The organism is Parcubacteria group bacterium CG10_big_fil_rev_8_21_14_0_10_36_14 (genome assembly GCA_002772895.1).
Taxonomy (GTDB): domain Bacteria; phylum Patescibacteriota; class Patescibacteriia.
This window is the reverse complement of sequence record PFCS01000006.1, coordinates 1-54630: the sequence shown is the minus strand read 5'-3', so window position 1 is coordinate 54630 and position 54630 is coordinate 1. Positions and strand designations below refer to the sequence as shown.

Annotated in this window: 59 protein-coding genes, 1 tRNA gene and 1 pseudogene (1 of these 61 only partly in view); 16 read left to right on the top strand and 45 right to left on the bottom strand. The window is 36.2% G+C overall.

The window, feature by feature from the left end; all coding sequences use genetic code 11:
- Window positions 1–167 (bottom strand): annotated as a pseudogene (locus COU51_00700) (hypothetical protein); it reaches 67 nt to the left of the window's first position.
- A gap of 41 nt (window positions 168–208) precedes the next feature.
- On the opposite strand from COU51_00700, the gene COU51_00695 reads away from it, so the two are divergent.
- From COU51_00695 to COU51_00675, 5 genes are all read left to right on the top strand, one after another.
- A complete protein-coding gene (locus COU51_00695) occupies window positions 209–607 on the top strand; it encodes a cupin domain-containing protein (GenBank protein ID PIR67094.1) in 399 nt (132 codons plus the stop codon).
- A 112-nt stretch (window positions 608–719) separates the two neighbouring features.
- A complete protein-coding gene (locus tag COU51_00690; GenBank protein ID PIR67093.1) occupies window positions 720–1337 on the top strand; it encodes a hypothetical protein in 618 nt (205 codons plus the stop codon).
- Between the two features lie 12 nt (window positions 1338–1349).
- Window positions 1350–1538, top strand: a complete 189-nt coding sequence (locus COU51_00685; protein ID PIR67092.1) for a hypothetical protein — start codon at window positions 1350–1352, stop codon at window positions 1536–1538.
- Window positions 1539–1939: 401 nt separating this feature from the next.
- Entirely contained in the window at window positions 1940–3109 is a 1170-nt protein-coding gene (gene alr, locus COU51_00680) for an alanine racemase (GenBank protein ID PIR67091.1), read from the top strand.
- A gap of 122 nt (window positions 3110–3231) precedes the next feature.
- A complete protein-coding gene (locus COU51_00675; GenBank protein PIR67090.1) occupies window positions 3232–4059 on the top strand; it encodes a hypothetical protein in 828 nt (275 codons plus the stop codon).
- A 441-nt stretch (window positions 4060–4500) separates the two neighbouring features.
- Here COU51_00675 and COU51_00670 read toward each other — a convergent pair whose 3' ends face one another.
- The 4 genes from COU51_00670 to COU51_00655 are packed head-to-tail and all read right to left on the bottom strand — an operon-like array spanning window position 4501 to window position 8492.
- Window positions 4501–5718 (bottom strand): hypothetical protein, encoded by a 1218-nt coding sequence (locus COU51_00670; protein PIR67089.1) that lies wholly within the window; start codon window positions 5716–5718, stop codon window positions 4501–4503.
- 12 nt (window positions 5719–5730) lie between these two features.
- On the bottom strand, window positions 5731–7200 hold the full coding sequence (locus tag COU51_00665) for a glutamate--tRNA ligase (GenBank protein ID PIR67088.1): 1470 nt from the start codon (window positions 7198–7200) through the stop codon (window positions 5731–5733).
- A gap of 1 nt (window position 7201) precedes the next feature.
- Complete coding sequence (locus tag COU51_00660; protein PIR67087.1) at window positions 7202–7921, bottom strand: glycosyltransferase; 720 nt, start codon at window positions 7919–7921, stop codon at window positions 7202–7204.
- Window positions 7922–7931: 10 nt separating this feature from the next.
- Complete coding sequence (locus COU51_00655; protein PIR67086.1) at window positions 7932–8492, bottom strand: RNA 2',3'-cyclic phosphodiesterase; 561 nt, start codon at window positions 8490–8492, stop codon at window positions 7932–7934.
- A 417-nt stretch (window positions 8493–8909) separates the two neighbouring features.
- Between COU51_00655 and COU51_00650 the strand changes: the two genes are divergently transcribed.
- On the top strand, window positions 8910–9452 hold the full coding sequence (locus COU51_00650; GenBank protein PIR67085.1) for a hypothetical protein: 543 nt from the start codon (window positions 8910–8912) through the stop codon (window positions 9450–9452).
- Here the strand turns inward: COU51_00650 and COU51_00645 are convergent.
- The 3 genes from COU51_00645 to COU51_00635 form a co-directional block, all read right to left on the bottom strand.
- Complete coding sequence (locus COU51_00645; GenBank protein PIR67084.1) at window positions 9444–9752, bottom strand: hypothetical protein; 309 nt, start codon at window positions 9750–9752, stop codon at window positions 9444–9446. The genes COU51_00650 and COU51_00645 overlap by 9 nt on opposite strands.
- A gap of 87 nt (window positions 9753–9839) precedes the next feature.
- Window positions 9840–10895 (bottom strand): dihydroorotase, encoded by a 1056-nt coding sequence (locus COU51_00640; protein ID PIR67083.1) that lies wholly within the window; start codon window positions 10893–10895, stop codon window positions 9840–9842.
- Window positions 10892–11869, bottom strand: coding sequence for a hypothetical protein (locus COU51_00635; GenBank protein ID PIR67082.1), 978 nt, complete (start codon window positions 11867–11869; stop codon window positions 10892–10894). Before COU51_00635 ends, COU51_00640 begins: the two co-directional genes overlap by 4 nt.
- Window positions 11870–12034: 165 nt before the next feature.
- On the opposite strand from COU51_00635, the gene clpB reads away from it, so the two are divergent.
- The 8 genes from clpB to COU51_00595 all read left to right on the top strand — a co-directional run bounded on the left by clpB (window position 12035) and on the right by COU51_00595 (window position 21399).
- On the top strand, window positions 12035–14647 hold the full coding sequence (gene clpB / locus COU51_00630; protein ID PIR67081.1) for an ATP-dependent chaperone ClpB: 2613 nt from the start codon (window positions 12035–12037) through the stop codon (window positions 14645–14647).
- A 171-nt stretch (window positions 14648–14818) separates the two neighbouring features.
- The gene (locus COU51_00625; protein PIR67080.1) at window positions 14819–15244 is read left to right on the top strand and encodes a hypothetical protein; all 426 of its coding nucleotides are present in this window, start codon (window positions 14819–14821) and stop codon (window positions 15242–15244) included.
- Window positions 15241–15642: a hypothetical protein gene (locus COU51_00620; protein ID PIR67079.1), complete on the top strand. Its 402-nt coding sequence runs from the start codon at window positions 15241–15243 to the stop codon at window positions 15640–15642. The genes COU51_00625 and COU51_00620 overlap by 4 nt, the downstream gene beginning before the upstream one ends.
- 97 nt (window positions 15643–15739) lie before the next feature.
- On the top strand, window positions 15740–17149 hold the full coding sequence (locus COU51_00615) for a hypothetical protein (GenBank protein ID PIR67078.1): 1410 nt from the start codon (window positions 15740–15742) through the stop codon (window positions 17147–17149).
- A 17-nt stretch (window positions 17150–17166) separates the two neighbouring features.
- Window positions 17167–17955, top strand: coding sequence for a hypothetical protein (locus COU51_00610; GenBank protein PIR67077.1), 789 nt, complete (start codon window positions 17167–17169; stop codon window positions 17953–17955).
- A gap of 60 nt (window positions 17956–18015) precedes the next feature.
- On the top strand, window positions 18016–19878 hold the full coding sequence (priA, locus tag COU51_00605) for a primosomal protein N' (GenBank protein ID PIR67076.1): 1863 nt from the start codon (window positions 18016–18018) through the stop codon (window positions 19876–19878).
- Window positions 19879–19972: 94 nt separating this feature from the next.
- The gene (gene def, locus COU51_00600; GenBank protein ID PIR67075.1) at window positions 19973–20416 is read left to right on the top strand and encodes a peptide deformylase; all 444 of its coding nucleotides are present in this window, start codon (window positions 19973–19975) and stop codon (window positions 20414–20416) included.
- Window positions 20417–20490: 74 nt separating this feature from the next.
- On the top strand, window positions 20491–21399 hold the full coding sequence (locus COU51_00595; protein PIR67074.1) for a methionyl-tRNA formyltransferase: 909 nt from the start codon (window positions 20491–20493) through the stop codon (window positions 21397–21399).
- Between the two features lie 64 nt (window positions 21400–21463).
- Here COU51_00595 and COU51_00590 read toward each other — a convergent pair whose 3' ends face one another.
- From COU51_00590 to COU51_00515, 16 genes are all read right to left on the bottom strand, one after another.
- On the bottom strand, window positions 21464–21703 hold the full coding sequence (locus tag COU51_00590) for a hypothetical protein (GenBank protein PIR67073.1): 240 nt from the start codon (window positions 21701–21703) through the stop codon (window positions 21464–21466).
- Window positions 21704–21712: 9 nt separating this feature from the next.
- Window positions 21713–21961 (bottom strand): hypothetical protein, encoded by a 249-nt coding sequence (locus COU51_00585; protein PIR67072.1) that lies wholly within the window; start codon window positions 21959–21961, stop codon window positions 21713–21715.
- A gap of 8 nt (window positions 21962–21969) precedes the next feature.
- The gene (locus COU51_00580; protein ID PIR67071.1) at window positions 21970–23382 is read right to left on the bottom strand and encodes a hypothetical protein; all 1413 of its coding nucleotides are present in this window, start codon (window positions 23380–23382) and stop codon (window positions 21970–21972) included.
- Between the two features lie 31 nt (window positions 23383–23413).
- The gene (locus COU51_00575; GenBank protein ID PIR67070.1) at window positions 23414–24088 is read right to left on the bottom strand and encodes a hypothetical protein; all 675 of its coding nucleotides are present in this window, start codon (window positions 24086–24088) and stop codon (window positions 23414–23416) included.
- Between the two features lie 15 nt (window positions 24089–24103).
- Window positions 24104–25141, bottom strand: coding sequence for a hypothetical protein (locus COU51_00570; GenBank protein PIR67069.1), 1038 nt, complete (start codon window positions 25139–25141; stop codon window positions 24104–24106).
- Entirely contained in the window at window positions 25131–26582 is a 1452-nt protein-coding gene (locus tag COU51_00565) for a hypothetical protein (protein PIR67068.1), read from the bottom strand. Before COU51_00565 ends, COU51_00570 begins: the two co-directional genes overlap by 11 nt.
- A gap of 124 nt (window positions 26583–26706) precedes the next feature.
- Window positions 26707–27282, bottom strand: coding sequence for a 30S ribosomal protein S9 (locus COU51_00560; GenBank protein ID PIR67067.1), 576 nt, complete (start codon window positions 27280–27282; stop codon window positions 26707–26709).
- Between the two features lie 10 nt (window positions 27283–27292).
- Window positions 27293–27631 carry a 50S ribosomal protein L13 gene (locus tag COU51_00555; protein PIR67066.1) on the bottom strand — a complete coding sequence of 113 codons (339 nt, stop codon included), beginning with the start codon at window positions 27629–27631 and terminating at the stop codon, window positions 27293–27295.
- A gap of 2 nt (window positions 27632–27633) precedes the next feature.
- On the bottom strand, window positions 27634–28071 hold the full coding sequence (locus COU51_00550) for a 50S ribosomal protein L17 (GenBank protein ID PIR67065.1): 438 nt from the start codon (window positions 28069–28071) through the stop codon (window positions 27634–27636).
- Between the two features lie 35 nt (window positions 28072–28106).
- Window positions 28107–28883 (bottom strand): DNA-directed RNA polymerase subunit alpha, encoded by a 777-nt coding sequence (locus tag COU51_00545; GenBank protein ID PIR67064.1) that lies wholly within the window; start codon window positions 28881–28883, stop codon window positions 28107–28109.
- Window positions 28884–28957: 74 nt separating this feature from the next.
- Entirely contained in the window at window positions 28958–29587 is a 630-nt protein-coding gene (locus COU51_00540; GenBank protein ID PIR67063.1) for a 30S ribosomal protein S4, read from the bottom strand.
- Between the two features lie 23 nt (window positions 29588–29610).
- A complete protein-coding gene (locus tag COU51_00535) occupies window positions 29611–30000 on the bottom strand; it encodes a 30S ribosomal protein S11 (protein PIR67062.1) in 390 nt (129 codons plus the stop codon).
- 45 nt (window positions 30001–30045) lie between these two features.
- The gene (locus COU51_00530; protein ID PIR67061.1) at window positions 30046–30435 is read right to left on the bottom strand and encodes a 30S ribosomal protein S13; all 390 of its coding nucleotides are present in this window, start codon (window positions 30433–30435) and stop codon (window positions 30046–30048) included.
- A gap of 26 nt (window positions 30436–30461) precedes the next feature.
- Entirely contained in the window at window positions 30462–30575 is a 114-nt protein-coding gene (locus tag COU51_00525; protein PIR67060.1) for a 50S ribosomal protein L36, read from the bottom strand.
- 116 nt (window positions 30576–30691) lie between these two features.
- Window positions 30692–30940, bottom strand: coding sequence for a translation initiation factor IF-1 (locus tag COU51_00520; GenBank protein PIR67059.1), 249 nt, complete (start codon window positions 30938–30940; stop codon window positions 30692–30694).
- A gap of 93 nt (window positions 30941–31033) precedes the next feature.
- Window positions 31034–32806: an alanine--tRNA ligase gene (locus COU51_00515; GenBank protein PIR67058.1), complete on the bottom strand. Its 1773-nt coding sequence runs from the start codon at window positions 32804–32806 to the stop codon at window positions 31034–31036.
- Window positions 32807–32936: 130 nt separating this feature from the next.
- Between COU51_00515 and COU51_00510 the strand changes: the two genes are divergently transcribed.
- Window positions 32937–33599 carry a hypothetical protein gene (locus COU51_00510; GenBank protein PIR67057.1) on the top strand — a complete coding sequence of 221 codons (663 nt, stop codon included), beginning with the start codon at window positions 32937–32939 and terminating at the stop codon, window positions 33597–33599.
- Between the two features lie 64 nt (window positions 33600–33663).
- On the opposite strand, the gene COU51_00505 is transcribed toward COU51_00510, so the two are convergent.
- From COU51_00505 to COU51_00485, 5 genes are all read right to left on the bottom strand, one after another.
- Window positions 33664–34785: a tRNA 2-thiouridine(34) synthase MnmA gene (locus tag COU51_00505; protein ID PIR67056.1), complete on the bottom strand. Its 1122-nt coding sequence runs from the start codon at window positions 34783–34785 to the stop codon at window positions 33664–33666.
- A gap of 65 nt (window positions 34786–34850) precedes the next feature.
- Window positions 34851–35360, bottom strand: a complete 510-nt coding sequence (locus tag COU51_00500; GenBank protein ID PIR67055.1) for a hypothetical protein — start codon at window positions 35358–35360, stop codon at window positions 34851–34853.
- 31 nt (window positions 35361–35391) lie between these two features.
- Window positions 35392–36927, bottom strand: a complete 1536-nt coding sequence (locus tag COU51_00495; GenBank protein PIR67054.1) for a methionine--tRNA ligase — start codon at window positions 36925–36927, stop codon at window positions 35392–35394.
- Window positions 36836–37459 carry a hypothetical protein gene (locus tag COU51_00490; GenBank protein ID PIR67053.1) on the bottom strand — a complete coding sequence of 208 codons (624 nt, stop codon included), beginning with the start codon at window positions 37457–37459 and terminating at the stop codon, window positions 36836–36838. The genes COU51_00495 and COU51_00490 overlap by 92 nt, the downstream gene beginning before the upstream one ends.
- A gap of 5 nt (window positions 37460–37464) precedes the next feature.
- Entirely contained in the window at window positions 37465–38205 is a 741-nt protein-coding gene (locus COU51_00485; protein ID PIR67052.1) for a hypothetical protein, read from the bottom strand.
- A 103-nt stretch (window positions 38206–38308) separates the two neighbouring features.
- On the opposite strand from COU51_00485, the gene COU51_00480 reads away from it, so the two are divergent.
- Window positions 38309–39331, top strand: coding sequence for a hypothetical protein (locus tag COU51_00480; GenBank protein ID PIR67051.1), 1023 nt, complete (start codon window positions 38309–38311; stop codon window positions 39329–39331).
- A 55-nt stretch (window positions 39332–39386) separates the two neighbouring features.
- Here COU51_00480 and COU51_00475 read toward each other — a convergent pair whose 3' ends face one another.
- The 16 genes from COU51_00475 to COU51_00400 all read right to left on the bottom strand — a co-directional run.
- Window positions 39387–39974, bottom strand: coding sequence for a hypothetical protein (locus tag COU51_00475; protein PIR67050.1), 588 nt, complete (start codon window positions 39972–39974; stop codon window positions 39387–39389).
- 206 nt (window positions 39975–40180) lie between these two features.
- Window positions 40181–40255, bottom strand: a tRNA-Glu gene (locus COU51_00470).
- Window positions 40256–40385: 130 nt separating this feature from the next.
- Complete coding sequence (locus COU51_00465; GenBank protein PIR67049.1) at window positions 40386–41627, bottom strand: hypothetical protein; 1242 nt, start codon at window positions 41625–41627, stop codon at window positions 40386–40388.
- Window positions 41628–41659: 32 nt separating this feature from the next.
- A complete protein-coding gene (locus tag COU51_00460; GenBank protein ID PIR67048.1) occupies window positions 41660–43384 on the bottom strand; it encodes a hypothetical protein in 1725 nt (574 codons plus the stop codon).
- Window positions 43377–44612 carry an AAA family ATPase gene (locus tag COU51_00455; GenBank protein PIR67047.1) on the bottom strand — a complete coding sequence of 412 codons (1236 nt, stop codon included), beginning with the start codon at window positions 44610–44612 and terminating at the stop codon, window positions 43377–43379. The genes COU51_00460 and COU51_00455 overlap by 8 nt, the downstream gene beginning before the upstream one ends.
- A gap of 114 nt (window positions 44613–44726) precedes the next feature.
- On the bottom strand, window positions 44727–45128 hold the full coding sequence (locus COU51_00450) for a 50S ribosomal protein L7/L12 (protein PIR67046.1): 402 nt from the start codon (window positions 45126–45128) through the stop codon (window positions 44727–44729).
- A 12-nt stretch (window positions 45129–45140) separates the two neighbouring features.
- Complete coding sequence (rplJ, locus tag COU51_00445) at window positions 45141–45647, bottom strand: 50S ribosomal protein L10 (GenBank protein ID PIR67045.1); 507 nt, start codon at window positions 45645–45647, stop codon at window positions 45141–45143.
- A gap of 232 nt (window positions 45648–45879) precedes the next feature.
- Window positions 45880–46572 carry a UMP kinase gene (locus COU51_00440; GenBank protein ID PIR67044.1) on the bottom strand — a complete coding sequence of 231 codons (693 nt, stop codon included), beginning with the start codon at window positions 46570–46572 and terminating at the stop codon, window positions 45880–45882.
- Between the two features lie 406 nt (window positions 46573–46978).
- On the bottom strand, window positions 46979–49009 hold the full coding sequence (locus COU51_00435; protein ID PIR67043.1) for an ATP-dependent DNA helicase: 2031 nt from the start codon (window positions 49007–49009) through the stop codon (window positions 46979–46981).
- 92 nt (window positions 49010–49101) lie between these two features.
- Complete coding sequence (locus tag COU51_00430; protein PIR67042.1) at window positions 49102–50211, bottom strand: hypothetical protein; 1110 nt, start codon at window positions 50209–50211, stop codon at window positions 49102–49104.
- 49 nt (window positions 50212–50260) lie between these two features.
- A complete protein-coding gene (locus tag COU51_00425) occupies window positions 50261–50482 on the bottom strand; it encodes a hypothetical protein (GenBank protein ID PIR67041.1) in 222 nt (73 codons plus the stop codon).
- Window positions 50483–50517: 35 nt separating this feature from the next.
- On the bottom strand, window positions 50518–51573 hold the full coding sequence (locus tag COU51_00420) for an endolytic transglycosylase MltG (GenBank protein ID PIR67040.1): 1056 nt from the start codon (window positions 51571–51573) through the stop codon (window positions 50518–50520).
- A 2-nt stretch (window positions 51574–51575) separates the two neighbouring features.
- A complete protein-coding gene (locus COU51_00415; GenBank protein PIR67039.1) occupies window positions 51576–52631 on the bottom strand; it encodes a hypothetical protein in 1056 nt (351 codons plus the stop codon).
- Between the two features lie 6 nt (window positions 52632–52637).
- A complete protein-coding gene (locus tag COU51_00410; protein PIR67038.1) occupies window positions 52638–53129 on the bottom strand; it encodes a phosphatase PAP2 family protein in 492 nt (163 codons plus the stop codon).
- Window positions 53130–53202: 73 nt separating this feature from the next.
- Window positions 53203–54432, bottom strand: a complete 1230-nt coding sequence (locus COU51_00405) for a hypothetical protein (protein PIR67037.1) — start codon at window positions 54430–54432, stop codon at window positions 53203–53205.
- Between the two features lie 103 nt (window positions 54433–54535).
- Window positions 54536–54630 (bottom strand): ATP-dependent Clp protease proteolytic subunit (locus COU51_00400; protein ID PIR67036.1); only part of this gene is annotated, 95 nt, incomplete at its 5' end.

Here is a 54630-nt window from a genome sequence, read left to right as displayed (position 1 = left end):
TATAACACGGCATGTCTGGTTACGGCTTTTATACAAAAGCCTCCACCCATATTTGCCTCCGCTACGCTACGGCAAACATCAGATATGCCGAAACGTTGTAGCGAAATCGCTTCGCTTCTTTCGCTACAATGGGCGGCGGTTCCCGCAATCTTTGCTATAATACCCATATAAAAAGGGGATAATTAACTAATAAATAACTCACAAAAATATGAAAGGATTTAAAGACAATATTGAAAAGTTGACTTTAGAAAATACAAACTTCCGAAAAGTTTTATATTCCGGCCAGCATAGCCAGCTAGTTTTAATGGCGCTTGCTCCAAACGAAGAAATCGGAATGGAAGTCCATACGGATAACGACCAATTTTTCCGCTTTGAGGCGGGGAACGGCAAGGTTATAATCGATGGAAACGAATATGATGTGGCCGACGGCGACGCTGTAGTTGTTCCGGCAGGCGCGGAGCATAACGTAATAAATGTTTCGGGAGATAAAGAATTAAAACTCTATACTATTTATTCACCTGCGCACCACAAAGATGGCATCTTACGCGCGACTAAAGCGGAAGCCGAAGCCGACTCACCGGACTTTGACGGCAAAACAACCGAATAACAGCCACACAAACCGCCACTCTCCCTATATCCCCATATTCTTCAAAGTAATTCTTACTAGTTTAGTCGGAATTACTTTTTTTAACAAAAAACTCTATTGCTAAATCCGTCTCTTGACAAAATGGCTAAAATATGCTAAAATCGCCTTAATAACGTTCATTAAAGGAGAAGGGGAGATGGTACAGGTATTTTGTAGGAGAGAAAAGCCAAACGAACAGCCATATTTAAGCAGATACGAGGTTTCGCTTCCGCGCTTTCTGTGGATGTTTTTTGGAGGTATTGGAAATCTTTCATATAATATCAGGCTCCTCGGCTCAGATAGAATCGTTCTTGAGTCGCCGGACTATTCCATCGTAAAAGATACCTTTGAGATTGACGCAACAGAAGAAGAAATGACCCGGATTGTAGCAACATACTGGTTTTTTATGCAGGCGTATTGCTCTGCGGAAAACAAAAAAAATAATGCAAACAAACTACGTATTCGGTTATTTTATACGCGATTTAAAGATTTTTGCCCGCAAACCATTTATCCGGAATATTCAAACGGCGCTTTTCTTCCGCTAGACGATCTCCGCAGAGTGATTGCTCTAATGGAAGATATCAACGACGAAAACGATATCATGGCTCTTTGCGACATCGTAATGATCCCCGCCATGGAAGACGTCGTTCTAGCAATTGAAGAATGGAATAAAGCCAGTCGCTCTGTTCCGCTTCACGAGCTACTCAGCTAAAAGGAGGAGAGGATGTTCGAAATAAAACCAACGTTTCTCAGACGGTGGCACTACGAAACCTGCTTTTCCGGCAATTTCCACATTGATGCTCCTTTGGATACGCCAGAGGAAGAAATCAGAGAAAAACTAGAGCGAATGTGGTCTAGCGGAAACTGGATTCCAAGCTCTCTCAGACAAGGAGAAAAAATAGAAAAAAAGTAAACACCCCTTACGCCTCATAACATATGAGGCGTTTATTTATCCTTGACAAAACCCTTAAAGTGTGCTATACTCTCCTCAAGTTCAAAAAAGGGAGACACTCAATGGAAAAGCCGAATGAGGGATTTTATTCCGTACTGCGAAAGGCAACCGGAAAACTCGAAATGGTGGAGGTGCAAGGCTACCGATACCAGTTTGAGGGAAACTGGTATCACCTGAGTAGCGCAGAGATGGTTTGCGAGCTCCGGCCACCCAACAAGAAGTGCGAGAAGTAGAGCTTCACCCGCGCTCCGATAAACATATCGGAGCGTTTTTTTATTAAGGAGCGAACTTAACACAAGAAAAAACACCATTCCTTGATGTGTCTTTAACAATGCGCCAATTTATGTTAAGATATATAATATATGAAAACATGGATTGAAATATCAAAAAAGAATATTTTGCATAATATCAAAGCATTGAAATCTTTGCTAAAGTCCCCCCCAGACCCCCTTTCACAAAGGGGGAGGAAGCCGTTATTTATGGCGGTGTTAAAGTCCAACGCATACGGCCATGGGCTAAGAGAGATGAACACTATTTGTATTCAAAGCAAATTAGTTGATTGGTGTGGTGTTGATTCTTTTGACGAAGCAATGTTTTTACGCAAACAAAAAAATAGGATGCCTATTTTGGTTTTGGGGTATGTGCCATTTGACCGAATAGGGGAGTGCATAAAAAACAACGTCAGCATTGTCGCGTATAATAATGAATTGTTAAAATATTTAGAAAAAGACTCCGGCAAATACAATGCGAACTTCAAAAATAAAAAATTAAAAATTCATATCAAAGTAGAAACCGGAACATCTCGACAGGGGATAGCAAATGAAGAGCTTATTAACTTTGTAAAAAAAGCTAATAAAAACAAGAATATTTTCATAGAGGGGATATATACTCATTATGCAAATATAGAAGACACAACAGATCCGAGCTATGCAATGGAACAGCTCAAAAAATTTCATAAAAACATAAAGAGTATCGAGTCTCTTGGTATTCATATTCCAATAAAACATTCTGCCTGCAGTGCGGCAATAATCAATTATCCAGAAACGCATTTTGATATGGTGCGTGCCGGCATATCACTTTACGGACACTGGTCTTCTCATGAAGCAGAGGCCATAGCAAAACAAAAAAATGTAAATCTAACCTTAAAGCCTGCGCTAACATGGAAAACCCGCATTGCGCAAATAAAGAACTTATCCGCAAAAACCCCCGTAAGCTATGGGCTCACAGAACGCGTAAAACGCAATTCTCGTATCGGTATTATACCTATTGGCTATTGGGACGGTTATGATCGCGGACTTTCCAGTATTGGCGAAACGCTCGTATCCGGGAAACGCGCCAAGGTATTAGGCAGAGTTTGTATGAATATGACGATTATAGACATTACCGACACCCCCCCAAAGGTAAAATTATTTGATGAAGTAATCCTATTAGGAAACGAAATAACAGCCGAAGAGTTGGCAAAAAAAATAGACACCATCAATTACGAAGTTATGACCCGCATTAACCCCCTTATAAAACGCGTCATTGTATAATATACAGGCTAAATATTTGTTTTTGACTTATGTCAAAGGTACTCCATCCTCGCAAAATACAAAATCCATACTTTCGCAAGAAAAAACAGCCGAAAACCAGCCGTTTTTATTATAGTCTAATAATGTTAGGACTTACTATCTGCGCCTGGATTTATTTTTTACTGATATCACAAACATTCTATATAAATGACTGGGAAACACGGGGTATAGAAAATTATGACAAAGCAGAAGTAGAGTCTTCAATAGAATCATTTTTCAAGCAAAAGAAAATGGGATTATTCAGCTATTCAAATATTATTACTTTCAACAGTAAAGATTTGCAAAAAGAGCTTTCTTCAAACTATATATTCGATAGCATTTCCGTAGAAAAATATTATCCGCATAAAATAATAATAAACCTAAAAGAAAAACAACAAAAGCTGGCAGTATATAACAAAAATAAAATATATATCCTATCAGCTGACAGAACTGTGCTAAGCATAAAAGAGGGAATAGACAACTGGTTTATTGCAAACGAAGATACTGAAGAAGACTTTGCAACCAGCACAGCAGGCAACGCAACAATTGATAAAGAAAAAATACTAGCCAACACAAAAGAAGAAGCACTTCCAAGCTATCCTATATTTTGCGACGCTTATTATAGCAAAGACGTCTCAGTGGGCGATAAGTACCCGGCTGATAAAGTATTCGGAATCATCATTCAGTTCATAGATGAAGTAGAAACCCGTATGCCGATTAAAACCGAAGCTGTTTTAATTTTTAAAAATAAAACAACTGCAAAAATTATTGTTTACGTTAATAACGGTTGGCAAATATATCTAAATGACGAAGAAGATGGCGAAAGGCAGTTCTACAAGCTATACCTGGCCTTTAATAATAAAATAAAGGATGTAAATAAACCATTAGAATATATTGACCTTAGATTTGGAGATAATGTATATATAAAATAAGTATGATGTATTATGCAAACACCGGCTGACGAAATGGGGTGATAGGAAAACGAACACAGACTTTGTCCAATCATCCACGACCCCTAAGACACGGGGTTTTATATTGACCTTTTTGTTGCGTCGCAAAAGGTATATTCTGCGACGCTATATCAAAGATTAAAAAACAGGTAATACTTCTTACCTATTATCGATGTCTATACCTACATCATCCGTCTTATATACTCTTGTTTACAAATTTACAAAATACTATATATCTTTTGTACTAGTATATTCCGGAAAAGCCGAGATAATATATCTTTGCATTACCAAGCATTACCAAAGAAGATAATACGTTCCTCTGCTCTGCTAAAGATTCATAATCACATAGCGTCGCAAAATAATTAAAAATCCGATTCACCTTTCTTAGCGAATAAATTTTGTTTTTTAAAAAAGTATCATTCTTTATAGGTTTACCAAATAGTCTAACGGATTTACCGGTATACCGTTTAAGCGAACCTCAAAATGCAAGTGTGGCCCTGTTGTAAACAAACCCGCTCCCCTCGTTCCAGGCGTTCCGCCTGTACGGCCGATTAATTGTCCACGCGAAACATAAGTATCCGCTTCAACATAGACTTGGGATAAATGAATATAAACGGTTGATGCCCCACCGGCATGAACCAATACTATATAATTATATATGCGTGAGCTATTTTGATTGCGCACCTTTAATACATAGCCTGGCGCCGGCGCTACAATCGCCGTACCTTGAATAGCGCGTATATCTATACCCGGGTGCTCATATAAGTAGCGGTACGGATAATCCGGATCATGAAAGAAAGCGGTTATTTTATTTTTTTCGATTGGCCAAGTAAAAACAATATTGCCGCCATATGGGAACAAGTCGTTTTGATTTAATTTTTCTCGGATATCTTTTTCTAAGCGTCCTATTTCTGCATCAAGGTCTTGTTGTTCTTTTTGAGCTTCGATTAACAAAGCCTGAAATTTTGATTCCGAAGCAAACGTTTGTCCAATGTAAAAAGTTTTTGCTGTTTTTTGAGCTTCAAGTTTTCCACGTCTGTCTTCCAGATCGTTTTTAATCGAAAGTGTATCGTCTTTTTTCTGCTTCAGTTCTTTTTGCTTATCTTCCAGACGTGAGTGTAGGTCTTTCAAATTTTTTAGCGACGTACCCAAGTTATTCTGTAAATCTTCAAAATACTTTACTTCACTGAAAAAAAGAGAAAAAGAAGGGTGCACAAGAATTATTTCTAAAGGCGATTTGCTGGAAAGCCTGTTTATCTCGCGTAGATAATATCCGACCAAATCTTTTTGCAATTCAATCTTCTTTTGGGTGCCATCTATTTCATTATTAATACCCAACATCTCGAGTTCCAATTTATCAATCTTTATCTCCGCTTCCTGAATTTCCAACTCAGTCTTTTTTATGTGGTTCTCAGTAAGATCTATTTGATTTTTTAGTGTTACCGCGCTTTTTCTTGCCATATCAATCTGATTTTTATAATAATCAAGGTTCTTCTGTAACGCGTCAAGCTTATCTTTTTTATTATTTATTTCGTCGCTCAAATTTATGAGGTCATCTTTTTCCGCAGCAATTACAAAACTTGGCATTATCAATGTAATCGCCAACAGTAAAATAATTAGACAACGAAATACTTTTTTCATAACAATGCAAGACTATTTTAATTTAGTGATGGCACAATCTATTCTCTTTATGGTTTCTTCTTTACCTAATGCCCAAGCCAGCTCAAAAGGCGAAGGAGAGGCTTTTTGTCCTGATAAAGCTGTTCTCATTGGCCAGAGCGCATCCCCTGTGCTGATATTTTCTTTTTTTAACCATTTTTTTGTTTCTTTTTCCAATTTTTCCTGTTCAAACTTTCCATTGGGCACGGTTTTTAAAAATTTTAACAATTTTTCCAAAATTATTTTTGTTTGTTTTTTGTCAGACTTTTTCCAAACCAATAAGTCAGCACTATAATCCGATTTTTTAAAGAAAAGTCCTGCGCCCTCGGTTATCTCTTGCAAAGTTTTAATTCTTTCCTGTTCTATTTTTACAATTTTTTCTATTAGTTTTTTATCTGTTTTTTCTGTTATGAGTCCGGCATCCACCAAATATGGCTTGCAAAGTTCTACCAGCTCTTTTAGCGATTTTCTTTTTATATATTCGCCATTCATCCAATCCAATTTTTCTTTATTTAATACAGATCCACTTTTGTTTATTGACTTTAAGTCGAAATAACGAATAAATTCTTTTAACGTATAAACTTCTTGGTCTCCTTTTGGGTTCCACCCTAAAAGAGCGACAAAATTTATCAGAGCTTCGGGTAAATATCCTTTTTTTAGATAATCCTCTACCGCTACATCTCCTTGTCTTTTTGAAAGTTTACTTTTATCCGGATTTAATAATAGCGGAAGATGGGCGAATTTTGGCGCGTTCCAGCCCAAAGCTTTGTATAAAAGTATATGCTTTGGCGTAGAAGGAAGCCACTCCTCTCCCCTGATTACATGAGTTATCCCCATTAGATGATCATCAATCACATTTGCTAAATGATAAGTTGGAAATCCATCTGATTTTAGTAAAACTTGATGATCTATTAGTTGATTTTTTACCGATATTTTTCCATAAACCTCATCTTCAAACTCTGTATTTCCACTTTCCGGAACATTGAGTCTAATTACATATTTTTCGCCTTCTTTTACCCGCTTTTTCGCATCTTCTCTTATATTTTTTGTACAATGTCCACTGTATTTTGTCGGCAATTTTTCGTCTTGTTGTTTTTTCTTTTCTTTTTCCAGTTTTTCCGGAGTACAAAAACAATAATATGCAGTTCCTTTTTCAATCAGCTGTTCTACGTAATGTTTATAAATTGGCAAGCGCTCCGACTGAACATACGGACCATTTTTCCCGCCAATTTCAGGTCCTTCATCATAGTTTAATTCACAGGAACGCAAAGTATTGATAATGTTTTCCACTCCACCCTCTACTTTTCGTTTTGCGTCAGTGTCTTCAATACGTAAGATAAAACTTCCTTTATTTTTTTTAGCAAAAAGATAATTATAAAGCGCGGTGCGAAGTCCTCCAATATGCAAAAACCCCGTTGGTGACGGCGCAAATCTGACTTTTATTTTTGGACCAAATATTGACATATTATTTTTTTATTAAACAAACAATCGGAAAAACTATAACTGCATTAAAAATTCTTTTCCATCGGCTTGGTTCGCGAGATAGCCTATATAACCACTCCAGCCCCAGTTGTCTCATCCATTTTGGCGCGCGTGGAATACGTCCAGAATAAAAATCAAATGCTCCACCAACGCCAATTACAATTTTTATACTCTTAAGATTTGGTAAATTTGCAAAAATCCATCTTTCTTGTTTACCTTGCCCTAACGCTATAAACAAAATATCCGGCTTTACTGCGTTTATATGTTCTATTATTACGCGGTTATCCCAACTTTCAAACTTGCCACCGGACTCCGCGCCAATGATATTTAAACTTGGTAAAATTTTTTTCAAATTTTGTCCGGCTTTTCTTGCTATTCCCTGCTCTGCCCCTAATAAATATATTCCAAGCCCCATTTCTTCTGCCATCTTTGCCAAATGTCCCATCAAATCCGTTCCCGTCAAATGATAATTCAATTTTTTTCTTTTTATTTTTGCGCCAAGCTTAAGCCCTACCCCATCCGGAATATTTATGTCAGCGCTATTTAATATTTTTTTAAAATCCTCATCCTTATTTGCCAAAAGGAGTATCTCCGGGTTTGGCGTTGTGATAAAAAGTCTTCTGCCTTCTGTTATTGCGCTTTTACATTTTTCCAAAACCTCCTTTTCTCCCATTTCATCTATCCTTACACCTAAAATTTTCATATCGTATAAATTAAAAGCTCAATAGAAACTTTTTTATTATTTTATAAATTGGCCCTTCAGTTGTGAGTTCGCTTTCAACCAAGTCAAAACTGTCTACCACCCAACTTACATTTTCTCCCACTTCTTTTTGTATTCTGGCAAAGTCTACTTTTCCAAACTTTATTCTTGCTAAACTGATATGCGCTTCCCAAGAACGCGCGTCAGTCTCAATGCCGATTTTATTTAGTTCGTCTCCTAAATTAGCTCGAATTTTTTTTATTTCTTCTCCTCTGCTTTTTGCGCTCAGAACAATAATCCGTGGAAATTTTTCATTTGGAAAAGCGGTTATCTTTTTTGTTGCTATTTCAAATCCTGTATACTGTTTTGCTACGCCCTCCATAAGTATAGCTACTTTTTTTATTTTCTCTTCCGTTTGACTGCCTGAAAAATGAAGAGTTATATGTCTACTCCCCTCTTCTACAAATCTTATTCCCTTCTTTGGCAATCTTTTAGCTAATTTTAGGCAATAAGTACTGATTTTTTTATCAATTTCTTTTGGTAGGTTTATAGCTAAAAATACCCGCCTTTTCATATATAAATAATACCATACAAAGACAGGCTTGACAAAAAAACACAGATGTAAGATTTAATAAAGCAAGACAAAAACAAAGAGGCGAAGATAGTACTGCTACAAATTGTGGGTACGATCTTATTGGTAGCTATATATGTTTTGGCGTGCTTATAAGCAGTCATTGGAGAGTCTATCTTGCTACTGCACTCGTATCCGTAGGCCTCATGGTGCTATGTGGCTGGGGTCTTCAGCCAACAATATTTAATTATTTCTTTGCAGGCTTTTGTTCCGCAACTGCTTATGTGCATCTCGCTAAGTGCATCTTGCAACTAAAAAAACGAAAAACCGCAAAAAAATAACCCATATCTTCCCCGCACTAATAGGTGCGGATTATTTTATCAATTTCTTATTGACAAAATAATTTTTTTGTTCTAAATTATGAACATTGTGGAAAAAGGAGAGAAAAAAATGAGCGGGGATAAAATATGGTTCTTGAAAGAGCTCCCGGGCATCATCAAACTTGGCATGCAAGTGACCGCAGGCATTCCACATAAATTAAGATTGCACTTAAGGGAAGTAAGGGTGAAGCATTCTGAAAATTTGTTGAAGATTACAATGGGCTTTTACGCTGGGGAACATAAAAATGATCCCAAAAAATGGCCATCATGTTTCATTGATATTGATTTAGAAAAAATGGAAATTTCTTTAGCGGGTACATCTAGCTGGCTCTTTAACAAAGATTGCAAAAGTTCGGGGATGACTAAGGTTGCGCTTTATTCCTTTCCTGTTATTTTTCTACTCTCTCCGATTCTGCGTGGTATAAACAAATCTTACGAATCAGCTGAAAAACGACGTGGCATTTCCCGCTACTCATATCAAATTCTAAAGGCCCTAGAAGGTCAACTCGAACCGAAAACAGAAAAAATCCTCATGCAAGCAATGAAAAATATGTGGCGTCTTGATAAATATCTTTCACAATAAATTTCTCTTGACGAAGCAAAAGAGTTTCTCAATCAGTGCCATCTCAGGGATAGTCGAATAACCGACACCATCAACAAACGGTATCATTACCGTCGACTCCTCTGGTTTGATAAAAATCAAGTTCCTGTCGGATTTGTAGAGCTCGAAAATAGCGAGCTCCGGCAGGGTGCAAAAGTTCTCGGCTCCTTTTTTGAAGGCGAGGAAACAAAAACTCTTTTTGAGTGCTATAAGACAAGGGAAATTGTTGATTATGACAAACAGCAAAAAGAACGAGAACAACAATCTGGGCTCCCTGTTCATAAACTGAATAATTAATTTTCTTTCACCTCCGATAAAATCGGAGGTTTTTTAATTAAAAAAGACGCTGATTGTGCGTCTTTGTATTTTTTATTTCCTCTCAAACGGCATAGTAGAACCGATAACTCTCCAATCCAACTCTTGCCCTGCCGCTAAAGAAACTATCAAGTTTCCCATTTCTTCTCCGAGCATAAGGGGCACTCTCCATTTTTCTTTCAAAAGACAGATTCGCTCCTGGTTTAGTGGAAGCCCATAAAACTCTGCGCCAAATCGCGAAACAAAGTTTTCCAGCTTGTCCAAAGCGCCTACTGCTTCAAAAACTTGCGCTAAAACCGGTATTGCCACTGGCGCAGAAAAAACTCCGGCTGGAACTTTAATCGTTCGTTCTTTTGTGTATTTCCAATGCGGAGCGCTATCAGAGCCAAAAAAGAATTTTGGATTTCCGCTTATTGCCACATTTATAAGTGCAACTTGGTCTTCTTCTGATTTTGCCGGAGGCTTGCAATAATTATGCGGATTTCCCAAAACATCATCACGCGTCAAAAACAAATGATGCGCCGTAATTGTTGCGGCAACTCGCTCAGGATACATTTTCAGAATATTTACGATATATGCGGTCGTCACATGCTCCCAGACTATTTTCAATTTTGGAAAATTTTGATAAATCCACCAAAATGGTCCTACCAAAAATTCTTCTTCGGCATAATCGCTATGCATCTCAGGCATTTCGGGATGAATAGAAAGCACCACTCCCCTTTTTTCCATTTCTGCAAATACAGGAGCAAGCAATCGGACATCGGAAACGCCGTGTACGGAGCCGGTCGTTGTTCCTTTTGGATAAAGTTTTACGGCAACAATGTTTTGCCAGCAATATGCCCAAGAAATATCGTTTGCAGTGGTATTGTCCGTAAGATATAACGTACGGAGCGCATGAAAATTATTAAATCCCTGTTTCTTGCATTCCCGGTCTATCTGCTTGGAATATTCCATTACCTTAAAAGTGCTGACAAGCGGATTTTGCAAATTTGGCATTACCAACGCTCTTGCAAAAACATTTGCAGTAAAAGACAGAACGCGCCTCAACATCTCTCCCTCGCGGAGATGAGCATGAAAATCATCCGGCTTTCTGATTACTAGAGTTTTCATTGGGTGTTACTCCTTTCCGTTTTTTCGCATTTCTGCGCATGAGCTATAATACTTTTCACTTTCCATGGCGCAAGCATCGCAACAGAACCCAAAAAAATCGAATCCGCGCCGGCATAAAACAAAAGTTCCGCGTCTCGTTGACTTAGAACTCCGCCACCGGCATTTATTGGTTTTGTAATGCCTATATCCCGCGCTCTCATTATCCAATCTACAACTAACGCCAAAAGTGGTTTTCCCGAAAGTCCACCCCCGCCGTATTTTGCCAGTGGAGATTCGTTGGTTCCAAAGATAGCTTTCCAATCAATATCATTCGGCAATTTTCCCCAAGGAATAGTGTTTGATATGCAAATAGCATCGCATGATACAAAGTCAGTAACCTCTCTTAAAATTTCCGGGGGTGTAATAACACTAAATTTTGGCATCAACGGAATATTTACAAAACATCGAGCCAAAGCCAATGAGCCATGTATCTCGTCAACAAATTCTTCATCATCAAATTCCACATTAACATTTGGGCAAGAAAAATTTATTTGCAAACCGATTGGAGCCTGAAACTCTGGTAAATATCGTTTCAGCATTTTCATAAATTCTAAAAGCTCAATGCGTCTTTCGCGCACAGTCCCCGCAATCGGCATGAATGAGATAAAAAATGGCTCTTGTCTTTTTTGCCATTTTCCGGCTTCAAAAAGCACCTCTGCGCCAGGGCCCGATAGCCCCACAGCATTCAGCACCACGCCTTTTCCCGAGTATACTTTTACACAATCGGGAAACAGTTTTTTTGGTCTATAATCTTTATCAAGATCCATATTCCCCAAAAGCGCTTCCAGAGTTGTTGTTTTAGCAACAAATGTAGAGCCTTCAAAATTCAAACCAAACGGCCACCAAAGCTTATGATACCAATATCCTTCTCCAAAAAATCCACGAGCACCGGTAGCATCCAAAACTTTTCCAAAATCAATCCCACGAAGAATCATCGCTACCTCCTGGTTGTCAAATATCTGCCCTTAATTTAGCACATTTACCAGCGCTTGACAAGTATAATAATGTATGGCAAACTTATAGTATAAATTAGCACTCCTCCAACCCGACTGCTAATAAGATTAGAAACCTAAATACTATATACATAAATTACTACCCTTATGATGCAAAAATTTACGACAAAATCTCAAGAAGCCTTGCAGGCCGCTCAAAATATAGTCTTTGATAAAAAACACGCCTCAATTGAACCGGCTCATCTTTTAATTGCTCTTTTAGAACAAAAAGACGGAGTTGTTCCGACTATTTTTAATAAACTGGAAATAAATCAAGAAGTCTTAAATGCCAATCTAAAAAAGCTCTTATCTCTTATCCCTCGCTTGCCGGAAACCACGACAGAATTGCGAGTCAGCCCGCAAATGGCTCGTATTCTGCATCAAGCTGAGAAAGAAGCAGAAAATCTGAAAGATGATTTTATCAGCACAGAACATTTGCTTCTTGCTCTTATCTCTATACAAAGCAACGTCTCCGAGCTTCTCTCACGACTCGGCGTTTCTTACGATGCCGTACTTCAGGTTTTGGCTGATATTCGCGGAAATCAGAAAGTTGATAACCCTGAACCAGAAGCAAAATATCAGGCATTGGAACGATACTCAAAAAATTTAACTGACCTTGCCCGTAAAGAAAAGCTTGACCCTGTTATTGGCAGAGATGAAGAAATAAGACGACTTATGCAAGTTTTATCTCGCCGAACAAAAAATAACCCCGTTCTTATTGGCGAAGCCGGAACCGGAAAAACTGCTATTGTCGAAGGTCTTGCTCAAAGAATTGTTTCTGGGGATGTTCCCGAAACTTTAAAAAATAAAGAGCTTATTTCACTTGATTTGGGTTCACTTATTGCCGGAACAAAATTTCGCGGAGAATTTGAAGACCGTCTAAAAGCAGTTGTAAAAGAAATAGAAAAATCTTCCGGGAAAATAATCCTTTTTATTGACGAGCTCCATACTCTTGTGGGAGCAGGCGCGTCAGAAGGTGCGATTGATGCCTCAAATTTGCTAAAACCGGCTTTGTCACGCGGAGAACTTCATGCAATTGGCGCGACAACTCTAAAAGAATATCAAAAATATATTGAAAAAGATCCAGCCCTGGAACGCAGGTTTCAGCCGGTCTATGTCCAGGAACCGTCTATTTCAGACACAATAGCAATCTTACGCGGAATAAAAGAAAAATACGAAGTTCATCATGGAGTCCGCATTACCGACCCGGCAATTGTTTCCGCGGCAACTCTTTCCAGTAGATATATCACCGACCGCTTTTTACCTGACAAAGCAGTGGATCTTATTGATGAAGCGGGTAGCGCTTTGCGTTTACAAGTTGATTCTCAGCCGACTGAGCTTGATCAACTAAAACGCCAACTAATGAAGTTCGAAATTGAACGACAAGCTTTAAAAGAAGAAAAAGATGAGCAGTCAAAAGAACGTCTAAAAAATCTTGAACGCGAAATCGCAGAAACCCGCGAAAAAGCAAACCAACTTGAACTAAAATGGAAAAATGAAAAAGGAGTTATTGAAGAATTTAATAAAATTAAAAAAGAAATCGAGCGTAAACGAGCTTCGGCAGAAATTTCTGAACGTGCGGGAGACCTCCAAAAAGTAGCGGAAATCCGTTACTCAAATATTCCGGAACTTGAAAAACAACTATTCAATCAGGAAAAAAAGCTTAAAACAATACAAAAAGGCAGTAGAATTTTAAAACAAGAAATTACAGAGGAAGATATAGCCGGGGTTGTTTCCCGTTGGACAGGTATTCCTGTTGCCAGAATGCTTGAAGAAGAAGCGGAAAAGCTTGCAAAAATGGAAAACAAATTGCATGGACGAATTATCGGGCAAGACGAAGCGGTACGTGCCGTCTCCAATGCTATCCGCCGTTCACGCGCCGGCATTTCACCCGAAGAAAAACCAATTGGTTCTTTCATCTTTTTGGGTCCCACAGGCGTCGGTAAAACCGAATTGGCAAAAGCGGTTGCAGAATTTTTATTTAATGATGAGTCTGCCATTATACGTCTTGATATGTCCGAATATATGGAAAAATATTCTGTTTCAAAAATGATTGGCTCTCCTCCGGGATATGTCGGACATGAAGAAGGTGGACAATTAACCGAACTTGTACGCCGAAGACCTTATTCCGTGATTCTATTGGATGAAATCGAAAAAGCGCATCCAGAAGTTTTCAATATTTTATTGCAAATCTTAGATGACGGACACATGAAAGACGCTAAAGGAAGAAAGGTAAACTTCAAGAACACAGTTATTATAATGACATCAAATCTGGGAAGTGATCAAATTCTTTCTGCTGCCTCAAAAGGCGATATTGGTTTTACTGCGGATAAGAAAAATAATGATGAACAAGAAATTAAAGAAAAAATAAATTCACTCTTGCGTGAACAATTCAAACCAGAATTTTTAAACCGCTTAGACGAAACAATCATCTTCAAAGCGCTTTCGAAAAAAGATCTTACGCAAATTGTTGAGTTACAGATTGAACTTCTAAAAAAACGTCTTGCTACAAAACGACTCGGATTAGAAATATCCGAAGAGGCCAAAAAATACTTATGCGAAAAGGGATATAATCCGTCATTTGGCGCTCGCCCATTAAAACGGCTAATCCAGTCCGAAATACTTGATCCGATTGCGATGCTAATCATAAAGAAAAAGTTTCGAGAAGGAGATGAGATAAAAATCAGTATTGATGACGATAAACTGAAGTTTATCAAATAAATACTCCCCCTCTAAAATATGGCCGGAAATAGCCATATTTTATTACCTAAATTATACAAATTATATGTAAAATAAGGCAATATTTTACTAATTCTCTTGACAAATTACTAAAAATGTGCTATATTCATAGACAGAAAGTAGATCTTTAACCCACAAAAACAGGAGGAAACAATGAATGAGGTAAAAGCATTTCGGACCGGTCTTGCAAAACGTGTTTTGTTCACATTCGCGATTGCTCTGTGCACGGCAGGACTCTTGGTCTTGCTTGGCCTGGCGCTTCCCGGATGTGGAGGCGACGAGACATCTGAGCCAACCATCACAACGCCTGCCGAACCGACAATACCCCCCGAGATCGCTGTTCTGGCGATCCCACAGCCACAGCTCGCCAATCTGGCACTCATACCCTGCTACGCGATTGATACCGCACGCATCCGCGCGGTCCTGGTCTCACCGGGGAACCTGGTGGTTTACGGGCTGACCAAGTCCGTGCTGCCATACGTGAACATCGTCGCATCCAACGCAGACGAGAGCTCCTTTGCCAGAGCCATCGCCAATCAAGGCGGTAGCTGGATCATCAACCTGACGGCGACTTCGTGAAGAATGAAACCATATTTCTCACCGTAAAAAAGGAGGGATGTAAAGACGTCGAGCTGATGATCCTGATTAAGTTGCTTCCCGAAGCGGACAACAACATCCCTCAACTTCCCACCTGTACAGGAATTAACGACACTCTTTTTCAGGTGACTCTCAGCCCAAAGGAGATTGTCGCCTGGAGCTGGCAAGGAGGAGTGCCGAACGGTATGACCGTCACCCTCTGCGACAGAAAGGGACTCTGCTCCACCGGACAGACGGTTGATCTGTCGGGTCAGTTCCTTCTCACCATCCCCAAGGACAACACGTCCGAATGCGGGCAGGTTTACCTGTTCGTCCTCGGCAAAAACTGCCTATCGGCGTTCAATATGTTCCTCACACCTCCGCCATTTTCCGGCGGCTAACCCCAACCTAAAGGGCTCTCACAAGAGAGCCCTTTTTTCTTTTACAAAAATTAAAACTGTTGCTTCCTGCCACTTATTTTGATATCCTTATTAATATATGAAAAAAGTCATAATCTCTCTAATATTTGGGCTATTTATATTGCCCCTCCCCTCTTATGCCTTTAACGAAGACTTTGTAATCTCAGATCAAGAACTTTTTGATTGTAATTCAATGTCTTTAAATGAAATAAAAGATTTTTTATCAGAAAAAAATAGTTTTCTATCTTATTTTGCAGATTTTTATCCTGGAACCGGAACGTTTATGGATGCCGGGCAAATCATCTATAATACAGCGCAAGAATTTAAAATAAACCCAAAATTTATTCTTGTGATGCTTGAGAAAGAACAAAGCTTAATAACATATTCTTCGGCAAATATGAGACGACTTGATTGGGCGATGGGTTATGCGGTCTGTGATAAATGCGAGCTCTCTCATCCCCTTGTTGCGCAATATCGCGGATTTGCAAAACAGGTTTATTATGCAGTGGACAGAATAGTAAATACATTTGTTATTGATCTACAAAAATCTGGTATTACTCATACTGGCTTTGGTCCGGGAATTAGTAAAAAAGTTGATTACAAATATTGGATAACTCCGCAAAATAATGCTACTGCCGCGCTTTATACCTATACTCCGCATTATCTTGGAAATAAAAATTTTTATCTCATTTGGACAAAATGGTTTTCAAATATCCAATATCCTGACGGCTCTTTGCTTCAAGATGCTAAAACCGGCGGAATCTATCTTATTCAGGACGGAACAAAACGTCCGTTCACAAGTAAAACGGTTTTCAAGTCAAAATTTAACGAAGAAAGCGTAATACCGGTAGGAGAAAGTATTCTACAAAAATATCCAACAGGATATCCAATAAAATTTACCGACTATTCGTTATTGGAAGACGAAAATGGAAAACTATATATGACAGTCGGCGATGAAGCGCGACCTTTTGAATCGGAAAAAGTATTTCGCTCAATTGGCTTTAGTCCTTTTGAATTAGAAAATATAACACAGGAAGATCTCTCCGCATATACAATTGGTTCTCCAATAACCCAAGCAAGCGCATATCCTACGGGTGGTCTTTTGCAACACAAGGAAACCGGCGGAGTTTATTGGGTTTATGATGGAAAAAAATATCCAATTTGGCATAAATCAGTTTTAAATACTCGCTTTCCTGGCCGAAATTTAATCCAAGCAAACTTTGAGGAACTTGATAAATATTCTCTTGCAGAACCAATAAAATTTTTAGACGGCTCGCTTGTAAAAGACGAAAAAGAGCCAAATGTATATTTTATTTCTGACGGAAAACTCCGTTCAATCCCTTCGGAAGATGTATTTCTCACATACGGATGGAAATGGGAAAATATAATATGGACAAACGCCAAGGTATTAGGATTATATGAAATAGGCGAACCAATCAAACTAAGTGAAAACATAGGAAAAACAGAAACGCAAATACTTTTTAATTAATTAACCGACAAATTATCATGATATCCTTTGCCGCTATCACACCCCACCCTCCATTACTTATCCCAAATATTGGAAAAGATAAAATAGAAAAGCTAGCGAATACAAAAAAGGCTTTTGAAGATCTGGAAATAAAACTTAAAAAATTAGATATTGATTCGCTTCTTATTATTTCATCAAGCGAACGGATGCATTCTGCTACTTATAATATTATCCTTTCAGAAAAGTATAAAATGGATTTTAAGGAGTTTGGAGAATTTGAAACCAATATGGAGCTCTGCCCTGATGTTGAGCTTATAGAAAAAATAAGACATACCGCTTTGGATAATAATCTGCCATTCAATTTAAGCCATAAAGAAAATCTTGATTACACTTTTGGCATTCCTCTTTTTTATCTTTTACAAGACAAAAAAATAAAGGTTATCCCCTTTGTCCATACTCATCAAAACCCAAAAGCGCATTACGAATTAGGACGACTTATTAAAAAAATACTTGCCGAAAGCAATAAAAAAATAGGAATTATTGTTTCTGGAAATTTATCTCACCGCTCAAACGAAAAAAGCCCCTTGGGATTTTCAAAAAGTGGAAAGGAATTTAATGACAAATTTATTGAACTTTTAGAAACAAAAAATACCGCTGGGCTTCTTTCTCTTCCCGAAAAAATGGTCGAAGAAGCTAATGAATCAATTCTTTTGCCAACAGCTATGTTAATGGGTATTATTGACAAAGTTAATTATAAACCACAAATGTTTTCATTTGAGGCTCCGCTGGGTATCGGATATATGGTATGTAATTTTAAATTATTATAGTTTTATTCTTAGCGCTTAACAGGTTATTAAGGTTTAGGCTATTAAATACCTCTGTTGATTATGTTCGCAAAAATTATACCCCTCACAAAGCTTCCCCGCAGATTTGATGAGTTTGATTACTCAATTCCAACAGAATTGGAAAATAAAATTAAACCCGGCCACTTAGTGGTCGTTTATTTTCGTAAAAGAAAAATTTATGGTGTAGTAACACGCACTACGGAAAAAGCTTTTGTCCAAAATAAAGACATCAAACAAATTGAAGGTCTAACGGATATCATCCTGCCCGAATCACTTTTGCAACTATTCTCGTGGGCATCGGATTACTATCTTTCATCGCCTGCTATTTTTTATAATTTTTTCATTCCTCAAATTGTAAATGCGCGAACAAAAGAAAAGGATATAACAAAACAATCACTTTCATTTTCTAAAGATGAATCCACAAAGCTCTACTCTGCTCTTAAAAAAACGGAAGAAAATAATTTATTTTTTTTATTTGATAAAAACCTTAAACAAACCTTGGGGGTATTTATAAAACTGGCGCAAAAAGCGCTTTCAGAAAATAAACAAGCCCTCTTTTTAGTCCCCTCTCTTCAGGATATAAAACTTTTTACCCCATATCTCAATAATGTATTTGGAAATAGTCTTGTTATCTGGCACAGCAAGTTAAGCCAAGGAGAAAAATTTGCTCTTTGGAAAAAAATCTTAGATAAACAGCCGTTAGTTATAATCGGCACAAGACCATCTGTTTTTTTACCATTCAGAAAACTCTCCCTTTCTTTTATCTATAATTCTTCATCAGAAGACCATAAACAATGGGATCAAAATCCACGATATGACGCAAAAAAAGTATTGGCAAAATATTCAGCAAATTTTAATGCAAAAATTATTTTTAGCGACATATTACCGGAACTTGCAGTATATAAAAAAATAAAAGAAAAAAAAATTATTCCACTAAATAGCCCTTTGCCAAAAAATACCTTTTCTTTAGTAGATATCAAAAAAGAAAAAAGTTCCGCATCCCCTCTTTTTAGCTTTCCGTTATATGAGATGATAAAAGAAGCAAAAGAAAAAAATAAACAGGTAATTTTATTCCTAAATCGCAAAGAAAAAGATTCCCTTATAATTTGTAATGACTGCAATTATGTCTTCAAATGTCCGGAATGTAAAAACCCTTTTAGTATTGACAATAACTCATTTTTATGTTATCATTGCAACATAAAAAAAGAGGTTGAGACAGTCTGTCCAAAATGCAAAAATGCCCGTTTGAAACCCCTCAGAATAGGTATAGAAAACTTCAAAAAAATACTGGAAAAAGAATTTCCCGGTATAAACGTTCGAACGATGTCAAAAAACGATACGACAGGATTTATTCCCTCGGACATTCTTATTACAACGGATTATTTCTGGAAGAATACTCTGCCTAAAATTGATATGAAAATGATATATGGGGTGGCAATTCTGGATTTTGATTTCTATCTTATTCGTCCAGAATTTAATCAGCAGGAAAACGCAACTATGGCGTTATATAGATTTTTACAGTTTGCGCAAGAAATAAATGCAAAGGCATTGGTACAAACCGCTAATCCGGAGAATATACTATTTTCTGAATGGAAAAATATTTATGAAAATGGACTTAATGAACGCAAAAAAATAAATTATCCTCCATATTCCCGTCTTATAAAGATTATCTGTAAGGACGAAAATAACGAAGAACTTGAAATAAACGCCAAAAACCTGTATAATGAATTATTGAAAAAAGAATTTAATGCAAGCCCGCCATTTGCGCCTTTTCATAAAAAACGAACAAAAAATTATTTAATGCATATTATTTTGAAAGAGTCATTGGATAAAAATTTATCCGCTCTGAAAAATATCATCCCCGATAAATACCAAATAGATGTGGATCCGATATCAATATATTAGCCAGTATTAAGTACTATGTATTATGTATGGGAAAAATACAACAGAAAAAATTGATATAAACGCTAACCACTAACTGCTAAACGCTATCCCCCCTATGATCGTAACTTATCCAAACAAACTATTACGCCAAAAATCAACCACCGTTAAAACGGAAGAATTTTCTAGTCCAGAAATAAAAAAATTAATAGCGGATATGAAATATTGGATAAAAAAAGCGGGTGGGGTTGGTCTTGCCGCAGTTCAAATCGGCACATTGAAAAGAATTATTTTGGTAGAAATAGATGGAAACATAGGTGCATACATAAATCCAAAAATAACAAAGCGTTCTCTTAAAAAAATAGCCATTGAAGAAGGTTGTCTTTCTGTCCCCGGAAAAAATGGATATGTTAAAAGAAGCCAAAAAATAACTGTAAAAACATTAAACGAGCAGGGCGATATGATAAAGTTAGACCTAAAAAATATCCCCTCTATTATTTTTCAACATGAAATTGACCATTTAAACGGCGTGCTGTTTATTGACAAACTTATAAAAAAATAAAATGTTTTAGTCCCCGAGCTTGTCGAGGGGCTTTCTTAACGTAATTCCTCCACAAAATCGGGAATTATCTACTTATGAATATAGTATTTTTTGGCACAAACAATTTTGCGCTTCCGGCTCTGCAACCTTTGGCAGAGAATTTTAATATTGTGCTGGCTATAACCAAACCGGCAAAGCCATCCGGAAGAAAACAAGCTATCGCTCCAACCTCTGTAGAGGTCAAAGCAAAACAATTGGGTTTGGATGTAATTTCTCCGGAAACTTTTGATAATAAAATCATAGGGCAAATAAATAACCTTGCGCCAGATTTGATTGTAGTTGTAGACTATGGAAAAATTATTCCGCAAAAAATATTAGATATTCCAACGCGCGGAGCTATAAATATCCATCCTTCTGCTTTGCCAAAATACCGAGGAGCGTCTCCACTTCAAACTACTATCTTAAACGGAGAAAAAGAAACAGCAATTAGCATTATGCTGATTGATAAAGAGATGGATCATGGCCCGATTTTGACACAAAAAAAAGTTTCAATTTTAGCAGACGATACTTACGGCTCGCTTTATACGCGCCTGTCCCAAGAATATCCAAAACTTTTAATAGAAACAATAAAAAAATATATTTCCGGAAAAATAAAACCAGAGAAGCAAAACCATAAAAAAGCAACTTTTACAAAAATATTAAAACGCGAAGACGGACGCATTAATTGGAATCAGTCGGCTATAGAAATCGAAAGAATGGTAAGGGCATATGACCCATGGCCGGGTACTTTTTGTGAGCACGCTGGCAAACGTCTAAAAATTCTTACTACATCTATCTCTTCAAAAAATTATCTGGATAAAAAACCTGGACAATTTTTTGAAACTCCGTTAAAAAAGCTCGCTGTAACTTGTGGAAAAACCTCTACCCTACTTATCCACAAGCTCCAACCGGAAGGCAAACTACCAATGACAGACAGAGACTTTATTCGCGGTTACATGAAATAATTATTACTTATTCTTCCGAATATTAAAATACCATCCTTTGCAGGATGGATTTTTGTTTGATGGATTACTTTACTCTTTTAGAGCATAACCTACTAATTCTTTCATAGGAGTCTTTATAAAAATCGAAAAAACTTTTACTAGTAGGGCATTGATGCGCATCTTTTGGATATTCGCCATTGCTTGCCCATCGCCTTACATCTTCTTCTCCTGGCGCATCTTCACATTTGCAAACGCGTGGATTGAGCAACGCTTCCAAAAAATCCTTTAATAAATCTTTTTGGGTTATGCGTTTTTTCCTTTGCATATCCTCCTCCTACATCTCCCTGATGCGTTGCAGTTTATCTGTTATTTCTTTTGGCAATCCAAAAAAGAAATTACGGGCATTTTGGAATGCCACAATCGTCCTAAAACACCTATGCATATCCTCCGGCATTTTTGTATTTTCCCGATATTCAAATGCCAGCTTTAAAATATCTTTTAAGCAACGTGTGCCCTCGTGCTCACAAATAGGTTTTTCAAGTAATTGCCAAATAGCATAAAGCTTTTTGATTTTAAAGAGCATTATACCTCCTATTCTCTCCCTGTTATATCATATCTCAACAAAAAAGTCAATAACAAGATGCCTATGCCCAATGGATGATTTAGATATGGCGTAAACATATGGATTGCCAAGAGCGAAACAATAAGTGCTAAACAGGCAATATTTTTATTTATAAATAAATCACGAAGAATTATAAATATAAACCCCAAATAAATAGCCAGCCCCAAAACTCCAAATTTTAAAATCATGTCCAAATAACCCCACTCAAAAGCATAAGTCGTATATTCGCCATTTATTCTAGGATCGCGTGAAAAAAAAGTTAATGTTTTCCCAAATCCATAACCAAAAACAGGATTTTTATAAATAGCGGGTAAAAGTGGAACGAGCTGTTCAATGCGAGTATTAGACGCGCTTTCTCCTATTTTTAAGCGTTCATCTATTATATTCCCTTTTGCAAAAAGCCCTACAAGCAAAACTCCGATTAAAATAGATAATATTAAGGTGATGCTTTTTTTAAGAATTTTCTTTTTTTCTAATATTTTTGCCAAAAGCAAAAAGACAACAAATCCTATCATAAGCCCAATCCACAGACTACGAGATAAGCTGATATAGATAGAGGCGCTAAAAAGAATTGTGAGTAAACTGTACTTCCAAAATTTAATTCTTCCAAAAAAGTATCTTTCTGCCAAAATAATCATCCCAACAATTAAAAAAATCTGGGATTGTAAAAATATCCTATAAGAACCGCCTTGAAGCGGGGTAATTTCCGCGATACGAAAATCTCTTAGCCACTTATATAAAATTCCTAAAAAATTTGGACTTTTACAATATGTGAATGTTATAAATATAGCTATCGTTCCGAACGCTAAAACGCTAGCTCCAGTTAAAATAATTTTCTTTAAATCTTTCAGTTTTTCTTCTGTATTTATATAAGCCAGCGCCGGCAATAAAAGCAAAAGATATAAGTATGAATTAGCATCAAAAAAAATATTAGATAACCCATTACCTCGCAAATATCCTTGTAAGATGGCAAAGAGCCAAATTAACATAAATAATGCCAAAAATATGAAAATCCCCCCGGGTCCCCCTTTTAAAAAGGGAGAAGTTCTTTCCTTCTGAAAAGAAAAATTAGGATGAATTTTTTTTCGCAATAAATCCGCCAGCCATAAACCCATTATTATCACAAAAAACAGCATTCTAAGCGACAAATGAAGGCCACCCGCATCAAACGACAACAAATACCCGAAAGATCCAAGGCAGAGCTCCAGAAAGGCCAGGTACAACGCATACTCACGTCGCCACACCCCCAAAACCAAACAAAACAATCCAAATCCAATAAACCCGGCTATTTTTATATCAGAATAAAAATAGCCAAGAAAAGAAAGGCCTAATAATAAAAAAGTAACGTATACTATGTGTATAATTCGTAATTTATAATTCATGATTTCTGGTCTACGATTAAATATTGGCAAGTTATAACTTATGTTTTAATTTAATTTTTTGTAACGCTTCATTATATTTTTTAACCTCCTTTAGTGGTAATTTATAAAATATTTTTGGGAGCCATCTGCTTTTTCCTCTCTTATCAGGAATAGCTTCAAATAAAATTTCATCAACGAAAACTCCGCGTTTCCCCTGCTCCAACATTGTAAGCCACAAATCCCAATCCTGAAACTTTACTAGGTTTTCATCAAATCCCGAAAAATCCTTACGTCTAATAAGTGACATTGTGGAAATATAATTAACCTCTTTCAATTTTACCTCATCAAAAGACATCCCACGCATTACTTTCCATCCCAGCTTAAAGGAACAATAAGCATAGGATACATTAAAATTTTCGTCTAATGCGTTTTTTAATTTTTTTAGAGTATCACGTTTCAAAATTATATCCGCGTCACAAAAAAACAAATAATCTCCGCTTACTTTGTGAGTGCCCAAATTGCGCGCCCAATTTGCGCCATAATTTTTTCCTTCAGAATAAATCTTCACTTTATCATTAGATCCTTTGACCTCTTGCAAGCTCTTGTCTGTTGAACCGTCGTCAATCACGATGATTTCTAAATCATAGTAGGATTGATTTAAAATTGATTCAATTGTTTTTTTAATTGTCTTTTCTTTATTGTATAGCGGGATTATAACAGATATCATAAGAATATTACTTTATCATTTTACTAAAAAAATTTCCTCTACTCTTGCCTTTCCTTCATCGCCCAATTCTTCACGTAAATTTTTATTTTTCAAAAGCTCGGAAATCGTGCTATAAAGTTCTTCATCCGTATGAACAACAAATCCAGTAACACCATTTTCAACCGCCTCCCCTAATCCTCCAGAATTTGTAACAACTACCGGCTTTGCATAATAAGCCGCCTCCAAACAAACCATTCCAAAACCTTCCCAATTATCTTTTGAAGGTAAAGCTGTAAGAACAAAAATATCACACGCACTATACAAATTAGGCAAGTCAACATCCAAAACTCTTCCTAAAAAAATAACACTATCAGAAAGCCCCAGCTCTTTTGTTATTGCTATAAGTTCGGACTTATATGGTCCGTCTCCCGCAATAACAAGCAACGCATTCGGATTATCCAATAAAATATGTGGCATTAACTTTATAAGTTTTGACTGTCCTTTTCTTTTTACTAACCGGCCAAGAGAAAAAATAATTTTTTTATTTTGCCAACCGTACTTTTCCCTAAAATCTTCTGTCGCTTTTGGCATCAACATTATCCTTGGATGTTCCACTTTATAAGAATACAAATCACCAAAAACAGTACGCAAAAGTTCTCCTGTAGCCTTACTATTCACAACGATTAAACTTGCTTTATCTAAAATCTTCTTTACCCAATATCTTTTCCATTTACTTTTGTTCGCGTTTAATATATCAAGCCCATGTAAAATTAAAGTGTATGGTTTTTTACATAAAAGCCCTATATATCCAATTGGTAAAATATGACTTATGATTAGGTTATCGTAATTTTTTCCAATTCTGCATCCCCAATACAAAGCCGGCAACCATTTTGGCCACCCTTTCCATATTAATTTTTTTCTTATAACACCCTCTTCTTCAAAAATTGAGGCTTGCATAGAAATATCAGGCGCTAAAACATCTAAATCATGTATCTTTACATAACCTTCGAGGTACCGCGCTACACCTCCGATATTCGGCTTATAATCAATTGTAATCAAAAGATTAGTCTTCATTTTTTAATATTTTATTCTTGAAATAATAATATTCTTCTTTTGTAAAAACCCGAAAAAGAAAAATAAAAGATATAAATACGAGGACTCCAAACGCTATTGCTAAATAAAATGGCATACCTTGTATAAAAGTCTTCACAAACATAGCCATAAAAATACCCGCAAAAAGAACGCGGAGATTATACCAGGCAATTTTTTTTATGCTAAAATCTATAACCTTTCTGACATAAATAAAATCCAGAATTAAAAGTACGACATTTACCACCAAAAAAGTAATACCGGCGCCAAGTACGCCATAAATTGGAATCAAAATTAAATTTAAAACAACTGACAAAACGGTGATAATACCACGATTCACGGTGTTTGCTGTCTGCTTGTCACAAGCTCTGAGCAATAATCCCGTAGGAAATGCTAAGAAAATAAACGGTATCGCTAAAGACATTATCTTAAATGTTGGGATTGCATCAATGTATTTTGGCCAAATAAGCTTCATTATTGGTTCGGAAACAGCATAAAGCCCCAAAGCTATCGGCATAGCAATCAATCCTAAGTAATTAAACGATTTTTCAAATAAGTTTTTCAGGCGCTGGCGTGATGTGGCATAAAAATTACTCATTGATGGATATATTGTCGCCTGAAAAGCACCCGGAATAAGAGCTTGAAAAGCAGTCACGGCTTTAGCGGGAATACTAAAGAGCCCCACCGCTCTATTGTCAGCAATATAACCCAATATAACAGCGTCTGACGCATTATATATTTTTATGAAGATTCCTGACAAAGCAAAAGCCGGCATCATCCGAAAAAAATATTTTATAACTTTTTTGTCATAAGCAGGACAAAGAGAATATCCAAACTTTAATTTTATTACGAGAGCTGCATAAATAGCGTTTACAATAGCTGAAAAAGCCAAAACAAGCATCACGAAAATTATATTTCCGGTAATTTCTAAAAAAACTACTCCGCCAATTAAAGTTATTACCTGAAACCCGATTACGCCCATTGATTCATATCCTAATTTTTGTTTTGAACGTAAAAAAGAATAAAAAAGCAAACTTAATGAATCGGCAATCATAATTCCGCTAGCGCCAAAAACTAAAAAGCGAGTTGTCCAATCGCTTTTGGTAAGCAGTAAAACCGTAACAGCAACAATAGTGGTAATAACAACAAGTGGAATTTTTACACCCAAAATATTGCGCAGATATTTTTCGTTGTTCTCGTCGTCTTTCGCAGTCTCACGAGTTAATAAGGGAGATAGCCCCAAATCCATGCCTATAGAAAAAAGAGTCGTGAAAGAAAGCGCCCACACGTAAGAGCCGAGCGTATCAGGCAAAAGACGCGAGGACAAATACAAAAAATACGCAAAAGAAATTATCTTTTGCGCTAAAAGTGCGCCAGTATAGAGGACTGTATTTTTTATTATTTTTCCTGTTGAATGTTGTTGCATATTGAATATCTTACTTAATTATAACATTTTTAGCTTATTTTTTCAACTATAAAAATTAGGTATTATAAAAATTATTCTATACCAAAAATCCCCCTTTCGGGGGACTTGATATGTAAAATAAATTTTAACGTTTGCTCCACTGTGGCGCTCGACGCGCTTTCTTTAATCCAGGTTTTTTTCTTTCTTTTACGCGTGGGTCACGAGTAAGATAACCAACTTTTCTCAAATTCTTTCTAAATACAGGATTTAGCTCCAATAATGCTCTGGCAGTACCTAAACGAATTGCTTCTGCTTGTCCCTTTTTGCCTCCGCCCTCTACTTTGGCGCTTACATCAAGTTTTTTCAACTGGCTAACATTATTCAAAGCTCCGAAAGCAATCTCAACTAAAAAGTCTGAACCAAAATATTCCTTTATATCTTTTCCATTAACCGTTGCTTTTCCGCTTCCGTTTTTTAATACTCTTACCCTGGCAATAGCAGATTTTCTTCTGCCAACAGCCTGTAAAAATCCAGGTCTTCCCAGTTTTTCCTTTTTTTCAGCATCTTCTTCTTGTATCGCGTCTTCTATTTTTTCTTCTTCCGGTTCCTTTGGCGCTTCTTTTTTTGGAGCGCTTTTTTTTGGCTTTTTTAATTCTTTTTCACCTGCTTCTTTTTTAGAAACCTTTTTTTCTTTTTTGATTGTAGTTTTTTCCTCTGCCATAATAGTATAATTAGACAAACTTTAATCTTTTAATTCTTGGATCTCTTAAACGATTCTTAGGAAGCATTTTATAAACAGCGTGGCGTATAACTTCTTCTTGTGTTAACTCTTTCATTGCTCTTGTTCGAAGCCCACCCGGATATCCGCTGTGGTTGTAATATTTATAATCTTTCAGTTTATTACCGGTAATTTTTATTTTATCTGCATTTTCAACCTCAACAAATCCGCCAGTATCATTATGTGGCGCCCAATCCGGTTTGTTTTTACCTTGTAGTAAAACCGAAATTTCCGTAGCCAATCGGCCCGGCGTTTTTCCTTCCGCATTTAGTTTATATACTTCTCTGTTCATATTTATTTAGTTTTTGTGGCTTTTTTAGTTTTTGGAGACTTTTTAACCGGTTTTTTCGCTTCTTTTGTTTCTGTTTTTGGTTTTGCGCTTTCTACAAATTCAATTTTTACCATTTTAGCGGCATCACCCCGTCTAAATCCTAACTTGGTAATTCGTAAATAACCGCCTTTTCTTTGGCTAAATCTTGGAGAAAGATCATCTAACACTTTTTTCACTGCAGACTCTACATATAATTTTTTCAAGAGTTGTCGTCTTGTATGAAGTGTGTTCTTCTTGCCTAAAGTTATCATTTTTTCAACATATGAGCGAAGAAGCTTTGCTTTTGCTTCTGTGGTTTTAATTTTTTCATACAAAACCAAGCTCGTTGCCAAACTTCTAAATAAGGCTTCTCGTGAGGCTTTTTTTCTTCCTAATGTTTTTGTTTTTATGTGGTGTCGCATACTAATCGTAAAGTATAAAATTGAAATGCAATGTTTTATTCTGTTTCTGTCTCTTCTTTTTCTTCTACTTCTTCTACGGAAACGTCTTCTTCTTTTATTTCTTCTTCCGGCTCTTCTTCTTTTCCTTCACCGGACATGACAATATTCAAATGGTCAATTAATATTTTTGCTGATTCTTTTACTGCTTCTTCCGGAGTTATTGTTCCATCAGTTTCAACTGTCAAAAGTAATTTGTCAAAATTGGTAATCTGTCCAACACGTACATTTTCTACTTTAACAGCAACGTTTCTTACTGGCGTAAATATTGCATCTATAGCAATCATTCCCGCTTCCAAATTTGATTTATCTCTCTCTTCTGTAACTGCATATCCTCTTCCCTGTTCAACGATAACTTCCATCTTAAATTCTGCTTTTGGATCTGTTAAGGTTGCAATATGTTGATCTGGGCTTGCTATTTTTATGTCAGAATTTTTTTCGAAATCACCTGCGGTAATTTTTTTCTCTCCACTTACAGTTAAGGAAAGCTTTATAGGCTCGCTACTATGAGAAACTAGACGAACCTGCTTCAAATTCAATATAACCTGCAAAGCATCTTCAAGAACGTTTGGTATTGCAGAAAACTCGTGGCTCACTCCTTCTATTTTTACAGCGGTTATTGCCGAGCCAGGTAAAGACGACAAAAGCACCCTTCTCAAAGCGTTTCCAATGGTGATACCATAACCATGATAACATGGCTCAAGGCTCACTACGGTCTCGTTTTTTCCTGTACCCTTTTTAAAATTTATCTTTGAGGGTAGAAGTATTGATTGCATATATTTATAAATTGGGGTTTAGGTTATAGATTTTAGGTTTCCCTAAATCCTAACCACCTAGTACCTCCTTAATTTTAACGTGAATAAAATTCAATTACATTTTGTATATCAAACAGCTTTTCGCCTTGCTGAAGTTCTGGCGCGCCCAAAACCTTTGCTTCCATTTTTTCTTTGTCTAAAGCAATCCAAATAGGCGTTTCTTTTGTCTTTGTTCGTTCACTTACTTCAGCTACTAATTTTTTATTTACTTTTCTTGCGTTTATACTGATTATATCCCCGGGTTTTACTTCATAAGATGGGATATCTACTTTTTTGCCGTTTATATTCAAAAATCCATGACCAACAAACTGTCTTGCAGATGCTCTGGATGTTGTAAAACCTAAACGATAAACAACGTTATCCAAACGAGACTCTAAAAACTTTAAAATCATATCCGTTGTATTTTCCTTTTTCTTCATTGCTTTTGCGATATAATTGGAAAATTGCTTTTCAGTTAAGCTATACATTCTTTTTGCTGCTTGCTTTGCGCGTAATTGCTTTCCATAATCTGTCATTTTTGACGGTTTTCCTTGCGGTCCATGAACACCAGGTTTATAATTTCTTTTTACTATGGCGCATTTCGTACTAAAACAGCGGTCTCCTTTTAGGAAAAGCTTTTCGCCCTCGCGTCTGCATAATTTACATTGTTCATTTAATTTAGCCATAGATCAAAACTTTTTATTTATATTTATATTCTGCGTGGTCTTGGCGGTCTTGGACCATTATGAGGAATTGGGGTTATATCTTTTATAGAAATTACGCTAAGTCCATTAGCATTTAATGAACGAACCGCAGACTCTCTACCAGAACCAACGCCTTTTACTAATACGTATACATCTCGTAAACCATATGAAGCGGCCTTCTCTATAGCATTTTTTACAATTACTCCAGCAGCATAAGGGGTTGATTTTTTTGGCCCCTTAAAACCGCAATGTCCGGCCGAAGACCAAGATATCACATTACCCTGCATATCTGATATTGAAACAATAGTATTATTATATGTAGCTTTAATAAAAACCTTGCCTTGGGAGACTTGTCTATCAATCTTTTTCTTTTTTCTTTTTACTATTTTTGGCATAATTATTATCGCAAAGCGATATCTTAATTTATATTTTTTATAATTTTACGTTTTCTGTCCTGCCTGTTTGCGTCCAGAACCCATAGTAACACGTTTATTTCCGCGCACAGTTCGGGAGTTTGTCTTTGTTCTTTGACCATGAGAAGGTAAACCCTTTGCATGTCTCGTTCCTCTATAAGAGCCAATTTCTTTTAGGCGTCTTATATTAGAAGCAATTTGCCTACGCAATTCTCCTTCGGTTACATATTGTTTTTCAATTAATAGTCTCAATTTATTTGCTTCATCTTCAGTCAAATCCTTTGTTCGTGTGTCTGGATTTATTCCTGCTGTCTTTAAAATTGATTTTGCTACTACTTTTCCAATACCATAAACATAAGTTATTGCAACTTCTATTCTTTTATTCATTGGTAAATTGACTCCAGAAATTCTTGCCATATTTTATTAGTTCTATAATTAAAAATTTAACCTTGGCGTTGTTTATGCCGAGGATTCTTACAAATTACTTGGACTCTTCTATTCCTTCGTATAACTTTGCAGTCCTTGCACATTTTTTTTACTGATGCGCGTACTTTCATATCTATTTATAATACTCTATATTAAAAATTTAATATGCGCAATAGTTCTCGTTTTACGAGTTCTAAAAAACCCGAGGAGCATCGGGATGCGCGTACTTTGGCAACACTTAAGAATGCTAAAACCTGAAGACAATCCTTCCTTTTGTCAAGTCATATGGTGTCATTTGCACCTTTATTCTATCACCAGGCAAAATCCTGATTTTATTCATGCGCATTTTTCCTGACAAGTGCGCCAAGATAGTGTGGCCATTGTCCAGCTGGATTTTGAATGTTCCTGCTGGCAAAAGCTCTAGAACCTCTCCCTTTTCCTCAATAAAATCTTTGGAACCGGAAGCGGTTACCTGTTCGTCTTTATTTTTACCCATTTTAGATAAATTATTACTTTTTATAGTATAAATGATTTTGTAAAAAATGTCAAGGGCTTATAGATATGGTAATTTTATTGCAAATTAAGCCAATCATTTGCTCTCAAGAATTGCCTTTATTCTGCGTATTCCAGCACTTATAGCCTCTTCTTTTATTATTCTGAAATGTCCAAGTTCACCTGTATGCGCAATATGGGGACCTCCACATATTTCTTTTGAAAAAATATTATCACCTTTTCCGACAGTGTACACCTTAACATTGTCTCCATACTTATGACCAAAAAAACCAAGCGCGCCACTTTTTTTTGCTTCTTCAGTTGGTATTTCTTCCCAAGTTATAGGATAATCCATCTTTATTGCATCGTTTACTAAATATTCAACTTTAATTTTTTCATCTTCTGTTAATTTGTCCGGATGGATAAAATCAAAACGCAATCGTTCTGCTGTTATGTTTGAGCCTTTTTGTTCTACGTGTTCACCTAAAGTTTTTCTTAGTGCTGCTTGTAAAAGATGAGTAGCAGTATGCAGTTTTTTCGTCTCCTCATCACTGTCGGCAAGTCCGCCTTTAAATTTTGCCTCCGCGCCCTTTCGTGATATCTCCTGATGTTCTTTAAACTCTTTGTCAAATTCTTCTTTAGCTATTTTTATCCCCTTTTCTTTTGACAGCTCTTCTGTCATTTCATATGGAAAGCCATATGTTGAAAAAAGAACAAAGGCGTCTTTACCAGACAACTCTCCGCTTGAAGACATTTTGCCAAACTCTCGAAGTCCGCGTTCCAGTGTTTTTGCAAATTTTTCTTCTTCTTGTGAAATCCCAGACATTATAAATGATTTATTATCCTGAAGCTCTGGATAATCGCTCCTCATTTGGTTTATTACTATTTCAGATATTCTGGAAAGGAACGACCCCTCTATACCGAGCTGACGTCCCATACGAAAAGCTCTACGAATAAGTCGACGTAAAACATATCCCTGATCAAGATTTGAAGGCTCAACGCCCTCTGCCAAAATAAAAGCAGAAGCGCGGGCATGATCCGCAATAATCCTAAACTCTCTTGGTCTTTCTTCGTATTTATATCCGCATAGACGTTCAATCTGCGCAAGCAAAGGAGTGAAAAGTTCTATCTCGTATACAGACGCCTTGCCCTGAAGCACGGCAGATGTTCTCTCCAATCCCATTCCTGTGTCAATATTTTTTTGAATCAATTCCGCATATTTGCCTTCTGCCTTTTTATCATAAAGCATAAACACGTCATTCCAAATTTCTACCCATTTTGCGCTGTCGGTTTTTGGATTGCTCTTTTGGCTCGGTTCACCCTCGCCAATATAATAAAACATTTCCGTATCCGGTCCGCACGGTCCGGTTTCGCCTGCCGGTCCCCACCAATTATCAGCGCGTCCCATAAAAGATATTTTATGCTCTGGGACTCCCAATTTTTTCCAAATTTCTGCTGACTCATCATCACGCGACACTTCCTCGTCACCTTCAAAAACGGTAATCGCTAATTTTTTTATTGGAATATTTAACCATTCCGAACTTGTTAAAAACGAAAAGCTCATTTCAATCGCTTCGCGTTTGCCATAGTCTCCCAGCGACCAGTTGCCAAGCATCTCAAAAAAAGTAAGATGCGAAGCATCGCCAACTTCTTCTATATCGGTTGTTCGAATACATTTTTGCACACTGGCAAGACGCGTGCCCTCTGGGTGCTTTACTCCTTCCAAATAAGGAACTAATGGATGCATTCCGGCTGTAGTGAAAAGTACGGTCGGGTCATTTTCCGGAATTAAAGGAGCGCCCGGAACTATCGTATGTCCGCGCTCTTTAAAAAATTCTAAAAATTTTTGGCGTAATTCTTTTACAGTCATATAATAATATAAAACTACTTAGCGATTAAAGCTTAGTCTAATAATAGTTTATAAGAAAATCGGTTTTCTTGCAACCTCTTAACCTTATAAATAATTTATACTAACGTACCTATTCACAAAGAGGAGAAAAATGCATCCGGAAAAAGGCAAACAAGCGCAAGAAAATAATATTATTAAAAATCAAGAACGAAAAATTGCCGAGCTAACTGCGGAGCTTAAAAAGTATAAAAAACCGAAAAAAGAAAAAAAGCCACGAAAACCGATTAGTCCAGAAAAGATAAAGCAACTATTTCTTTTCAGCTGTATCACTATTTTTATTGTTGGTATACTTTACCTACTTGTTTACTTGCTTGAATGGCAAAACGTATATACTTATGAAGGAACAATTATCAATAAAGTTTTTAAAGTTAATACTCGTTCAATAACCACAGTTATTAACGGTGGCAAAAAGAACAATATCGCTTATATTTCTAGCGATACCACAAATTACAATATTAAAATCGCTTTTACCGATAAAGACAATGATATACGACAAATAGAATTTTCAACCTCCAAGGATAATGATTGGAATTCCGTTTCGCTTGCCAAAGCCAATAATTATTATGACAAACTGCCCTTTCCTGAAAATTATTTGCATATGAGTCTTTTTGTAGGGAAAGCAAAACCGTATGTCGGCTGTAAGGTCAGGGTTTATGAATTGCGTGGCACAATCCTAAATTCCAATACTCTGCGCGGATTTGTCGCCAACGTCAGCATGTGCAAACCGCAAAACGCAAAAAAAGCGACAAAATAATAAATACCGCGAAAACTTGGGACTGTCCCAAGTTTTTTTAATTCCCACACTACTTTGCTACCTGCTACTTTATTATTCCCCCGCCCAAAACGCTGTCGCCGTCATAAAAAACAACAGATTGTCCGGGGGTGACAGCGCGAAGAGATTTGGAAAATTTTACTAAGACATCTCTCCCTCCCTCTCTGACTCCCCCTCGGGCAGGGGGAGAAAAAGAAACAGAACATTTCTCAAGCTCTGCGCGATAACGAATTCGCGCCTGACACGCAAAATAAAATTTTGGCTGGCTGTTTACCCAGTTTATATCACAAAGTTCAAGTTCTTTTTTATAATACTTTTTCTCATCTTTTAGTGGCGCAACTATCAGTTCATTTTCTTTAAAATTTTTATCCACGACAAAATATGCACTTTCTTCGCCTTTTACACCCAATCCTCTTCTCTGCCCGATTGTATAATATGCTAACCCGTCATGCTCTCCAATAATTTTTTTGTTTGTCGTAATTACTTTTCCTTTTTTCGGTTTAATGCGAGTTTTTAAAAATTGTTCAACGTTTACATGACCCAAAAAACATAAACCTTGGCTCTCCCGCTTTAGCGCCGAGGGAAGTCCTGCTTCTTTTGCAATTTTGCGGACTTGGGATTTTTTTAAATCACCAATTGGAAATAAAATATGCGCAAGATCTTTTTCTTTTAGATTATAAATAAAATACGACTGATCTTTTTTTTTATCCTTTCCCGCCAATAATTCATATTTTTTTGTTTTTTTGTTCTTATTATTTCGCGCGTAATGCCCGGTTGCCATTGCGTCAGCTCCCATTATTTTTGCTTTTTTCCAAAATAATGGAAATTTTATCTTGCGATTGCACATCACATCGGGATTTGGCGTTCTTCCAGCCTTGTATTCGCGAAAAAAATAATCTAAAACTTCATGCTTGTATTCTTTGTCAAAATCAAATGTTAAAAATGGCACATCTAAAAATGCCGCTACGCGCATTGCATCACGGCGTTCACCAATCCAACACGAATCAACAGACAACCCCTTGCTATCCTTGGGTGTTTCAATGCTCTCCCCTATTTTTATAAAAACCGCAGTTACGTCATATCCTTGTTTCTTCAATAAATATAAAGCAACAGACGAGTCTACTCCGCCGGATAATGCTACAAAAACTTTTTTCTTTTTTTCTGCCATATATCTTTTTATAAAATTATGTCGCAAAGCGACATAATTTTATGGTTAACACATAATATAAATTACTATTTTATTATTTCATTAGCTTTTTTTAATGCTTCTGGTACAAGAGGCAAGAGCACATTAAATATTCCTAAAAAATAATCTTTGAATTGGGATTTTGCAATTACGTCCTCAAGACCAAAAGGAACGTGTTTTGCCATAAAAATAATTGCGCCCAACACTACCGCACCTTCCAATAGCCCCAATAAAGCTCCGGCTAACCGATTTATTGATTTCAAAAAAGGTAAGGCGGTCACAAGGTCAAAGGCACGCTCAAAAATATGAAATAAAAATCCGATTAAACGGTTAATTAAAATAAAAAGTACGATGAATGCAATAAAATTCCAAATCCCTAGCGAACCGGAAAACTTTCCTTGTGCCCAAAGTGCAACATTATCATACCATCTGCTTGCCAAAAACACGCCTAAAAGCGTGCCAAATAAAGAACCAAGGGTGTGGATAAGCCCAAACCAAAGACCAAAAAGCGCAAACCCTCCCAAAACAAGTAAAAATATAAAATCTATTAAGGCCATAAATACAAATTATGAATCAAAGATTCTAAAATTATTTATTTAGACGAGGAAATAATGACTTATCTTTAAAAGTATCCGCGCCTTCTAATACGTCCAAAATCCTTTTCGAAGAATCCGGCAAAAACGGCAAAAGCGCCTGAGCTATTACTTTTATTCGGAAAAGTAAATCGCCTAATATTTCTTCAAATTTTTTCTTATCTTTTTTTGCCAATTCCCACGGTTTTTCCTTATCTATTATTATATCACATTTTGATATTTCTTCCCAAACAAGCGACAACGCATTGTGCAACTTTAATCCTTCAATATTCTCTTCATACTTTTTCCAAAATCCTGACAAGTCTACTTTTTCTAATTCGGGAATTTTATCAAAATGTTTTTCCACTAAAGCAAACGTGCGACTAACAAGGTTTCCTAAGCCGTTCGCCAAATCAGAATTATATCTTTCTTCCAAACGAGTAATAGAAAAATCACCGTCTTCACCGAACGGTATTTCACGTAACAGATAGTAGCGCAAAGTGTCGTTGCCATATTTTTTAGCAATCTCTATTGGATCTACAACATTTCCCAACGTCTTAGACATCTTTGCTCCATCAATTGAAAAAAATCCATGGGCAAATACTTGGCGCGGTAAAGGCAACCCTGCCGACAAAAGCATTGCCGGCCAAAGCGCGCAGTGAAATTTTATTATATCCTTTCCAACTAAATGCAAATCAACTGGCCAATACTTTGCAAACATCTCTTTATCATCTGTAAATCCGATTGCGGATAAATAATTTACGAGGGCATCAAACCAAACATAAAGCGCCTGCCCGGGCATTTCTGGAACTTCAATTCCCCACTTTAGCCCCTCTCGTGTGATGCTTGTATCTTCCATAAAATCTTTTATATAGCTCACGACCTCATTTCTTCGCGCTTTCGGCATTATAAAGTTAGGATTTTTTTCAATATAATCTAAAAGTTTTTCGCGATAATTTGAAAGGCGAAAAAAATAGTTTTCTTCTTTTATTTTTTTTGGAGCTGTTTTATGGATTACACACTTATTGTCGTCCATATCCGATTCTTTTATAAAAGTTTCGCAAGCCTCACAGTAGTAACCCTCATAAACACCTTTATAAATATCATTCTTATCCCAAACGAGTTTAAAAAATTTCCTTACTGCCTTTATATGTCTATCATCGGTAGTTCGAATAAAATCGCTATTGCTAAGTTCTAAAGTTTTCCATGTTTCTTTCCAAATACCTGCCATATCATCTAAATATTTTCGCACTTCCTCTTTTGATAAATCTTGTTTTTGATAATATTTTTCCGCTGCGCTGATATTCTTTTGCGAATTTTCATCTGTTCCAGTCAAAAATAAAACATCTCGCCCTTTTAGGCGATTATATCTTGCCAACGCATCAACCGCGATTGTCGTATAAGCATGACCGATATGCGGTTTATCATTGATATAATAAATCGGGGTTGTAATATAATATTTATTTTCTGCTTTCATAAAAATTTTCCATATCATTACTTTTATATTGTATCTCATTTTTTTCAGCCAAAGACACTTCAGATAAAAGCACATTCTCTACTTTTATTCCGCGAGGAGAAAAAATTCGTTCCAGCTCATGCTTGATATCTACCTCTACTTCATCTCTTTTGCCGGATAAAATCTCATTATGTGTATAACGCGAAGATATCATTCTTAGACGGCTTCTGACTGTGGGTCTCACAATCTTAGCGACAAAATCCTCGCCAACCCACTGCCATATCATTGGGATGTATTCCATATCAAGGCGCAGAAGAATCGTTCCTTCCATATTTATAATCTTATTATCGCTTGTCACTGATTTTATTGGCGTGTCTCCCAATCCTTTTATGTTTTCTGGATTAAAATCCATACTAATACTGTATTCAAGAGTCTGGATATTAAACAACTTCGCTTTTTGCCAAAATGGAATTTTTAAATGCAAACCTGGCGTTAAAACTTTTTTTAAAACGCCTTGTCCCAAATCATAAACACAAGCAACGTATCCTGGAGGCACGTGAATAAAAAGCCCTTTCAGGACATCTTCCATTACAAACGAATATACAATTTTATCCAATGAATCTGCCATAAAAATCAATCCTCCTCTGCCTTTATTGTTTTTGGCTTTTTAACACTGTTTGAAGAATTATCCATTGCATTAAAAAGCACCTTTATTCCTCCTACTACAATAGCTGAGAATACAAGTGAAGTCAACACAAATAACGACTTGACCATCGGCAAAAGAGTTAAAAAACCAAAAACAACTAATGGAAAAAAATACTTGTAGACAATGTCAGAATTTAAAAGTATTGCCTTTTTTTTCCTCTGTTCTATGCTTATTTCAAAAAATAAAAAAATTGCGACAATTGCCGGCCAAATAAAACCTCTTGCGCCCAAGTCAAAATTTACAAACATGACGTTTACAAAATCAGGGTGTTCTACCCAGTCATAAAGCAAATTAAGTTTTGTGCCTTTTATTCCTCCCAAAAAAACCTGATAAAGTAAAACAAGAGTTAATGCCTGGACTCCTAAAACAATTGCCTTTGACCACGTATTCACTCTATGGGTCTTAAGAAATTCTCTAATTTCTTGATTTTGAAGAACTTGATCATTTTTATAAGCTAAAGAAATTTTTTCTATTTTAGTTGAGAGTTTTTTATAAAATTCCTCTCTCCAGACACTGATTACAGAGAAAGGCAAAAGAACTATACGAATAAGAACGGTTAGATAAATAACCGCCAAGCCAAGATTTTGCCCAGTTACTTCATTATAAAAATATATAAGTATATTAAATACCGGTCTAAATAAAAAATCATTCCAGACATAAGATATCATATAAAAATATCTTATCAGCTGGCTGTCCAAAATTCAACTTTGACTTTTTCTTTATTTTATTCTATCTTGCTCTTATAGCTCATTATATAAAAGGAGGATCGTGATGAGTCTCACTATTCCAAAAGTGGCTATTGTCATAAACGTAAATGCCCGCTCAGTATCAAACGAGATAATTCAAGATATAAAAGAAGTTGCTACTGAAGAAATCGTTTACATCTCGTCCTCGCCAAAAGAAGCAAAAAAAAATTTTGAAAAAATTGTTAAGAATGAGGTTGATGTTGTTCTTTCTGCCGGAGGCGACGGAACTTTTGCAGAAACAATAACGGGTGTTCTAAATTGTGAAAGAATTAAAACACCGGCATTTGGCGTTCTACGTCTTGGAACCGGCAACGGAGTCGCAGAAGCTCTCCGTGTTGCATCATTCAGTAAAAAAAATTTAATTCAAGAATTACAACAGGCAAAAAACCCTGAGGCGCGTTTCCAAATGCCAATTCTCAAAATCGGAAAAAAATATGCACCCTTTGCCGGAACAGGATTGGATGCAACTATGCTTAGAAGTTATAAGACAATTAGAAAATTGTTTAATTCTATACCATTTATTACTGAAACGAACCGCGGAGTTATTGACTATTCTTTTGCTGGAACAATTGCTTTTTGGACGTATCTACTCAAAAAACTGCCTGAAATAATAATTAAAAATGGCGAAGCAAAGGCCTATAGAATTGATTTTCATGGCAAACGCGTAGGACCGTCAAAAAAACCAGGAGAAGTTCTTTATAGAGGTCCATATCTTTTTGCCGCCGCCTCAACTGTGCGATATTATGGATTTGATGTTCCGATATTCCCTCAAGCCTCTACACTTTTTGGAGGATATTTCCAATTAAGAGTTTGCGCAATGGAAATTTATGAAGCAGCAAAAAAAATAACCAACGTGTTAACGGGAACTTTATCGGATAAAAAATTGTGGGATTTTTCTTGCAAAGAAATTACCATGGAATTAACTGGCGGAGCTACGTTTCAGATTGGCGGAGACAGTGTTGGAAAAATAAAAAAAATCCGCATCGGCAGTGAAAATATAATGACTGTCCAAGGATCTGCCGCAGCAGCGCCCGAACCTCCAACATAAATCATCTTTGTTGATGCTATACTTATAATTAAACGGTCATTAATTTGACCGTTTTTTATTTTTGCAAAATCATAGTGAACCATTTTGTTGACCAAAGCGCTTCTACTTCTGTAAAAATTACCCACATCTTACTGTCGAGCATTTGAACAATAAGCTCTGGCGTATAAAAATATACCGGGGTCACGCCAAGCAAATCGCTTTTCAACACGCGTTCATATTTTCCATACTTTAAGGATAAATAGATAATTCCATTCATGCTTAGCGCCTCGTAAGCTTCTCGAAGAATTGCAGTTGCCTTTGCTATATCGCAGTGCAGAAGAGAAGCAAAAGAAAAAACAATATCCACCTCAGCAGGAAATAAAAACTCTTGAGCATCCATAACCAAAAAGTTGGCTCCCGGATTATTTTCTTTCGCCAACTCTATCATTGTCTGTGACAGATCAATACCAAGATAATTGCTTGTATGTTTTAAAATCAACTTTGCTTCTCTACCATTTCCACATCCTATTTCAACTACCCTTGGATAATCCTTGTCAAAAAGCCAAAAAGCTCTGGCCACGTCTCTTGCCCTGCCTCCCGGTCGCAAGTCGGCAAACTGCTTGGCTTTTATATGAGCGTGTTCGTTGTAAAAATCCCGCACCATTTTCTTATCTTGTTCCACTAAACCCTCCTTTCTACAACCTAATCTACTCTTTTTTTATTTTTTTGTCAATAGAAAAACAATCTTTCGCGCTGGTTTTTGTAGTCTATCTTCATAAAATTCTGAAAAAAATTAAACCCCTCATTGAGATTTGATTTCTCATAAAAATAATCAACTAAAAAATTCCACATTAAGTGAAATTTTTTAGTTGGTACCGCTACGGGGAATCGAACCCCGATTGCCAGATTGAGAATCTGGCGTCCTAACCGTTAGACGATAGCGGCGCGAAAATTAATTACGAATTACGAATAAAATATAGCACAAAATAAGCAAAACGTCAAGCTGATTTTTCTGTCGCGAAGCGATTCATTCATTAATAATGAAAAAATTAATAATTGATAATTTCAACGCAATTTATATTGCCCTTATCTCTTCCACTATCTCGCTCATATGCATTGCATTTGAACCCTTAATCAGCACCGTATCCCCTTCTTCCATTTTTTCTTGCAAAAATCTTCCAAGCTCATGATTGTTATCAAAACTATAAATTTTATCTTTGTGCATTCCTGCTTTTTCCGATCCTTTTGCAATATCTTTTGCTCGACTACCAACCGTTAAAAGATAATTAATCCCCGTCTCACAAACCTTATTTCCAATATCAAGATGAGCGTCTTTGCTTGTATTTCCCAATTCCAGCATATCTCCCAAAACAGCAATCGTTCGTCCTTTTCCCGCAAGATTTTTCAAATTTTGAAGAGCCGCTTCAACTGATTGCGGAGAAGAGTTATAGCTTTCATCGATAAATATTGTATTTTTTATGCCCTTTACAAGTTCTCCTCTGCCTTTTAGCGCACTATAGTTTACTAGTGATTCTTTTATTTTTTCAAGTTCCATCCCCTTGGCAAGCCCAACGCAAATACCTGCCAAAACCGCATAAACCAAAGACCTGCCAATAGAATTTAGAATTATAACTGATGTTTTTTTATTTCTATATTCCAAAGAAAAGCTCGTTTGACTTCTTCCGACTAATATATTTTTTGCCAAAACATCAGCGCCTTCTTCCGTTCCATAAGTTATACATTTTGCCTTTGTAACATCACACATTCCCAACACATCTTTATAGTCATAATTTAAAATAGCAAAGCCATTTTGCGGTAATTTTTTTATAAGCTTTCCTTTTTCTTCCAAAATCGCCTCTTGTCTTTTAAATGATTCCAAATGCACCGGTCCAATGCGAGTTAAAACTCCAACTGTCGGCTTAATAAAATCTAAAAGATAGTCCATGTCACCCGGCTTATCTACCGCCATTTCCAAAATTAAAATATCCGGATAATTTTTGTCTTTTATTAAAATCGTTTTCATGGCAGATAAAAAAATAACAAGCCAACCGAAAACATTTTTTCCAGCTGTTTTTTTACCAATAATTGTAAGCGGAAGGCCTATTTCATTATTATAGTTTCCGTCTGTTCTCTGGACATTAAACTTAGCTGACAAAACATTAAAAATTGCTTCTTTTGTAGAGGTTTTACCTACAGAACCAGTAATACCAATAATCTCCGGATGATATTTTTGGAGTATATTTTTAGCAAAAAACTTTAATATTTTTCTTAAAAGATTCACCATAATAATTCTATTTTCGCGATAGCGAAAATACATTAATTGATAATTGAAAATCGATGATTGTGATATTAGCGTTCTGGCGGAACATGATAATAATTTAATATATATTGCGCAATATCTCTAAAAACTGGGGCTGCGGAATTAGATGCCCATTCAGCTGCTTCAGGATTGTCTAGTCTGACCAACACACTGAAACGCGGATTACTTGCCGGCGCTATTCCAACAAAAGTCGCAATCTTCTTGTCTTCTTCATAGCCGACAGTTCCTTTTTTAGAAATTTGCGCCGTTCCTGTCTTTCCTCCAACATAATACCCTTCTACTGCGGCTTGCTTTGCGTGTCCATTTTCCACTACGCTTGCCAACATTCCACTTATAATTGTAGAAGTTTTAGAACTTATTACCTGTCTGATTATTTTTGGTTGTATTTTATCAATGTTCCCATTTGAATAAATAATTTGTTCAACAATATATGGCTTCATCAATGACCCTCCATTTACAAGCGCATTAAAAGCATTAAGCATTTGAAGAGGAGTTACTAAAATACCTTGACCATAAGATGCGGTTGCTGACCAAATATCGCCTGATTTTTTTAATGAGCTTACATCTCCGGTTGATTCTTTGTCAAGCGAGATTCCGGTCAAATCTCCAAAACCAAAATTTTCTACATATTGACGAAATTTTTTTGCTCCTAAAAGATCAACGATATAAATAACGCCAGTATTCAACGATTTTTCCAAAACTTGAACCATTGTTTGCACTCCATTGGCTTTTAAATCAGAATTTTTTATTGTATACACACCAATCTTTACTTCACCCGTATCTTCATAGGTTGATTCCGGACTAATCAAACCGGCATCTAAAGCAGAAGCAACAGTAATCGGCTTAAAAACTGAGCCTGGCTCATATTGATTAAGAATTGCCGGAATAGTAAAAACCGACTGATCCTTTACTTTGTTATATTCATTGGGGTCATAATCCGGACTTCCACACATTCCGATAACTGCTCCGGTATGTGGATCCATCACCAATATTGTGCCAGATTCTGCCTGATATTTTAAAACTGCTTCTTCTATTTTTTTACAGATATATGCCTGAATACCCCTATCTACCGTTAAAACTAAGTCTACTCCATTTTCCGCTTCTTCCAAAACTTCGTTACCCCAGGGTATAAGTCGACCAAATCCATCTTTTTCTCCACTTAAATATCCAGATCTACCAGAAAGTTCTTTTTCAAAATAACCTTCAAGCCCATATCTTCCACTCTGCGCTACAGCATCAAACCCGACAAAACCCAAAATCTGTCCACCGAAACTTTTTTCCGGGTAATATCTCTTTATCTCTTCTTCAAAGCCAATTCCTGCAACGCTGTATTCTTTTATTTTTTCTATTGTTTCTTTTGAAATATAATGAGCTATTGGTTCATATGGATCATTCTTTAAAATAATTCCCTTAAGCTTTACCGCATCAATGCCTAGCGTCTCAGATAAAACCTTTACAGCCAATGTTTTATTTTGAATTTTTGACGGCTCAGCATAAACTAAATATAAAGTTTTATTGGAGGCCACGGGATAAAGATCTTCATTACCAAATTCTTTAGCAAAAATACTTCCTCTCTCCGCTTTTAAACTCGCGGAAATATTATGAGTTCCACTGGCAATCTCTTTATATTTTTTTCCACTTAAAATTTGTAAAGAAAAAAGGCGTAGAATAATTATTCCGGCAATACACAATATCACCAGCGTGAGCGTTAATATACGCTTATCGCCAACTATTCCTTTTCGCCTTTTATTCATTGAAATATTTTTTATTTTTTAAACTCGGTGGCATATATTCTTGCTCTACCCAACCATCGCAATCTGGATTATACTTATTTCCTTTGCCATAATCCAAATCCTTCATTAATTCTGTCGGCGCATTACGCAAATGCAGTGGAACGGGTTCACGAGGCATTTCGCGTATATCTTTTTCAGCTTCATTGTATGCCTTATAAAGCTCATTTGACTTTGGTGCCCGAGCCATATAAACAACTGCCTGGGCAAGAGCTGTGTTACATTCCGGCATTCCTAAAAAATGAGTTGCCTGATAACTCGCTACCGCTTGAGTTAAAGCGTTCGGGTCAGCAAGCCCAATATCTTCTGACGCAAAACGTACTAAACGACGGGCGATATAGAGTGGGTTTTCTCCGGCCGTAAGCATTCTTCCAAGCCAGTAAAGCGCGGCATTGGCATCACTTCCGCGCATTGATTTATGCAAAGCAGAAACTATATTGTAGTGCTCTTCCCCTGCTTTGTCATAAAAAAGATTGGCATTCAAATATGCATTTTTTATATCTTCTTTTTTAATTATAGCATTATTTTTTTCTTTTTTCAGTTTTATAACAATCTCCAAAGCGCCTAAAAGCGCGCGCGCATCCCCTCCTGCCAATCCAATCAAAAGAGACGGCGCGCCTTCTTCAAACTGCATCTTTGTCCCATTCCTAAAATAAAGCCTAAGCGCGTTCTTTAAAATAGCAAGCAAATCGTCTTTTTCTAATTGATTGAGGGCAAATACGCGTGTTCTGGAAAGTAAAGCGCCAACTATTTCAAAAGAAGGATTTTCTGTTGTCGCGCCAATAAGTGTAATTATGCCCTTTTCCACATAAGGCAAGAGGGCATCTTGTTGCGCTTTATTCCAACGATGTATTTCATCAACAAAAAGAATAGTTTTTTTATTCTGAAGTTTTAAGCGGTTATTTGCCTCTTCTATAACTATCTGCAAATCCTTCTTTCCGCTTGAAGTGGCAGAAAGCGCCTTAAAATGCGCTCCTGTCCGCATAGCAATAATTTCTGATAACGTGGTTTTTCCGGTTCCAGGAGGTCCCCAAAAAATCATAGAAGGTATATCGTCCGCTTCTATCATTTTGCGAAGAGGTGCGTCTTTACCGACTAAATGTTGCTGTCCAAAAAAATCATCCAATGTTTTTGGGCGTAATCTGTCTGGCAACGGCTGATTTTGATTTAGATTTTTATCAAATAAATCCATAAAAATAGCAATCAATACTTGCTAGTTAGTATTTAGTATTAAATTACCATAAAATCGCCAAATATAAAACCACCCCAGAAATCCGGAGTGGTCTTATATTAGATGTTATGAAAATTACTTCAAATTTACTGTTGCGCCTGCTTCTACTAATTTTGCCTTCATGCTTTCTGCTTCTTCTTTCTTTAATTTTTCTTTAAGAACTTTTGGCGCGCCATCTACCAAATCCTTGGCATCTTTTAGGCCAAGACCGGTAATTTCTTTTACAACTTTAATAACGCTGATTTTGTTGTCGCCTGCGGCAACAAGCTCTACGTCAAATTCTGTTTTTTCTTCTGCAGCTTCTACTGCACCGCCTGCTACTGCAGCTACGGCCATTGGAGCGGCTGCGCTAACTCCAAATTTTTCTTCCAAAACTTTTACAAGTTCTGAAAGTTCTAGAACAGAAAGAGTTTCAATCTGTTCCACTAATGCCTTAAATTTTTCAGGCACTTCAACTTGTGTTTTTTCTTCTGACATAATGTTTATTATTTATTTATTAGCTACTGCATTTAAAACGTATACAAGATTGCGAAGATTGCCGGCTAACACATTGACAAATCCAGAAATCGGAGCATTTATGCTTCCAACCATCTTTGCCAATAGTTCTTCTCTTGAAGGAAGTTTTGATAACGCTACAACATCTGCCTTTGTTGCAAATTTTCCATCTACAATTCCGGCGACGATTTTTAATGCCTCATGAGTTTTAGCAAATTCGGATGCTGTTTTTGCCGGAAGAACTTCATCGTTACCAAAAAAAGCTATAACTTCGCCTGTAAGTTCCGGGTTTTCAATTCCCAAATCTTTTAAGACGAGCTTTAATAAATTCTTTTTTGCCATTCCGCATTGAAGATTATTTTCACGACATTTTGCCCGAAGCGCTTCTGTATCTTTTACCTTCAAGCCATTATAATTTGCAAAAACAACAGACTTATTATCCTGTAATTTTTGAACCAGTATTTCCACTTCTTGTTTTTTTTGTTCTTTTGTTTTTGGCATATTCTACTTATTAGCTTTATTAGCTTTTTGCTAACTGCTAACAAAAAACGACCTTTTGGGCCGTAGAACGCGAGGAAAATTATCTATATTTAGATAATTGCGGTCTCGGTAGGAGTGCTGATGTTTAATTCTTTCAAGAATCCTACTGTCTACGACTATTAATTGTTAATCCTATATTAACATACTTATAGATATATGTCAAGAATTAAAAAAACCGCTTTATTTAGCGGTTTTAATGATTATAAACTATTGAACCTATAAAATTTTTATCACCTCTTATAATTTTTTTCAAATTATCCAATTTTTTACCATTTGCAAGAATAAGTTCCAAACCTAACTTTTGCGCTTCCCGGCTGGCAATCGGATCAAATGGTGTGTTTGCGCCCGGGTCCCATTTATTGCCGACAATTTTTCTAAAACCCTGCCAGTCAATTTCTTTTATTTTTTTAGCATTTTTATATATTGTAGGGTTTTTATCATAAAGATAATCAATATTTGTGAGATTTATAACTTTTTTTGCTCCATAAGTTTTTGCCAATAAAACCGCATCATAATCCGTTGAGCAACCCGGCCTCCAACCGACGCCAATCAAAACTTTTTCTTTAAAGATCACTTTTTGATTTGGATTTTTTATAATTGTCGGATGAACGATATCTCTAAAAATAGTGCGCACCAAATGCCCATTTAAACGCGTGGCGTGAATACCGATCCAATCCAAATCATCACGAGTTAATTTTGTAATTGCTTTCGCGCTTTTTTGGTAATCGCGTGCTGTTCTCCCTCCTCCACAAATTAAAATAATTTTATAATCTTTCTTTGCAAAATCTGCTATCAACTTTTTAAATTTTTTTAAAAATAAAATATCAATCCCGCCTTTGGGAACAATCAGCGAACCACCTAATGAAATAACTATTGTTTTTTTCATACTCTTGATTAAATTATATATTTCATATAATATGTAGTCAAACAAAAATGGAGGTAAAAATGTCGCTTCAAACTGGCATTTGGATTTTTTCTCTTATTCTTCTTTCGCTTTTCACATTAATTATTTTCGGTACCGGCGTTCTAAAGATGGTAGTCGGTCTTCGTAGATATTACAAAAGAAAAAAAAGAAAATAATGAAGAAAAAACAAGGATATCTTTTAGTTCTTTTATTTAGCCTAAGTATCCTCTTCGGACTTTATAAAACAAAAGACTCTGGAGTTTGGCTGGTTAGCATTGTTGTTGCAATCACTTTTTCCGGATTTTTGTCTGTTGTTATAAATAAATTTTTTAAAAAATAATCCCTCTTTAAGGGATTTTTTATTTTAATAAAAATATTTTATGACAAATCAAAATTCTATTTTTATATCGGGTAAATAACTTTTTTTCGGCAATTCTTCTGCATTAATATCGATAACCGGCAAGTCGTCATCTACATTTTCTAGCTCAACCTGCTCTAAAAGAGAACGATCCAGCTCACGCAAAAATTGTGATGGCTCATTAAAATACATTCCGCCGCCACCGCCACCACCACCATATCCTCCGTCTCCACCGGTAAAAGCATAAGACAAATAAAGTTCATCTTTAGCTCGGGTTGAGGCCACATAAAAAAGCCGGCGCTCTTCTTCCATCCCACCATCTTCCATCATCGCCCTTCTATTTGGGAACGCACCGTCAATAAGATTTATCACAAAAACCGCCTTCCACTCCAGTCCCTTGGCCTGATGAATGGTTGATAATATAATTCTTTCATCATCTTCTATTGCTCTTGCTTCTCTTTTTACAGCCACATCTTCATAAAGCGTTATCTCCGATAAAAACGTTTCCAGATCTTCATATCGCGACGAATAATTTGCCATTTCATACAAGTCCTGCAAACGCTCCTCAGCATTTTCATATTTATTTTCCAGATAATCCTTGTAATAAGAATTTATCACTTCATCAATAAAAACATTCGGACGAGCTTCAAGATTTACAAACTTTTTCCAAACACTCAAAATTTCTTCCCACGAAGTGCGAGCTTTTATGCCAAACCTCGTGCTATCTATATCCAAAATCATACGCGGTTCTTTTTTTTCACTTATACTCTCAAATATTTTTTTTGCTGTTGCCGGGCCAATGCCCATACCAAAAGATAAAATCCTCATCCACGCCGCTTCATCCTGCAAATTAAAAAAAACGCGGAGATAAGCAATAACGTCTTTTATATGCGCCCGCTCAAAAAAACGAACTCCTCCGCGATAGTCATATGGGATATCCCTCCGCGTTAATTCCATTTCCAAAACTTCGCTATGATATGACGCGCGAAAAAGCACGGCAATTTCACGTAGTTCTACACCCTCATCACGAAGCTCCAAAATTCTGTCAGCAATAAAATTTGCCTCATCTTCTCTTGTCCCCGCAGGAACTACTTGTGGAATAATTCCATCTTTACGCAAACTACGTAATTTTTTTGGAAATTGGTTTACATTATGGATGATGCTATTATTAGCAAGATTTAGAATATTTGGCGTTGAACGATAGTTTGTTTCCAAACGAAATGTTTTGGAATTTGGATAGGTGCGTGGAAAGTCTAATATATTTTTTACATCTGCCGCGCGAAAAGAATAAATACTCTGCGCGTCATCTCCCACAACTAAGATATTTTTATGGTGTGATGCCAAATGATAAAGAATTGCCGCTTGAACCGGATTTATATCCTGATATTCATCAACCAAAACATATTTAAAATTATAAGCCAGCCCCCTTCTTACATCTTCTTGTGTTTCTAATAAATTTAAAGTTAAAACCAAAAGGTCGTCAAAATCCACCATGTTTCCGTCTTTTTTCTTACGTTCAAAAATCCGGCGAACATCTTCTATCTCTGATTTTATCTCCAAAAATTTTGGATTTTTTATCTCCAATACTTGCTCAAGAGAGTTTCTGCTATTTTTGCAAAAACTAAAAAGGCTTTTTAAAACCGCCGGGGAAGGAAACCTGCGTTTTTTCGTATCAACCCCTGCCTCTGCAATTGAAGATTTTAATAACGATTTTTTATCATCTTCATCAATAATAGTAAAATTCGGCTCCAAACCAATTCTTTTTCCGTATCTGCGAAGCAAAAAATTAGCAAGATGATGGAATGTCCCTCCAACAAGGCCTTTTGGCCTATATCCCAAAAGTATTTCAGCCCGGCTTATCATTTCTTTTGCCGCTTTATTGGTAAAAGTAACCAAACAAATATTTTTCGGCTCTATTCCTTTTTCCAATAGATGCGCCAGCCGATAGATTATTGTCCGCGTTTTTCCGCTTCCCGCGCCGGCCAAAACCAAACAAGGCCCCTCGCCTTCATGAACAACCTTGAATTGCTCCTCATTTAATTGTTTCTGATAATCAATCATAATGAATTAATTTTAACATATAATTTGAAGAAATAAAAAAGCCAAGCTCACTCGCTTAACCATCGCTAACTTATATTAGTAATTCGTAATTATTAATTAGTAATTAAACCTGTATACACATTCCGCGCATTCCAAATCAAAAACCCTTCTCCACCAGTTTCTTCAACCGCGCGAATCTGTTCATTAACTTTAAATGAATCATAAACAGCTCCAATATCAAAATCTTGTATCCATGGCCTGAGTTCTGCCAGCGGAGTGCTGGTTGAAGAAAGCAATCCGTTCCTTATTCTATTAGCCTCATCCATACTATATTTCACAACTCCATAAGGTGCGTCTGCCGGATTAGCATAGCCAATAAATCCATTTGCATAATGCGACGGATACATCATTGGCGAAATAAAATCAAAATACGGAAGTGCTCGTGATAATTTTTGTCCTATTCCCAAATCATAATCGTCATAACAGCAAACAAGACCGAAAAGGTCGGCGGAAATAGGGATTTTTACACCCCGTAAAACTTTTGAAACATAAGCAAAAAACTTTTCTATCTCTACTTCTTTCGATGTGGTGCCGTCCCAATTAGAATATTCTATTGTTGCAAGATTTCCGTCTGACGGAAAACGAATATAATCAAACTGTACCTCATCAAAACCCCGCTCATAAGCCTCACGCGCAAACTCAACTGTATATTTCCAAACACCGAAATGAGTCGGATCTAGCCAACGTACTCCCTTATAATCGGCCCAAAGCCCTCCGCCTTTTCTTTGCAGTGCATATTGAGGCTCAATTCCTACAATATACGGATCTTGAAAAACAAAAAGTCTGGCTATAGCATAAATACCTTTTTCGTGAAGTTTATTGATTACTCCATCAACATCGTAAAGTTCTCTTTGTGTATTATATTTTTGCAAAGCATCTCTTTTTAAATGAAAAGCTGGTTCACCCACCGGACCTTTCACGTCTATAACAACCGCATTTAGATTATTATTTTTAACAAAGGTTATAAGCTCATCCAGACGTCTTGTCCCAACAGTATAAGCGGTGAGGTATATTCCTTTAACTACTTTTGATTTTTTTAAATGCTCGGCACTTGCCATTGCCTTATGGCTATAGTTCAGATAACTATCCTCTTCTTCAATATTAAAAATATTAAATAAGATAATATTAAAACAGGCGAGCGCAAAAATACCGGCTATAAACATATATATCCAGCTCGGCAAAAATTTTGTAAGTTTTTTGTTCTTCACACTATTATTCCGAGGAAATTACTTTTTTTATAGTTATCGGTTCTTCATCCTGAATGATGTCCCCTTGATTTGCCCTAAAACCAAAATACCAAACAAAAACTCCAATTAGCACAGCAAAAAATAAAAATATCAACAAATATATCCAGCTGTTATCTTTTTCTTTTTTTGCAAACGATATAGTATCGTCATGTTTTATTGTTTGAGGCATATATCTTAATTTTATCAAATAAAACAAGCGGGATCTATTTCCGCTTGTTTTATTTAGTCTAAATATTTTCTGTTTGCCTGATGTTCAGCACCAGTCTTGGCATAATATACGCGCCCTTCTTTATCCGTTAAAAAATATAAATATTCGTTTGGTGTTGGATAAAGTGCGGCTTTTATTGACCAAACGCTGGGATTATTTATCGGTCCGAGTGGAAGTCCTTTATATTTGTAAGTATTCCACGGAGAATCAACACTTAAATCATCATACGTAGAACGGCTTCTGCCAGAATTAGTAAAATAATTAATAGTTGAATCCATCTGTAAAGACATATTGTATTTTATCCGGCGTCTTATTATGTCGGCCACAATTCTTCTATCTTCATAACTATTTACCTCCCTTTCTATTATGCTGGCCATTGTTAGAACCTCAAAAATTGTTCTGTTTTGTTTTTTTATTTCCGCGCGTATCTCGGGTGTCAGTTTTTTACCAAAATTATCCAAAGCTTTTTTTAATAAATTATCAACCGTTCCGTCTGCCAAAATACGATAAGTGTCAGGATAGATATATCCTTCCAAAGAAACATAAGCCGGTTTATCAGCTAAAAAATCATATTGCCAACCTCCCTTAAAATCTACTTTGGCATTTCTGTAATCTACTGCCGGATGAGCGGTTAGATAATATAATTCATTTTCATTGGCTATTAACTCTTTTTTTATTAAATATTCTGCCAAATCCCTGAGAGTCCAGCCTTCAATAATAGTAAAAGTCTTTTCTTTTATTCTTATCGCCGTCATCTCATTTGCTAACTTAGAAATATTTTGACCCACCTTTAAAGTATAGTCCCCCGGCTGAAAAATTAGCTGAAGTCCAAAAAGCCACACATATGCCTTAAAAGCAAGCTTATTATTTATAACTCCTGCTTCCTCAAGCTTTTGGCCGATTAGATTTGCCCCCTCGCCTTCTTCAATCGTAAAAAATACAAGTTCGGCATTTTTCGGAGGTCGTTTAACATAAAACTCTGATAAAAAATAACCAAAAAATACCGCAAAAATGAATAAAAACGTTACGATTGCCAATAAAATATAAATTGGAATTTTTTTTAGTTTCATACTTATAAATAATCTTCTTTATTCTCTTGCTTTAATTTTTCTACTATTTTTTTCACATCTTGCGCGCGATTTTTAGGGCAAACCAAAAGCGCGTCATGAGAATCAATAACAAGCATATTCTCTAGTCCGATAGTCGCTACAAGCCTATTAGAGTATATCAGATTTCCTCGACTATCCAAATGAACATGTTTGCCTATTTCTACATTATCATCAATCCCCAAGGCATACATATCCCAAATCGCCTTCCAGTGACCAATGTCCATCCACCCAAAATCCGCTGGCAAAACAAACATATTATTTTCTTTTTCCAGTATACCGCAGTCTACGCTTGTTGCCTCTATGGTAGGAAATATCTGTTCAATTTTTTCAGGACTTTCTACAATTTCTGTTAATTTGTCATACATCTTCGGTAAATGTTTTTTATAAAAATTTAAAAAAACATCTGCTCTGGCAATAATCAAAGTAGGATTCCATAGGTAGTTTCCACTTTCTAAAAATTTATTCGCGGTTTCAATATTAGGCTTTTCAATAAATTTTTCTACTGAATAAAATTTGTGTTCATCTGTTTCTCCTGCCATATCTCCCACTTTTATATACCCATAACCTATTTCTGGAAAATCTGGTTTAACTCCTACGAGCAAAATTCTATCAGGATGTTGCAAAATTATTTTTTCTCCTATAGACAAAATTTTATGATATTCTTTTTCATCCTGTATAAAATTGTCAGAATTTATATAAACAAATATTGCATCCTTATCCTTTTTTAAAATTCTAAATAAAGAAAGTCCCAACGCGGCAGCAGTCCCTCTTGGCTCAGGCTCTATAATAATGTTTCCTTTTGGGAGATTTTGTATTTCTTTTTGTATAACATCACTCAAGAGGCTTGTTGTTGATAAAAAAATATTCTCGCCCGGAATATTTACCGATAATCTTTCATAAGTTTTTTTAAGCAAGGTTTTGCCATTCAAAAATGGTTTTATTTGCTTTGGCTCTCCTTTTCTTGAAATAGGCCAGAGACGTGTTCCTTGTCCACCGGCAATGATAATCGGATATAGCATAATATTTTAAGATTTTTTTCTTAAAACAAAACTGAGCGCGAATGCGATAACCATTCCGCCAAGAATATCTGTGGGATAGTGCACACCTACAAATATTCTGGCAAAAGCAATAAAAAGCGCGCTTAAAATAAAAACTATCCCCCACTTTTTATCCAGCCAAAAAACACTAAAAGCTAAAACAAATGCCACTAAAGTATGGCCTGAGGGAAATGATGCGTCGCCCGCGGACTTATCAATTAATTTATTTATACCATCTACCACCTCAAACGGTCTTACCCTAAAATAAAACAGACTAATAACTTCTTTTATTAATAATCCGAATACTGCCAGTATCCAGATCCACAGTAAAAGCGCTATTTTTTTATTTTTGATAAAAAACAAAAAATGCGAAAGCGCAAAAACAATCGGAAAATAAACCGCAAAAAATATAAATATGGCATCTAAGTATAAGTTTTGCCCAGCAAAGTTATTTAAAAATTTTAGGATTTGTATATCCATACTTTTTTAGTATAGCTGATTTGAATAAAAATTTAAAGCTAACCAATAAAATACAGCTGGAAATCCAGCTGTATTAAACAGATCTAAAAATTACACATTTGTCTTCGGATATATATTTTCTGAAAACATCTTCAATCTTTTCCTTGCTAACCATATTTGGATCTAAGTAAATGTCCATTTTATGAAAATAGCCGTAGGATATTGCATCGCTTAATAAATTAATCCACCATTCACCAGACATAACATCGCGCTCAAACTTCATAGTATAAAGTCTTTTTATGCGTAAAAAAAGAGCTTCACTAAGTCCGTCTTTTCCTACTCTCCTTATCCAAGCCCAAAATCTTTCTTCAAGCTTTTTTAATAATTTCTTTGTAGAAGTCGTAAGATATATCTCTATAAAATTACATACAGGTAAAATAAGCTCATCGTCTATTCTCATTGCGTTATACAAACCAAGTGGTCTTGATATATTCCATACGGGTGAAAAAATAGAAGTATCATCAAAAAAAGTAGAAATAAGTTTAAAATAAAAGCTATCTTCGTAATGATAGATTGGCGGACCCTGAAACATTATCAACGTTTGATTTTGAATATTTTTTATCTTTGGGTCTGCATTATAATTAATAGTAAGGGGTGGTATCTTTTCTATTTCTATCTTTTTGTCTTCAAATGCCCCTACCACCGAAGCTTCAACTGTCCTTTTTACATCTTTAATATCAACGTCCCCAACGACAATCAATATCGTCCTTGAAGGTAAAAAAAACTTCTTATGCCATGACATTAAACGTTTTAATCCTATATGCTGAACTGAAATATCCTTGCCTAAAACAGGTCTGGATAATGGGTGATTAGCAAAAAGACGTTCAGTCATCTGGTCGTAAAAATTTTCATCAGCATCAACAATTTCGTCAACCACTACGGCTCTTTCTTTTAAAACGTCCTTATGACTAAACTTGGGATAAAAAATACATTCAAGAAGTAGTTTGAGACATCGTATCCAAAATTTTTTATGAACCTCTAAACTAAAACTTGTGTCTATCTCCGAAGTATAACCATTCATTTCTCCGCCAAAACGTTCTATCTTGTATTGTGGCCTTTTTTCTTTTTCTTTTATCTTTCCATCTTCACCAATAAGATGCTCTAATAAATGAGATATCCCATTATTTTTGTCTGATTCACGAAGAGATCCTCCGGCAATTATTACTTCTATAAAGACTGACGCAATTGGCAAATGCTTAACCACAAGCATCATACCATTATTTAATCGACAAGACGTTACCTTATGTTTTTCTGGAAAATCCATAATTTTCCTCCTGCATTTCAAAGAACCTTGCTATACTTTTATCTTCCTATTTTCTAGTGTTTTTGTCAATCCGTCAATTAAAAAATCCCGCTTTTTGCAGGATCTAAATAATCTCATGAACAAGGCCGTAATCAACCGCTTCTTGCGCGTTTAAATATGTTTCTCTCATCATATCCCTTAGTACTTTCTTTTTGGGTT

Bases quoted from the DNA above. Each gene is read 5' to 3' on its own strand.
- alr (PIR67091.1), top strand. From the start codon at position 1,940: ATGAAAACATGGATTGAAATATCAAAAAAGAATATTTTGCATAATATC.
- COU51_00655 (PIR67086.1), bottom strand. From the start codon at position 8,492: ATGAAAAGGCGGGTATTTTTAGCTATAAACCTACCAAAAGAAATTGAT.
- COU51_00555 (PIR67066.1), bottom strand. From the start codon at position 27,631: ATGAACAGAGAAGTATATAAACTAAATGCGGAAGGAAAAACGCCGGGC.
- COU51_00580 (PIR67071.1), bottom strand. From the start codon at position 23,382: ATGAATTATAAATTACGAATTATACACATAGTATACGTTACTTTTTTA.
- COU51_00675 (PIR67090.1), top strand. From the start codon at position 3,232: ATGTTAGGACTTACTATCTGCGCCTGGATTTATTTTTTACTGATATCA.
- COU51_00575 (PIR67070.1), bottom strand. From the start codon at position 24,088: ATGATATCTGTTATAATCCCGCTATACAATAAAGAAAAGACAATTAAA.
- COU51_00660 (PIR67087.1), bottom strand. From the start codon at position 7,921: ATGAAAATTTTAGGTGTAAGGATAGATGAAATGGGAGAAAAGGAGGTT.
- COU51_00500 (PIR67055.1), bottom strand. From the start codon at position 35,360: ATGGCCTTAATAGATTTTATATTTTTACTTGTTTTGGGAGGGTTTGCG.
- COU51_00585 (PIR67072.1), bottom strand. From the start codon at position 21,961: ATGCTCTTTAAAATCAAAAAGCTTTATGCTATTTGGCAATTACTTGAA.
- COU51_00525 (PIR67060.1), bottom strand. From the start codon at position 30,575: ATGAAAGTACGCGCATCAGTAAAAAAAATGTGCAAGGACTGCAAAGTT.
- COU51_00490 (PIR67053.1), bottom strand. From the start codon at position 37,459: ATGGCAGATTCATTGGATAAAATTGTATATTCGTTTGTAATGGAAGAT.
- COU51_00685 (PIR67092.1), top strand. From the start codon at position 1,350: ATGTTCGAAATAAAACCAACGTTTCTCAGACGGTGGCACTACGAAACC.
- COU51_00455 (PIR67047.1), bottom strand. From the start codon at position 44,612: ATGGATTTATTTGATAAAAATCTAAATCAAAATCAGCCGTTGCCAGAC.
- COU51_00450 (PIR67046.1), bottom strand. From the start codon at position 45,128: ATGTCAGAAGAAAAAACACAAGTTGAAGTGCCTGAAAAATTTAAGGCA.
- priA (PIR67076.1), top strand. From the start codon at position 18,016: ATGTTCGCAAAAATTATACCCCTCACAAAGCTTCCCCGCAGATTTGAT.
- COU51_00415 (PIR67039.1), bottom strand. From the start codon at position 52,631: ATGCTATATCCGATTATCATTGCCGGTGGACAAGGAACACGTCTCTGG.
- COU51_00410 (PIR67038.1), bottom strand. From the start codon at position 53,129: ATGGATATACAAATCCTAAAATTTTTAAATAACTTTGCTGGGCAAAAC.
- COU51_00460 (PIR67048.1), bottom strand. From the start codon at position 43,384: ATGAATAAAAGGCGAAAAGGAATAGTTGGCGATAAGCGTATATTAACG.
- COU51_00485 (PIR67052.1), bottom strand. From the start codon at position 38,205: ATGATATCTTATGTCTGGAATGATTTTTTATTTAGACCGGTATTTAAT.
- COU51_00670 (PIR67089.1), bottom strand. From the start codon at position 5,718: ATGAAAAAAGTATTTCGTTGTCTAATTATTTTACTGTTGGCGATTACA.
- COU51_00480 (PIR67051.1), top strand. From the start codon at position 38,309: ATGAGTCTCACTATTCCAAAAGTGGCTATTGTCATAAACGTAAATGCC.
- rplJ (PIR67045.1), bottom strand. From the start codon at position 45,647: ATGCCAAAAACAAAAGAACAAAAAAAACAAGAAGTGGAAATACTGGTT.
- COU51_00550 (PIR67065.1), bottom strand. From the start codon at position 28,071: ATGCGACACCACATAAAAACAAAAACATTAGGAAGAAAAAAAGCCTCA.
- COU51_00645 (PIR67084.1), bottom strand. From the start codon at position 9,752: ATGAACAGGGAGCCCAGATTGTTGTTCTCGTTCTTTTTGCTGTTTGTC.
- COU51_00695 (PIR67094.1), top strand. From the start codon at position 209: ATGAAAGGATTTAAAGACAATATTGAAAAGTTGACTTTAGAAAATACA.
- COU51_00510 (PIR67057.1), top strand. From the start codon at position 32,937: ATGCATCCGGAAAAAGGCAAACAAGCGCAAGAAAATAATATTATTAAA.
- def (PIR67075.1), top strand. From the start codon at position 19,973: ATGATCGTAACTTATCCAAACAAACTATTACGCCAAAAATCAACCACC.
- COU51_00540 (PIR67063.1), bottom strand. From the start codon at position 29,587: ATGGCTAAATTAAATGAACAATGTAAATTATGCAGACGCGAGGGCGAA.
- COU51_00560 (PIR67067.1), bottom strand. From the start codon at position 27,282: ATGGCAGAGGAAAAAACTACAATCAAAAAAGAAAAAAAGGTTTCTAAA.
- COU51_00430 (PIR67042.1), bottom strand. From the start codon at position 50,211: ATGTTTATAGCCGGTATTTTTGCGCTCGCCTGTTTTAATATTATCTTA.
- COU51_00610 (PIR67077.1), top strand. From the start codon at position 17,167: ATGATATCCTTTGCCGCTATCACACCCCACCCTCCATTACTTATCCCA.
- COU51_00520 (PIR67059.1), bottom strand. From the start codon at position 30,940: ATGGGTAAAAATAAAGACGAACAGGTAACCGCTTCCGGTTCCAAAGAT.
- COU51_00515 (PIR67058.1), bottom strand. From the start codon at position 32,806: ATGACTGTAAAAGAATTACGCCAAAAATTTTTAGAATTTTTTAAAGAG.
- COU51_00440 (PIR67044.1), bottom strand. From the start codon at position 46,572: ATGAAAAAAACAATAGTTATTTCATTAGGTGGTTCGCTGATTGTTCCC.
- COU51_00475 (PIR67050.1), bottom strand. From the start codon at position 39,974: ATGGTGCGGGATTTTTACAACGAACACGCTCATATAAAAGCCAAGCAG.
- COU51_00420 (PIR67040.1), bottom strand. From the start codon at position 51,573: ATGAAACTAAAAAAAATTCCAATTTATATTTTATTGGCAATCGTAACG.
- clpB (PIR67081.1), top strand. From the start codon at position 12,035: ATGATGCAAAAATTTACGACAAAATCTCAAGAAGCCTTGCAGGCCGCT.
- COU51_00615 (PIR67078.1), top strand. From the start codon at position 15,740: ATGAAAAAAGTCATAATCTCTCTAATATTTGGGCTATTTATATTGCCC.
- COU51_00635 (PIR67082.1), bottom strand. From the start codon at position 11,869: ATGATTCTTCGTGGGATTGATTTTGGAAAAGTTTTGGATGCTACCGGT.
- COU51_00435 (PIR67043.1), bottom strand. From the start codon at position 49,009: ATGATTGATTATCAGAAACAATTAAATGAGGAGCAATTCAAGGTTGTT.
- COU51_00405 (PIR67037.1), bottom strand. From the start codon at position 54,432: ATGGATTTTCCAGAAAAACATAAGGTAACGTCTTGTCGATTAAATAAT.
- COU51_00535 (PIR67062.1), bottom strand. From the start codon at position 30,000: ATGCCAAAAATAGTAAAAAGAAAAAAGAAAAAGATTGATAGACAAGTC.
- COU51_00565 (PIR67068.1), bottom strand. From the start codon at position 26,582: ATGCAACAACATTCAACAGGAAAAATAATAAAAAATACAGTCCTCTAT.
- COU51_00465 (PIR67049.1), bottom strand. From the start codon at position 41,627: ATGTATTTTCGCTATCGCGAAAATAGAATTATTATGGTGAATCTTTTA.
- COU51_00570 (PIR67069.1), bottom strand. From the start codon at position 25,141: ATGAAGACTAATCTTTTGATTACAATTGATTATAAGCCGAATATCGGA.
- COU51_00650 (PIR67085.1), top strand. From the start codon at position 8,910: ATGAACATTGTGGAAAAAGGAGAGAAAAAAATGAGCGGGGATAAAATA.
- COU51_00625 (PIR67080.1), top strand. From the start codon at position 14,819: ATGAATGAGGTAAAAGCATTTCGGACCGGTCTTGCAAAACGTGTTTTG.
- COU51_00530 (PIR67061.1), bottom strand. From the start codon at position 30,435: ATGGCAAGAATTTCTGGAGTCAATTTACCAATGAATAAAAGAATAGAA.
- COU51_00595 (PIR67074.1), top strand. From the start codon at position 20,491: ATGAATATAGTATTTTTTGGCACAAACAATTTTGCGCTTCCGGCTCTG.
- COU51_00545 (PIR67064.1), bottom strand. From the start codon at position 28,883: ATGCAATCAATACTTCTACCCTCAAAGATAAATTTTAAAAAGGGTACA.
- COU51_00665 (PIR67088.1), bottom strand. From the start codon at position 7,200: ATGTCAATATTTGGTCCAAAAATAAAAGTCAGATTTGCGCCGTCACCA.
- COU51_00495 (PIR67054.1), bottom strand. From the start codon at position 36,927: ATGTGCTTTTATCTGAAGTGTCTTTGGCTGAAAAAAATGAGATACAAT.
- COU51_00505 (PIR67056.1), bottom strand. From the start codon at position 34,785: ATGGCAGAAAAAAAGAAAAAAGTTTTTGTAGCATTATCCGGCGGAGTA.
- COU51_00590 (PIR67073.1), bottom strand. From the start codon at position 21,703: ATGCAAAGGAAAAAACGCATAACCCAAAAAGATTTATTAAAGGATTTT.
- COU51_00640 (PIR67083.1), bottom strand. From the start codon at position 10,895: ATGAAAACTCTAGTAATCAGAAAGCCGGATGATTTTCATGCTCATCTC.